Source organism: Neisseria sp. (assembly GCF_030527965.1).
GTDB lineage: Bacteria > Pseudomonadota > Gammaproteobacteria > Burkholderiales > Neisseriaceae > Neisseria.
The window spans coordinates 1-57,671 of the sequence record NZ_JAUMZU010000002.1 but is presented as its reverse complement, the minus strand read 5'-3'; the positions used below and the strand labels follow the sequence as shown (position 1 = coordinate 57,671).

The 57,671-nt window shown below is 46.9% G+C and carries 50 protein-coding genes (1 of these 50 running past the window's edge); 25 read left to right on the top strand and 25 right to left on the bottom strand.

Annotation, left to right across the window (positions count from 1 at the left end; genetic code table 11):
• Positions 1–519, top strand: the 3' portion of a protein-coding gene (locus tag Q4A84_RS01260; protein WP_303087114.1) for an ABC transporter ATP-binding protein. Its footprint begins 276 nt before the window's first position; only the last 519 of its 795 coding nucleotides appear in the window; its start codon lies beyond the left edge, outside the window; the stop codon is at positions 517–519.
• Positions 520–590: 71 nt separating this feature from the next.
• Here Q4A84_RS01260 and metE read toward each other — a convergent pair whose 3' ends face one another.
• The 3 genes from metE to sodA all read right to left on the bottom strand — a co-directional run bounded on the left by metE (position 591) and on the right by sodA (position 5,129).
• Positions 591–2,864 carry a 5-methyltetrahydropteroyltriglutamate--homocysteine S-methyltransferase gene (gene metE / locus Q4A84_RS01255; protein WP_303087113.1) on the bottom strand — a complete coding sequence of 758 codons (2,274 nt, stop codon included), beginning with the start codon at positions 2,862–2,864 and terminating at the stop codon, positions 591–593.
• A 250-nt stretch (positions 2,865–3,114) separates the two neighbouring features.
• Positions 3,115–4,272, bottom strand: a complete 1,158-nt coding sequence (locus Q4A84_RS01250; RefSeq protein ID WP_303087112.1) for a family 20 glycosylhydrolase — start codon at positions 4,270–4,272, stop codon at positions 3,115–3,117.
• 236 nt (positions 4,273–4,508) lie between these two features.
• Positions 4,509–5,129 carry a superoxide dismutase [Mn] gene (gene sodA / locus Q4A84_RS01245; RefSeq protein ID WP_303087111.1) on the bottom strand — a complete coding sequence of 207 codons (621 nt, stop codon included), beginning with the start codon at positions 5,127–5,129 and terminating at the stop codon, positions 4,509–4,511.
• 205 nt (positions 5,130–5,334) lie between these two features.
• Here sodA and Q4A84_RS01240 point away from each other — a divergent pair, with 205 nt between their 5' ends.
• Both Q4A84_RS01240 and Q4A84_RS01235 read left to right on the top strand, forming a co-directional pair.
• On the top strand, positions 5,335–5,874 hold the full coding sequence (locus Q4A84_RS01240; RefSeq protein WP_303087110.1) for a hypothetical protein: 540 nt from the start codon (positions 5,335–5,337) through the stop codon (positions 5,872–5,874).
• Between the two features lie 100 nt (positions 5,875–5,974).
• Positions 5,975–6,316: a hypothetical protein gene (locus tag Q4A84_RS01235; protein WP_303087109.1), complete on the top strand. Its 342-nt coding sequence runs from the start codon at positions 5,975–5,977 to the stop codon at positions 6,314–6,316.
• A gap of 139 nt (positions 6,317–6,455) precedes the next feature.
• Here the strand turns inward: Q4A84_RS01235 and Q4A84_RS01230 are convergent, their stop codons facing one another.
• The 6 genes from Q4A84_RS01230 to ampD form a co-directional block, all read right to left on the bottom strand.
• Positions 6,456–8,480 (bottom strand): tetratricopeptide repeat protein, encoded by a 2,025-nt coding sequence (locus Q4A84_RS01230; RefSeq protein WP_303087108.1) that lies wholly within the window; start codon positions 8,478–8,480, stop codon positions 6,456–6,458.
• 43 nt (positions 8,481–8,523) lie between these two features.
• Complete coding sequence (gene polA, locus Q4A84_RS01225; RefSeq protein WP_303087107.1) at positions 8,524–11,316, bottom strand: DNA polymerase I; 2,793 nt, start codon at positions 11,314–11,316, stop codon at positions 8,524–8,526.
• Positions 11,317–11,491: 175 nt separating this feature from the next.
• The gene (galU, locus tag Q4A84_RS01220; RefSeq protein ID WP_303087106.1) at positions 11,492–12,373 is read right to left on the bottom strand and encodes a UTP--glucose-1-phosphate uridylyltransferase GalU; all 882 of its coding nucleotides are present in this window, start codon (positions 12,371–12,373) and stop codon (positions 11,492–11,494) included.
• Positions 12,374–12,445: 72 nt separating this feature from the next.
• Entirely contained in the window at positions 12,446–15,214 is a 2,769-nt protein-coding gene (gene ligA / locus Q4A84_RS01215) for an NAD-dependent DNA ligase LigA (RefSeq protein WP_303087105.1), read from the bottom strand.
• Between the two features lie 87 nt (positions 15,215–15,301).
• On the bottom strand, positions 15,302–16,618 hold the full coding sequence (locus Q4A84_RS01210) for a cell division protein ZipA C-terminal FtsZ-binding domain-containing protein (RefSeq protein WP_303087247.1): 1,317 nt from the start codon (positions 16,616–16,618) through the stop codon (positions 15,302–15,304).
• A 188-nt stretch (positions 16,619–16,806) separates the two neighbouring features.
• Positions 16,807–17,355 carry a 1,6-anhydro-N-acetylmuramyl-L-alanine amidase AmpD gene (ampD, locus tag Q4A84_RS01205; RefSeq protein ID WP_303087246.1) on the bottom strand — a complete coding sequence of 183 codons (549 nt, stop codon included), beginning with the start codon at positions 17,353–17,355 and terminating at the stop codon, positions 16,807–16,809.
• A gap of 146 nt (positions 17,356–17,501) precedes the next feature.
• Here ampD and mltG point away from each other — a divergent pair, with 146 nt between their 5' ends.
• The 10 genes from mltG (at position 17,502) to Q4A84_RS01155 (ending at position 25,255) form a co-directional block, all read left to right on the top strand.
• On the top strand, positions 17,502–18,524 hold the full coding sequence (gene mltG / locus Q4A84_RS01200; protein WP_303087104.1) for an endolytic transglycosylase MltG: 1,023 nt from the start codon (positions 17,502–17,504) through the stop codon (positions 18,522–18,524).
• Positions 18,525–18,609: 85 nt separating this feature from the next.
• Entirely contained in the window at positions 18,610–19,485 is an 876-nt protein-coding gene (locus Q4A84_RS01195) for an arginase family protein (RefSeq protein WP_303087103.1), read from the top strand.
• Between the two features lie 269 nt (positions 19,486–19,754).
• Positions 19,755–21,143 (top strand): GntP family permease, encoded by a 1,389-nt coding sequence (locus Q4A84_RS01190; protein WP_303087102.1) that lies wholly within the window; start codon positions 19,755–19,757, stop codon positions 21,141–21,143.
• A 65-nt stretch (positions 21,144–21,208) separates the two neighbouring features.
• The gene (locus tag Q4A84_RS01185; RefSeq protein WP_303087101.1) at positions 21,209–21,721 is read left to right on the top strand and encodes a gluconokinase; all 513 of its coding nucleotides are present in this window, start codon (positions 21,209–21,211) and stop codon (positions 21,719–21,721) included.
• A gap of 115 nt (positions 21,722–21,836) precedes the next feature.
• Positions 21,837–22,454 (top strand): dTMP kinase, encoded by a 618-nt coding sequence (gene tmk / locus Q4A84_RS01180; RefSeq protein WP_303087100.1) that lies wholly within the window; start codon positions 21,837–21,839, stop codon positions 22,452–22,454.
• A gap of 31 nt (positions 22,455–22,485) precedes the next feature.
• A complete protein-coding gene (locus Q4A84_RS01175; RefSeq protein WP_303087099.1) occupies positions 22,486–23,463 on the top strand; it encodes a DNA polymerase III subunit delta' in 978 nt (325 codons plus the stop codon).
• Between the two features lie 15 nt (positions 23,464–23,478).
• Positions 23,479–23,832, top strand: coding sequence for a PilZ domain-containing protein (locus Q4A84_RS01170; RefSeq protein ID WP_303087098.1), 354 nt, complete (start codon positions 23,479–23,481; stop codon positions 23,830–23,832).
• A gap of 108 nt (positions 23,833–23,940) precedes the next feature.
• The gene (locus tag Q4A84_RS01165) at positions 23,941–24,201 is read left to right on the top strand and encodes a DUF3079 domain-containing protein (protein WP_303087097.1); all 261 of its coding nucleotides are present in this window, start codon (positions 23,941–23,943) and stop codon (positions 24,199–24,201) included.
• Positions 24,202–24,241: 40 nt separating this feature from the next.
• Positions 24,242–25,012, top strand: coding sequence for a TatD family hydrolase (locus Q4A84_RS01160; RefSeq protein WP_303087096.1), 771 nt, complete (start codon positions 24,242–24,244; stop codon positions 25,010–25,012).
• Positions 25,013–25,123: 111 nt separating this feature from the next.
• Positions 25,124–25,255 carry a hypothetical protein gene (locus Q4A84_RS01155; protein WP_303087095.1) on the top strand — a complete coding sequence of 44 codons (132 nt, stop codon included), beginning with the start codon at positions 25,124–25,126 and terminating at the stop codon, positions 25,253–25,255.
• Between the two features lie 157 nt (positions 25,256–25,412).
• On the opposite strand, the gene Q4A84_RS01150 is transcribed toward Q4A84_RS01155, so the two are convergent.
• From Q4A84_RS01150 to Q4A84_RS01120, 7 genes are all read right to left on the bottom strand, one after another.
• Positions 25,413–26,453, bottom strand: a complete 1,041-nt coding sequence (locus Q4A84_RS01150) for a hypothetical protein (RefSeq protein ID WP_303087094.1) — start codon at positions 26,451–26,453, stop codon at positions 25,413–25,415.
• Between the two features lie 37 nt (positions 26,454–26,490).
• Positions 26,491–27,132 (bottom strand): hypothetical protein, encoded by a 642-nt coding sequence (locus Q4A84_RS01145; RefSeq protein ID WP_303087093.1) that lies wholly within the window; start codon positions 27,130–27,132, stop codon positions 26,491–26,493.
• 94 nt (positions 27,133–27,226) lie between these two features.
• Entirely contained in the window at positions 27,227–27,778 is a 552-nt protein-coding gene (locus Q4A84_RS01140) for a hypothetical protein (protein ID WP_303087092.1), read from the bottom strand.
• A gap of 79 nt (positions 27,779–27,857) precedes the next feature.
• A complete protein-coding gene (locus Q4A84_RS01135; RefSeq protein WP_303087091.1) occupies positions 27,858–28,055 on the bottom strand; it encodes a hypothetical protein in 198 nt (65 codons plus the stop codon).
• Positions 28,034–28,867: a PHP domain-containing protein gene (locus tag Q4A84_RS01130; protein WP_303087090.1), complete on the bottom strand. Its 834-nt coding sequence runs from the start codon at positions 28,865–28,867 to the stop codon at positions 28,034–28,036. The genes Q4A84_RS01135 and Q4A84_RS01130 overlap by 22 nt, the downstream gene beginning before the upstream one ends.
• 56 nt (positions 28,868–28,923) lie before the next feature.
• Positions 28,924–29,127 carry a hypothetical protein gene (locus tag Q4A84_RS01125; protein WP_303087245.1) on the bottom strand — a complete coding sequence of 68 codons (204 nt, stop codon included), beginning with the start codon at positions 29,125–29,127 and terminating at the stop codon, positions 28,924–28,926.
• Entirely contained in the window at positions 29,105–29,338 is a 234-nt protein-coding gene (locus Q4A84_RS01120; protein WP_303087089.1) for an RNA-binding S4 domain-containing protein, read from the bottom strand. The genes Q4A84_RS01125 and Q4A84_RS01120 overlap by 23 nt, the downstream gene beginning before the upstream one ends.
• A gap of 179 nt (positions 29,339–29,517) precedes the next feature.
• On the opposite strand from Q4A84_RS01120, the gene Q4A84_RS01115 reads away from it, so the two are divergent.
• The gene (locus Q4A84_RS01115; protein WP_303087088.1) at positions 29,518–29,868 is read left to right on the top strand and encodes a PepSY domain-containing protein; all 351 of its coding nucleotides are present in this window, start codon (positions 29,518–29,520) and stop codon (positions 29,866–29,868) included.
• Here the strand turns inward: Q4A84_RS01115 and Q4A84_RS01110 are convergent.
• Positions 29,860–29,988: a hypothetical protein gene (locus tag Q4A84_RS01110; protein WP_303087087.1), complete on the bottom strand. Its 129-nt coding sequence runs from the start codon at positions 29,986–29,988 to the stop codon at positions 29,860–29,862. The two genes, Q4A84_RS01115 and Q4A84_RS01110, sit on opposite strands and share 9 nt — an antisense overlap.
• A 147-nt stretch (positions 29,989–30,135) precedes the next feature.
• On the opposite strand from Q4A84_RS01110, the gene dnaE reads away from it, so the two are divergent.
• Both dnaE and Q4A84_RS01100 read left to right on the top strand, forming a co-directional pair.
• The gene (gene dnaE / locus Q4A84_RS01105) at positions 30,136–33,576 is read left to right on the top strand and encodes a DNA polymerase III subunit alpha (protein WP_303087244.1); all 3,441 of its coding nucleotides are present in this window, start codon (positions 30,136–30,138) and stop codon (positions 33,574–33,576) included.
• 658 nt (positions 33,577–34,234) lie between these two features.
• Complete coding sequence (locus Q4A84_RS01100) at positions 34,235–37,174, top strand: right-handed parallel beta-helix repeat-containing protein (protein ID WP_303087086.1); 2,940 nt, start codon at positions 34,235–34,237, stop codon at positions 37,172–37,174.
• Between the two features lie 138 nt (positions 37,175–37,312).
• Here Q4A84_RS01100 and Q4A84_RS01095 read toward each other — a convergent pair whose 3' ends face one another.
• The gene (locus tag Q4A84_RS01095; RefSeq protein ID WP_303087085.1) at positions 37,313–38,515 is read right to left on the bottom strand and encodes an O-antigen polymerase; all 1,203 of its coding nucleotides are present in this window, start codon (positions 38,513–38,515) and stop codon (positions 37,313–37,315) included.
• A 266-nt stretch (positions 38,516–38,781) separates the two neighbouring features.
• Between Q4A84_RS01095 and Q4A84_RS01090 the strand changes: the two genes are divergently transcribed.
• From Q4A84_RS01090 to Q4A84_RS01080, 3 genes are all read left to right on the top strand, one after another.
• Positions 38,782–40,263 (top strand): patatin-like phospholipase family protein, encoded by a 1,482-nt coding sequence (locus tag Q4A84_RS01090; protein ID WP_303087084.1) that lies wholly within the window; start codon positions 38,782–38,784, stop codon positions 40,261–40,263.
• A 67-nt stretch (positions 40,264–40,330) separates the two neighbouring features.
• Entirely contained in the window at positions 40,331–40,951 is a 621-nt protein-coding gene (locus tag Q4A84_RS01085; RefSeq protein WP_303087083.1) for an L-threonylcarbamoyladenylate synthase, read from the top strand.
• 95 nt (positions 40,952–41,046) lie between these two features.
• Positions 41,047–41,694, top strand: a complete 648-nt coding sequence (locus tag Q4A84_RS01080; RefSeq protein WP_303087082.1) for a site-2 protease family protein — start codon at positions 41,047–41,049, stop codon at positions 41,692–41,694.
• An 88-nt stretch (positions 41,695–41,782) separates the two neighbouring features.
• Here the strand turns inward: Q4A84_RS01080 and Q4A84_RS01075 are convergent, their stop codons facing one another.
• Together Q4A84_RS01075 and Q4A84_RS01070 are read right to left on the bottom strand one after the other, a co-directional pair.
• Entirely contained in the window at positions 41,783–43,099 is a 1,317-nt protein-coding gene (locus Q4A84_RS01075) for an MFS transporter (protein ID WP_303087081.1), read from the bottom strand.
• Between the two features lie 157 nt (positions 43,100–43,256).
• Positions 43,257–44,294 carry a LacI family DNA-binding transcriptional regulator gene (locus Q4A84_RS01070; protein ID WP_303087080.1) on the bottom strand — a complete coding sequence of 346 codons (1,038 nt, stop codon included), beginning with the start codon at positions 44,292–44,294 and terminating at the stop codon, positions 43,257–43,259.
• 301 nt (positions 44,295–44,595) lie between these two features.
• On the opposite strand from Q4A84_RS01070, the gene mnmE reads away from it, so the two are divergent.
• Together mnmE and Q4A84_RS01060 are read left to right on the top strand one after the other, a co-directional pair.
• Positions 44,596–45,963, top strand: a complete 1,368-nt coding sequence (gene mnmE / locus Q4A84_RS01065) for a tRNA uridine-5-carboxymethylaminomethyl(34) synthesis GTPase MnmE (RefSeq protein WP_303087079.1) — start codon at positions 44,596–44,598, stop codon at positions 45,961–45,963.
• Positions 45,964–46,005: 42 nt separating this feature from the next.
• The gene (locus tag Q4A84_RS01060) at positions 46,006–46,137 is read left to right on the top strand and encodes a hypothetical protein (RefSeq protein ID WP_303087078.1); all 132 of its coding nucleotides are present in this window, start codon (positions 46,006–46,008) and stop codon (positions 46,135–46,137) included.
• Between the two features lie 224 nt (positions 46,138–46,361).
• Here the strand turns inward: Q4A84_RS01060 and Q4A84_RS01055 are convergent, their stop codons facing one another.
• The 5 genes from Q4A84_RS01055 to Q4A84_RS01035 form a co-directional block, all read right to left on the bottom strand.
• Positions 46,362–46,943: an NAD(P)H-dependent oxidoreductase gene (locus tag Q4A84_RS01055; RefSeq protein WP_303087077.1), complete on the bottom strand. Its 582-nt coding sequence runs from the start codon at positions 46,941–46,943 to the stop codon at positions 46,362–46,364.
• 91 nt (positions 46,944–47,034) lie between these two features.
• The gene (locus tag Q4A84_RS01050; RefSeq protein ID WP_303087076.1) at positions 47,035–47,685 is read right to left on the bottom strand and encodes an ABC transporter ATP-binding protein; all 651 of its coding nucleotides are present in this window, start codon (positions 47,683–47,685) and stop codon (positions 47,035–47,037) included.
• A complete protein-coding gene (locus tag Q4A84_RS01045; RefSeq protein WP_303087075.1) occupies positions 47,682–48,479 on the bottom strand; it encodes an ABC transporter permease in 798 nt (265 codons plus the stop codon). The genes Q4A84_RS01050 and Q4A84_RS01045 overlap by 4 nt, the downstream gene beginning before the upstream one ends.
• Positions 48,479–49,645 (bottom strand): capsule biosynthesis protein, encoded by a 1,167-nt coding sequence (locus Q4A84_RS01040; RefSeq protein WP_303087074.1) that lies wholly within the window; start codon positions 49,643–49,645, stop codon positions 48,479–48,481. The genes Q4A84_RS01045 and Q4A84_RS01040 overlap by 1 nt, the downstream gene beginning before the upstream one ends.
• Before the next feature lie 5 nt (positions 49,646–49,650).
• Complete coding sequence (locus tag Q4A84_RS01035) at positions 49,651–50,829, bottom strand: polysaccharide biosynthesis/export family protein (RefSeq protein WP_303087073.1); 1,179 nt, start codon at positions 50,827–50,829, stop codon at positions 49,651–49,653.
• Positions 50,830–51,016: 187 nt separating this feature from the next.
• Between Q4A84_RS01035 and Q4A84_RS01030 the strand changes: the two genes are divergently transcribed.
• From Q4A84_RS01030 to galU (Q4A84_RS01015), 4 genes are all read left to right on the top strand, one after another.
• Positions 51,017–52,120 carry a Stealth CR1 domain-containing protein gene (locus Q4A84_RS01030; protein ID WP_303087072.1) on the top strand — a complete coding sequence of 368 codons (1,104 nt, stop codon included), beginning with the start codon at positions 51,017–51,019 and terminating at the stop codon, positions 52,118–52,120.
• A gap of 26 nt (positions 52,121–52,146) precedes the next feature.
• Entirely contained in the window at positions 52,147–55,482 is a 3,336-nt protein-coding gene (locus Q4A84_RS01025; protein WP_303087071.1) for a CDP-glycerol glycerophosphotransferase family protein, read from the top strand.
• Between the two features lie 81 nt (positions 55,483–55,563).
• Positions 55,564–56,727, top strand: coding sequence for a GT-D fold domain-containing glycosyltransferase (locus Q4A84_RS01020; RefSeq protein ID WP_303087070.1), 1,164 nt, complete (start codon positions 55,564–55,566; stop codon positions 56,725–56,727).
• 27 nt (positions 56,728–56,754) lie between these two features.
• Positions 56,755–57,618 carry a UTP--glucose-1-phosphate uridylyltransferase GalU gene (gene galU / locus Q4A84_RS01015; RefSeq protein WP_303087069.1) on the top strand — a complete coding sequence of 288 codons (864 nt, stop codon included), beginning with the start codon at positions 56,755–56,757 and terminating at the stop codon, positions 57,616–57,618.
• Positions 57,619–57,671: the final 53 nt, after the last annotated feature.

Here is a 57,671-nt window from a genome sequence, read left to right as displayed (position 1 = left end):
ACTTGCGAGAAACTGAGCATCGAAGAAAACATGGCGCTAGCCTACAAACGCGGCTCAGGGCGCGGCCTCAAATCTGCTTTAAACAAGGCAAACCGAGAATTATTCCGCGAAAAACTGGCCGTATTGAAACTAGGATTGGAAAACCGGTTAACCGACCGCATGGGTTTGCTATCCGGCGGTCAACGGCAAGCCGTCAGCTTGTTAATGGCTAGCCTGCAACCCTCTAAAATTCTACTGCTCGACGAACACACGGCTGCACTTGATCCTAAAACCGCCGCCTTCGTCTTGGAATTAACCGATCAGATTATCCGTGAAAACAAACTAACCGCCATGATGGTAACGCACTCCATGCAGCAAGCGCTTGATCACGGCCAGCGTACGGTAATGCTGCATCAGGGCAAAGTGGTTTTGGATGTATCGGGTAGCGAACGCCAAGGCATGACCGTACGCGATTTACTGGATATGTTTGAAAAAACACGTGGTGAAAAGGTTAGCGATGATTCACTGCTATTAAGTTGAAATATTCAGGATGATAAAAAGCCTGTCTGAAAATATTCAGACAGGCTTTTTAGTTTATGCTCTCACAGGCATTACTTCGCCAGCTCGGCACGCAGCTTTTTGGTTACTTCCATCATCACTTCAAGCTGCTCAATCGTTTCTTTCCAGCCGCGAGTTTTCAAACCGCAATCAGGGTTAACCCACAAGCGCTCAACCGGCACCACTTCCATGGCTTTGCGCAACAGTTTTTCCACCTCGGCAGCAGTCGGCACGCGCGGGCTGTGGATGTCATACACACCCGGTCCGATATCATTCGGGTATTTGAAATCACCGAATGCGTTTAACAATTCCATGTCTGAACGTGAAGTTTCAATGGTAATCACATCCGCATCCATTGAAGCGATGGCGGGCAAAATATCATTAAACTCAGAATAACACATATGAGTATGAATCTGAGTGCTGTCTTCTGCTCCGGTGCTGCTCAAACGGAAAGATTCGCATGCCCAAGCAAGGAACTCATCCCATTGTGATTTTTTCAGCGGCATTGCTTCGCGGATAGCAGGTTCGTCGATTTGAATCACTTTGATGCCGGCTTTTTCCAAATCCAGCACTTCGTCGTTCAAAGCCAATGCAATCTGCTTGCTCACTTGGCTCAACGGAATATCATCGCGCACAAACGACCATTTAAACATAGTTACCGGGCCGGTCAACATACCCTTCATCGGGCGTTTGGTTAGGCTTTGGGCATAAGTAGACCAATAAACCGTCATCGGTTCAGGACGGGATACGTCACCGAAAATAATCGGCGGTTTTACGCAGCGGCTGCCATAGCTCTGCACCCAGCCAAACTGGCTGAAGCAATATCCGGCCAGTTGTTCGCCGAAATATTCCACCATGTCGTTACGCTCGGCTTCACCGTGTACCGGCACGTCCAATTCCAATTTTTCTTGCACTTCAACGCAATAAGCGATTTCTTTTTTCATCGCCGCATCATAATCAGCCTCGCTCAACTCGCCTTTCTTGAAGGCGGCGCGAGCTTGGCGGATTTCGGTTGTTTGAGGGAATGAACCGATGGTTGTGGTCGGCAATATCGGCAAATTCATCCATGCCTGTTGGGCTTTAATGCGTTCGGCAAATGGCGATTTGCGCTGATCGGCACCTTTCGGCAGGTCGGCCACACGTTTTTGCACAGCTTCGTTATGGATTTTTTTATTGGTAGCACGGTCGGCAGCAGCGGCATCGGAAGCGGCAATGGCCTCTTTCACGCTGTCTTTTCCATGAGCCAGCGCTTGTTTGATGGTGCCCAGTTCAATCAGTTTCTGTGCAGCAAATGCCATCCAAGATTTAATCTCGCCATCCAGTTTTTCTTCAACAGCCAAATCCTGCGGGCTGTGCAACAAAGAGCAAGAAGGTGCAATCCATAAATTGTTGCCTCGTTTTTCCTGAACGGGTTTCAAAGTATCGATGACTTTACTCAGATTGGCGCGCCATACGTTGCGGCCGTCAATCAAACCAACGGATAAAACTTTGCTTTCCGGCCAAGCATCCGCGAACACCGCCAGCTGCTCGGGCGCACGCACGGCGTCGATATGCAAGCCATTAACCGGCAGGTTTTTCAACAGATTCAGATGTTCGGCAACAGAGGCAAAGTAAGTGCCGATGATGATGCGTACGCCTGTATTGGCCAATTCTTTGTAGGTATCAGCAAACGCATTGAGCCAGTTTTGATCCACATCCACCGCCAGAATCGGTTCGTCAATCTGAATCCAATCCACGCCTTCGGCGGCTAATTCACGCAATAACTGAGCATAAACCGGCACTAATTTCGGCAACAGGCTCAAACGTTTGAAACCTTCGTCTTTAGATTTACCTAGCCATAACAGCGTAATCGGGCCAACCAAAGTCGGCTTGATGTCGTAGCCTTGCGCTTTGGCTTCCTTAATTTGAGCAATCAGGTTTTTAGCGTTAACGGAAAATTCAGTATCTGCATGCCATTCAGGAACGATATAGTGATAGTTGGTATCGAACCATTTGGTCATTTCCATGGCAAACTGAGTTGCATTGCCGCGCGCCAATTGGAAGTATTCGGGCAGCGTCAGGCTGGCCGGATTAAAACCGAAGCGTTTCGGAATCGCACCCAGTGTGCAAAGCGTATCCAATACATGGTCGTAAAAAGAAAAATCGCCTACCGGCAGCAGATCGGCTCCGGCGGCTTTTTGCGCTGCCCAGTTCAAACGGCGGATTTCAGCGGCAGTTGCTTGTAATTCGGTTTCGCTTTTGGCGCCTTTCCAGAAAGCTTCGACGGCAAATTTCAGTTCGCGCTTCGCGCCGATGCGCGGATAACCTGAAAGATGAAAAGTGTTCATAATAAAAACTCCTTGGGAATTCATTGCGGATGCTTGTTTGCGATGGTTGCATGATGAACGGTTTTCTTAAAGGTTGCAAACGATTAATTTGCATAGCCGTATGAATTTTTTTAATGCAACTCAAAAGAAATCAAATACGCTGCTTTATCTTTACCGAAGATTCAAATCTGCCTTTATCGGCTTCTTTCTGAAACCCATATCATCAATAATAAAAATGTTTTCAGACAGGCATCTCTCATCTATCGGTGCATTATTTTTTATCAGTCTGCGCATGGGTTTTTTTAATTACCGATTCAAGCAGACCGCTGGTATATTTTTGAATTGTTTGACTGCTCATTGAACCCGCATTCTCGCCCCAAATAGACAAGGCCGCGCCTAGAATCTTACTCGGGTCTTTAACCGCGTTTGCCTTGTTTTCGCCGTCCCATACGCCAAGGTTCCAACGGTTTTCAACGTCGCGCATGGCAAAATCGCTGTCATGCGACGTGCGCCAGTTTTGTTGCGGCGTGATGTAAAGGTAATAGGAATTGTAATTCAATACGCCGAAACCTTTTGCCAACAAATCAGGCAAGCTGGCACGGATATTTCTGCGTGTTTTGGCGTCCTGTTTATTCTCCGTATCGCCATCATAGCTCCAGTATGTAATCTGTATATCATGATCCAGTTTATCGACCGTCGCTTTGATTACGCCGTCGTTCCACATGCGCGGGGTTAACTTCCTTGCCTTCAGAAAACCGGCCAACGAATTGGCATAACGGATAAATTCATGATTGCTTTCAACATCATAGCCGAATTCGTCTCCGCCGATATGAAAATGGCGGCTGCCGTCGCCAAACGCATCGGCTACTTCCCCGATTAAAGACTTAACAAACGCAATGCTTTCCGGTTTGTTAACGTTAATTTCATCATCAGAACCTTTTGATTTCAATGAATTAACATAACTTTTTCCGCGGGCATTCGCCAACAGCGCAAAAATAGCATCCATATGGCTGGGGCTATCCAGCTCGGGAATCAATTCAATATTTCTGGCTTTGGCATAAGCCTTAATTTCGTCAAGCTGGGCAAAACTTAAAAACGGCTTGTCAGTTACGGGGTTAACATAAAGACCTTCTTCATTCACGCGGGCATCTTCCGCACGTTGATTAAGAATACGGCTTTCCAACGCGTAGTTTTCATTATCGGAAAAATGCAAATGCAGAAAACTGCCTCCTGAGTGAGACAATGTATCAATAAAATCTTTGATAACGGGAACAGGATAAAAATGGCGGGCCGTATCCAGCATCAGGCCGCCTTCTTTTGGGGCTGCCGTTTTGCCTGCGGCATTCTCAAGAATCTGCTCCGGATTCGATGAAGCCTGGGAAAAACAGGCAGTTTGCGAAACGGCCAGCATCAGCAGCAAAGAAAACATGCGCTTCGAGCGAGAAAGAAGAACGGAAGGTATTTTTTTCATAATGATGTTGAGTTATTTCGTGTCGTATATGAATGCGCTTAAATTTATTCAAATTAATTCAGAGTTGAATCGGCTTATTTTATGGTGCCGCCATTGCAGATGCTCGGCCATAAATTCAGCCGAAAAATCAGAAAATAACAATGCCTGTCTGAACATTTTTTCAGACAGGCATTGTACCTTAAAACCTAAAAGCTTTACGCTTGAGATTCAAAACGGCGAGCCGCCTCATCCCAATTCACAACATTCCAATAGGTTTTAATATAATCGGGGCGACGGTTTTGGAATTTCAGATAATAAGCATGTTCCCAAACATCCAAACCGATAACAGGATAACCTTTGCAACCGGCTACGGCTTCACCCATCAGCGGGCTGTCTTGGTTGGCAGTGGAAACAACTTTCAAACGCCCGCCATCCAACACCAGCCATGCCCAACCGGAGCCGAAACGGCTGGCGGCCGCTTTTTCAAATTCTGCTTTGAACTCATCAACCGAGCCGAAATCACGCTCAATCGCCGCTTTCAACGCACCTTTTAATTCCGTGCCCTGCTTCAGGCTTTTCCAGAAAAACGAATGGTTGGCATGGCCGCCCGCATTATTGCGCAATACGGTTTGCTTATCGGCAGGCAGCTCGGCCAGACGCGCAATCAGTTCTTCAGCCGGCAATTTCGCAAATTCAGGCAAGGATTCCAGCGCAGCATTGGCATTATTAACATAAGCCTGATGGTGTTTGGTGTGGTGGATATTCATGGTCATTTCATCGAAATGCGGCTCCAGCGCATCATAGGCATAGCCGAGTTCGGGCAATGTATAAGCCATAGGTTTTGCTCCTCAGTAAAGTTAAACAGTGTGTGGCAGCCGATGTTAAAGATTATTTGATTGTTTGGCAAGTTTCAACCGCCTGCCCTTCCTTGCCTTGGCTTTTTCAGACAGGCATTTTTATTTGTAAACTTTAGTAAAATACATTAGAATGAAAATATACGTTTCTCTGCAATCCCCGTTTGAATCTTACAAAGGAGCTTATATGAAACCTTCTGCCGCCTCATTATTAACCATCGCCATTGCTCTTTCTCTTTCGGCATGCGCTGCCAAAAAGCAACCCGAAACCGCCGAAACCGAAGCAGCACCGGCAGCACACGCGCAAAAACAAACCGAACACACGAAACAAGCCAGCGGCACCGCATGCCGCAGCATCGGCGAAGGCCGCAAATTTAATAACAAAGGCCAAAACGACGGCTTTATGTGCTCCGCCGCCGCCGCTTTGAATTCAGCCGAAGCAAAAGAAGTTTTGGATCCTTCCATTAAAGTCAGCTACGGCAGCGTAGGCTCGCAAACCTTAGTGTCCCGCCAAATCGCCAATGCCGTTCACAAAACGCCCGACGAAACCTGTCAGCGCGCCTTCCTAAGCGCAGTAAAACGCTTCCAAGGCACCGCAGCTAAGAAAAAAGCCAGATCCGTTCGCATGGTTAGCTATTTCGACAAACAAACCAAAGGCGGCAGCGAATACGAATGCCATATCGGCACATGGAACAGCCGCGTTGTGCTTAAAGGCAGCCTGAATTAATTTAAGCGATGCACAATTCTAAGATTTCATAACGTAGATTTTTTAAGATTCACAGTTTTTACAACCTTACCTTTTTTATTTACCAAATTAAGGATCATCAATGAAAAAAACCATCTTCTCAGTAGCATTGCTAGGCTTTATCCTTTCCGGCTGTTCTGTCATCGGCAACAAAGTTATTTCTGATAACACATTAAAAGAAAAAGCTGCTTTTGCCATTGGCACTACAGCAGAAAACGTTGAGATTTCCAACCGAAGACCATCCGAAGCTGATGCCATTAAATTCGATGCCACTTTCAAAGGCAAGAGATATCAGTGTTACATCACAACATTGATGGGCGCTATGTCGTCTGATGCAATATGTAATACAACCGACGGCAGCCAACTTAAATCTGGCAATTCAGCACAATGCAATGCCTTATTAAAAGCAGCGGGAAGATGCTAAGTTAAATTCAAAATCCATATTGAATTAAGCTTTTCTCAAAGCGAAAATGAAATTTCATTTTTTAAGCATAACGAAAATGGTTACCCATCAATTTCGTTATGCTTTATCTATATGCAAGCCCAGCCAAACTTAATAATATTTATCGAATCGGCAAGGTAGAATGGCTGACTTTCAATTTCGGCCATTTTTTCTTAGCCAAATGGCGGAAAACTTCAATCTTGTATTTATCATCGGTTTTTTCATAATTGGTGCCTAAAATCACTTCATCCAAAAAATTGCCGATTTCGCCATATTCCACATAAAGCGTATTGGTTTTACTGCAATACTGAACCTCTTCATCATCAATGTTCATGATTTTCATCACTCGAAACTCTTCTTCATCTCTAAAGGCATAATCCTTAAACAAGAAGCGGATATATTCCAAAGCTTCTTTGATCTGCACTTCTTCTATTTCTTGCATGTCTTCTTTCAGTTTTTCCAACGCGGTTTTTAACTGCTCTGTTCTAAACTGATGCCAAGTCATATCTTGGCTAATCGGTTTTAAACGGATGCCAAATGGGCAATTAGCTGGATTTTCTTTAAAATCAGCCTGAAAAATATCGTAATCATCCATTTTCAGATAATCATCACGATAAAAAAGATAAGCAACTTGATACAGCGGCAGAGATCGCTTTGTTTGATTCTTTGTAGTAGACGATAGTGTTTCCAAAGCCATCTTATCACCGTCATCTATATTATGTTGATAAGTATTGATAATATCAGCCTCTCTTATCCAAGACTGCTTGCTATTAACGACCAGACAACAACCTGATGCTTCCACACCATTAACTTTTCCATATAGCCGAAACTGATTCAAATCATTCACTCGGGCGGAAAAGCAAGTGAAAAAAGCGCTGTGGGATGCCAGCTCGATTTTATTATCCAAGGATAATGCTTGTTGTCCGAGATAATCAGCCAAGATTCCTCCTTCAAGCGGATCGTTCATATAAGTAGAGCTGTTAAGCCGCATCTTACTGGGTGTTTTATTTTGAGAAGGCTCTTTATCCTCTTGAAAAGCATTTTGTTTCCCTAAGCCTAGTAATAGCTCGCATACGGAAGGCGAAGTGTAATGCGCAAGAGGGGTTTTACCAAATTCAACAGGTGAAATTTTTAGCACAGCTAGAATCGTGGCAATAGAATGTCTCAGGTGGCAATTCCAACTAGGCAACTGAAAAAAAATCTCACGTCTTTTCATTCTAAAATACTGAAGGTATAACTTTCTGTTGTTTTCTAATTTTTCTAATCTCAACATTTCAAAGTAACAAGAGCCCAACCAATACCTAGCATTACTCAACATTTGAATACGCTGCTGTTCTTCTTGCTGCCGATTTGCCCACAGCAAAGACTCCTCAAAATGCTTGCGAGCCTGTTTCAACCTTCCCTGTGCAACCTGTTTCAACCTTCCCTGTGCAACTTGATCATTCGATATCCGCTTCCCCAGTTCCAAATAACAGCGCCCCAACCAATGTTTAGCATTATGAAGAGCTCTAGTACGCTGCTGTTCTTCTTGCCGCTGCTCTGCCCACAGCAAAGATTCCTTAAAATGCTTGCGAGCCTGTTTCAACCTTCTCCGCGCAACTTGATCATTCGATATCCGCTTCCCCAGTTCCAAATAACAGCGCCCCAACCAATGTTCGGCATTATGAAGTGCTCTAATACGCTGCTGTTCTCCTTGCCGCTGCTCTGCCCATAACAACGATTTCTCAAAATGCTCACGAGCATGCTTAAGGCTTTCCCGTGCATTTTCTTCATCCCATATCCGCTCTCCCTGTTCCAAATAACAGCGCCCCAACCAATGTTCAGCATTATAGAGTAGCAAAATACGCTGCTGTTTTTCTTGCCGCTGCTCTGCCCACAGCAAAGACTCTTCAAAATGCTTGCGAGCCCGTCTAAAACTCTCCTGTGCATCTTCTTCGTCCGATATCCGCTTCGCCCGTTCTAAATAACATCTTCCCAGCCAATGTTCTCCATTATAAAGTTCTCTAGTACGTTGCTGGTCATGTTCCAGATGTTTCACAACGTATAAAGCAGCTTGAAATTTCGCTATAGCTGCTGGAAACTGTTCATCATTGTTGAGCTCTATGCCTTCATCTATCAATTTATTAAACTGTTCGAGTAAATCCATTTTCCCTTCCTTTTTTATATCGTTACAAACACACTTATCCAACTCAATGCGCATCATCCCAATTACTGCCTGCACCGATTTCGGCCAGCAGCGGCACGTTTAACAAGCCATTGCCGACTTGAGCCATAATTTCGGGCAGTTTTTGCCGCACTAAATCCAGCTCGGCATCGGGCACTTCCAAAACCAATTCGTCGTGCACCTGCATAATCAGGCGGCTGTTGAGGCCGTCTGCGGCGAGCCAGTTGGAAACGGCTATCATGGCGCGTTTGATCAGGTCGGATGCGGTGCCTTGCATGGGGGCGTTGATGGCGGCGCGCTCTGCGCCGGCGCGGGCGTTGCCGTTTTTGCTGTGGATGTCGGGCAAATAAAGGCGGCGACCAAACAGGGTTTCGACATAGCCTTGCTGAGCGGCCTGCTCTTTAGTGCGCTGCATGTAGTCGGCCACGCCGGGATAGCGGGCGAAATAGCGGTCGATAAAGTTTTTGGCGGAAAGGTTGTCGATGCCGAGCGATTTGGCGAGGCCGTATTGGCCCATGCCGTAAATCAGGCCGAAGTTGATGGTTTTGGCATAGCGGCGCTGCTCGGGGCTAACGCTTTCGGGGGCGATGCCGAACACTTCAGCGGCGGTTCGGCGGTGTACGTCTTCGCCGTGCTTGAAGGCTTCCAGCAGGGTTTTGTCGCCGGAAAGGTGCGCCATGATGCGCAATTCGATTTGGGAATAGTCGGCGGAAACGATGCTGCTGCCTGCCGGGGCGGTAAAGGCGCGGCGCACTTTACGGCCTTCTTCGGTGCGGATGGGGATGTTTTGCAGATTGGGGTTGTTGCTGGCGAGGCGGCCGGTAATGGCAACGGCTTGGGCGTAGGTGGTGTGAACGCGGCCGTCTTGCGGCGAAATCATTTCGGGCAGTTTGTCGGTATAGGTGGATTTAAGTTTGGCCAAACTGCGGTTTTGCAAAATGATTTTGGGCAGCGGATAGTCGGCAGCAAGCTGTTCAAGCACGGCTTCGTTGGTGGAAATGCCGCCGGATGCGGTTTTTTTCAGACCTTTGACGGGTATGCCCATTTTATCGAACAGGATTTCTTGCAGCTGCTTGGGCGAATTGAGGTTGAACGGCTGGCCGGCAACGGCATAGGCCTGTTGCTCTAATTCGAGCAGGCGGCTGCCGAGTTCGTGGCTTTGCGCGGCCAGCTCGTTTTTATCAATCTGCACGCCGTTTCGCTCCATTTCAAACAATACTTGGGCAACGGGCAATTCCATTTGCTCGTACATTTCAAGCTGTTTGGCATCCATCTGCGCTTTCAGATGGCTTTCGATGCGCAGGGCGAAATCGGCGTCTTGGGCGGCATATTCGGTGGCTTGTTCAAGCGCAACATCGGCAAAGGAAATCTGCTTGGCGCCTTTACCGCACAGCGATTCGTAGGTAATGGTGGGCAAGCCGAGCCAGCGTTCGGCCAGCTCGTCCAAGCCGTGCCCCAGATGGCTTTCGATAATGTATGAAGCCAGCATGGCATCGCCGGCAATGCCGTTTAAGGCGATGCCGTAGTTGGCGAAGATATGTTGGTCGTATTTCAGATTCTGGCCGATTTTTTTCAGACAGGCATTTTCCAAATACGGTTGTAATTGTTTAAGCGTAGCCGATAAATCAAGTTGCTGCGGCGCGGCGGTGGGCGTGTGGCCGAGCGGAATATAAACGGCTTCGCCGGCCTGAAAGGCAATGCTGATACCGACCAACTGCGCTTCCAAGGCGTTGAGGCTGGTGGTTTCGGTGTCGATGGCGATGGTGTCGGCTTGTTTGAGTTTATCGAGCAAGGTGGCGAGCTGCGCTTCGGTAGTGATGGCTTGGTAATTCAACGCGGCCGGTGCGGGGGCTTTTTCAGGCAGCTTGGGCAGGTTTTCAGACGGCCTTTCCGCAGCCAGCGCGGCTTGTTCGCCGATGTCGGCCGCGCTGAATAAATCGCCCGCTTCTTCGTGCATCCGCGTTTCTGCTTCTTTGAGCCAAGTGCGGAAATTGAGGCGTTTGAATTCTACTGCCAGCTGCGCCCATTGCGGCGAGCGACGACGCAAGCTGTTGATGCCTTCGGCTAAATCGGCGTGCAAATCGACATCGGTTTTAATCGTAACCAATTCGTAAGACAGCGGCAGTTTAGGCAGCGCGGCTTGCAGATGCTCGCCCACTTTGCCTTTGATTTCGGCGGCGTGCGCCATCACGTTTTGCAGGCTGCCGTATTGATCCAGCCATTTAACCGCTGTTTTGGGGCCGCATTTTTCCACGCCGGGCACGTTGTCGACTTTGTCACCCATCAGCGCGAGATAATCGCGGATTTGGTTCGGCCGCACGCCGAATTTGGTTTGTACGCCTTCGATATCCAGCGTTTCGCCGCTCATGGTGTTGACCAGCGAAACATGCTCGTTGACCAGTTGCGCCATATCTTTATCGCCGGTGGAAATCACCACCTGCCAACCCTCGCTCTCGCCTTGCCGCGCCAGCGTGCCGATGACGTCGTCGGCTTCCACATCCGGCACCACCAGCACCGGCCAGCCCATCAGCCGCACCAAGTCGGGCAGCATTTCCGCCTGCGGGCGCAAATCGTCGGGCATCGGCGGGCGGGTGGCTTTATAGTCGGGGAACAGATGGTGGCGGAAATTTTTGCCTTTGGCATCGAAGATGACGGCGCAATAGTCGTGCACATAATCGGCACGCAGGCGGCGCAGCATGTTCAGCACGCCGTACATCGCGCCGGTGGGCGTGCCGTCGGGCGCGGTAAGCGGTGCCATGGCGTGATAGGCGCGGTAGAGATAAGAGGAGCCGTCGACGAGAAGAAGGGTTGGGGACATAACAATGCCTGTCTGAAAAATAAATGAAAGATGGCGGAATTATAGGAAGGGAACGATGCGGCGGCAAATCGAAATCGGCTTCGTCATATAAAAAGCCTGTCTGAAAACCGTTTCAGACAGGCTTTGGGGCAATTATTGCCGATTATGCGTTAATCATGGAAGCAGCCGTGTTCATTTAAAGCTGCTGTGCATAGCGCCGCAGCAATTCGGCAAATGCGGTGCCGGTTTCAGCATGTTTCAGACCATAAGCGAGCGTGGCTTCCAGATAGCCTAGCTTGCTGCCGCAATCGTAACGGGTACCTTCGAAGGCATATGCCAATACGGTTTCCTGCTTCAGCAGCTGGGCAATGGCATCTGTAAGCTGAATTTCGTTGCCCGCGCCGCGCGGCAGGTTGACCAGCAAATCGAAAATGCGCGGCGTTAAAATATAGCGGCCAACCACTGCCAGATTGGACGGCGCCTCCTGTGGCTTGGGCTTCTCCACAATGCTTTTAACACGGCTGCGGTTTTGATGCGGCTCGATTTCCACGATACCGTAGGCGCCGGTTTGTGAAGGGTCTACGGTTTCCACGCCCAGCACGCTGTTGCCGGTTTCATTGTAGACCGCCACCATCTGGCTGAGCGCTCCCTGCGGAGCGTCGATTAAATCGTCGGCCAGCAATACGGCAAACGGCTCCTGCTCTACCGCGGGGCGGGCGCACAAAACAGCATGCCCCAAGCCGAGCGCCTCGGGCTGGCGAGTATACAGAAAGCTCACGTTTTTCGGCACGATGTCTTGCAAATGCGCCAGCAGGCTGTCTTTATTGCGCAACGCCAGCTCCGATTCGAGCTCGTAGGCTTTATCGAAGTGGTCTTCGATGCTGCGCTTATTGCGGCCGGTAACAAAAATGATTTCGGTGCAGCCTGCCGCCACCGCTTCTTCCACCGCATACTGAATCAGCGGTTTATCCACAATCGGCAACATCTCTTTCGGGCTGGCTTTGGTGGCGGGTAAAAACCGCGTACCCATTCCGGCTACCGGAAACACGGCTTTTCTAATCGGTTTGGCAACGCTCATTTTCTTTCCTTAGTTTAGGATTTATCACACATGCTTATCTGCAAAGGCAAAACCTCTGTTTTCAAACAGGCATTACGGTTTCGCAGGCGAAAGCAAGGCCAGCAGCGCCGCTTCGTCCAGCACCGCCACGCCCAATGCGTTGGCCTTATCCAATTTGCTGCCGGCCGCTTCGCCCGCCACCACATAATCGGTTTTTTTCGACACGCTGCCGGATACCTTACCGCCCGCCGCTTCAATCATGGCCTGCGCCTCGTCGCGTTTGAGCGAGGGCAGCGTGCCGGTCAACACAAACGTTTTGCCGGCAACCGCCTGATTGCCGGCTTCACCCAACGGAACTTCGGCCACAGGCAGACAATTAAAATCATATGCAAGAAATTTTATTCTACTATTTAATAAATTAAACAACTTAATAATACCTTGAATCTCTACACGAGATAATTTAGCAACTTCTCGTTTACAGATACTTCTATTCTTAATATCGTTATGTCTACTTTCAAATATTGCATAGCGAACAAGTGACTTAACAATTCGATATTTATTTAAATTAATATTACTTGCTTTACTATTTAACTTGCCAGTTGTATTATTTCCCCTACTAGTTCTCATAAATGATCGGTTACTCTTTTGTTTATTTTTATAAAGCTTATCCTTCCTTAATCCATTAGCTTTATGCAGTTTTGCAACCTCTCCCACAAAAGTCAGACGATTGAAAAAATCTTGCATTTGCGCCAACAAAGCCCGATTGGCACTTTGACTGCGCCATTGCTGCCACTCGGCGCTCAGTGCCGTATCTTCCAGCAAACCGTCTATGCTTTTGCCCGCCAAATCCCACAACGCCGCCGCTTTGGTTTCGCTGATTTTAAAACCGGGTAAGCGGGCAAGCCATTTTTGCGGTTGCGCATAGCCGGCCGGCGGCAGGCTGACCGGCTGCGTTTTCGGCATCACGCCGGCGGCCAGCAATTCATCTACCATCGCTCTTTGCGCTTCTTGGGCAAAGAAATGCGCCACCGAATGCGCCACGACCGCGCCGATGTCCGGCAAGCAGGCCAATACCGGCTCGGGTGCTCGGCGCACGTTTTCCAGCGAGCCGAAAGCCTGTGCCAGAATCTTAGCCGTACGTTCGCCGACGTGGCGGATGCCGAGTGCAAACAGAAAACGGGGCAGCTCGGGCGTTTTACTGGCTGCAATACCCGCCAAAATATTCTCCGCCCATTTGGTGGGCGACTGTTTTTTGTTTTTGCCTTCGTCAACCACATCTTCCGCCGCGTTTTCCTTCATTTTCTGCAACGTGGCAATGTCTAAACGATATAAATCGGCGAAATGACGCACCCAATCTTGAGCCACCAATGCCTCAATCTGCTTTTGACCCAAGCCGTCGATGTCCATCGCCTTGCGTGATGCAAAATGAATCAGCCCTTGCGCACGCTGCGCACGGCAAAGCATGCCGCCGCTGCAACGCGCCACCGCTTCATCTGCTTCCCGCTCAATGGCACTGCCGCAAATCGGGCAATGCGCCGGCAGGCGATATGACGGATGCTCGGGCTGCATTACCGTATCGGCTTTGGCTGCGGCAAACAAATCCGCCTGTGCCTCAATGTTGGAATGCCTATCTGAAACCGCACGCATCGGGCGCCGCTCGAATATCACCCGCACCACTTCGGGAATCACGTCGCCCGCGCGCCGCACTACCACAGTATCACCCACCCTAACGTCTTTACGGCTCACTTCGTCTTGATTGTGCAAAGTGGCGTTGGTTACGGTTACGCCGCCGACAAACACCGGCTGCAATCGCGCAACGGGCGTTACCGCGCCGGTACGGCCGATTTGCACGTCTATCGCCTCCACTACGGTCAACGCCTCTTCGGCGGGGAATTTATGCGCAATCGCCCAACGCGGCGCGCGGGAAATAAAACCCAATTCGCGCTGCTGCGCCAAGCTGTCTACTTTCACCACCATGCCGTCGATTTCATACGGCAATTCGGGGCGCTTCTGCCGCATCGCCTCATAAAAAGCCAGAATCTCGCCGATGCTGCCGAAACACCCGAAATGGCCTTCGGGCAGGCTGAAACCAAGGTTGCCGAGATAAGCCAGCTCCTGCATATGCGTTTCAGCTTGCGCTCCGCCTACTTGCTGCGCAATACCGTAAGCAAAAAAATGCAGTTTTCGTTGGGCGGTGATGCGTGAATCCAATTGCCGCAAGCTGCCGGCCGCCGCATTACGCGGGTTGGCAAACGTTTTCTGGCCGTTTTCCGCCTGCCGCCGGTTCAATGCTTCAAAATCGGCTTTCAGCATCAACACTTCGCCGCGCACTTCAATCCGCTCCGGTATTTTCTCGCCATGCAGGCGCAACGGAATGTTGTTGACGGTTTTCACGTTTTGAGTGATGTTTTCACCGGTTTCTCCATCGCCCCGCGTTGCCCCGCGTATCAATACGCCGTTTTGATAAAGCAAGCTGACCGCCAAACCGTCGAATTTTGGCTCGATAACATAAGCGGGGCGCACTCCGCCCAAACCGCCGCGCACACGCTCATCAAACGCCAGCATCTCGGTATGGTCGTAGGCGCCCGTTTCGTCTTGCGGCGAAAACGCATTGGAAAGCGACAGCATCGGCACTTCATGGCGCACGCTCTCAAACCCCGCCAGCGGCTCGCCGCCAACGCGCTGGGTCGGGCTTTCGGGCAACCGCAAATCGGGATGCGCGATTTCCAGCGCTTCCAATTCGCGAAACAATTTGTCGTATTCCGCATCAGGCACGCTGGGAGCATCCAGCGTATAGTATTCGTAGGCATAACGGTTGAGCTGTTCCGTTAGGGTTTGAATGCGGCGGGCAATATCGTTCATGGCTGTTTACCATCCTGTGTCAGGATGCCTGTCTGAAAAAGAAAACGGACGCTTGAATCCAAGCGCCCGTGCATTATAACGGAAACCTCAGGCAAACAAACGCGCCGCTAAATCGCCGCCCGGCTCGATGCCCACTTTTTTCATTTCTTCCTGCCGCGCCAACACGAAGCTGCGCACGTTTTTCAACCATTCGGGCGACAATTCGTTCATATTATCGTCAACCAAATCCAAGCCTAAGCTGCCCGAAAGGTTAACGGCAATGTCCATGAAGCGATTGAAGTGTTTCTCTCCCGCCGGCACGCGGGTGATGTCAAACAACATGCTGAAGCCGCGGTAAGCCTGACTGGCCAACAGGCTGGCGGTAAAGGGGTTGCTGTCGAGCGTAACAATGCTGAACAAAGGCTCTCCTTTGCCATCGGGCAAATGGAACATACCGTCATGACCCAAGCTAAAACCTTCTTTCTCTACGGCAGCCCGCAATTCGGTGCCGCTTACGCTGCCGCGCGACACCAAGTGCATCGCGATGGTTTGGTCGACGCGTTCGCACAATTCATCCAGCGGGCGGGCGTTTTTCAGGAAGGCATTAACATCCATCAGCAACAAGCCGGCATCAAGCTGTTCGGCAAAATGGTTGACTTGCTCGCCGAAACGCTCAAGTTCCTGCGTGGTCGCCAAGCCGTTGCGGCTGATTGATTGCAAACCAACCACAAACCCTTGGTAATACACGCTGGGAATCGGCTCGGCAATCTGCCATCTGTCGTCCATGGTGCAGCCGGCCACTTGAAAGCGATGGCGCCCGGCAAAGCGCGGCAACACATGCAATTCCTGCGGCTCTTTCAAAGAAAGATAAGCCATGTAATCGAAATTGTGGTTAAACCAAGGCAACTGCTGGCGCACCATATCGTCTAAATCCAACAGCAGCTCTTTTTTATTCTTCACTTTGGTTTGCGACGGCGCGGGTGCGGCGACCTTTTGAAATTTAAAGCCGCTTCCTGCCTTGCTTTCTTTTTCCAGCTCTTTATCCAAATCCAAAGAGAACGCAGCGCCGAATTCGTCTTCTTCCATCTCGATTTCTTCGTCGCCGTGCGCTTCCATCAGCTTGCGCGAACGCGCGGCATGCGCTTTGCGCTCGGCCTTGGCCGCTTCGGCAGCCATCTGATCAAACATATCTTCGTTAGGCAATTCGGAAATGTCTTTTTCGCGCAGCTTCTTGGCCGGCGCGCTTTTTGCCTGATGACCCGGCAAACGACCGTCGCGCACGGAACGGGTTTGTTTTTCCAATAAGGCGTCTTTATCGGAATGGCCGAATTGGGCGCGCACTTGCTGGCGGTATTTATTTTCCTGATACATATTGAAGGCAATCACGCCCAAAATCACAATAGCGCTTAAAACTAAAAAAATCAGCATAACATTACTCATGGTTGGAAATAGAGCGGATAAACCGAATATAAAACGATGCAGCAATGCAATCGGGTTTATTCGCCATAGCTGGTTTGGCCGGAAATATTCTCGAGCTTGAATTCAAGTCGGAACTTGGCGGCAATTATACCCAAAATCAGCCGCCGCATCATCCATGCCTGTCTGAAAACCGCTTAATGCACCACGGGAAAACCCGCCTGCGACAAGCGCGTCCAATCGAAAAAATGGCCGGGATCACTTTTGCGGCCGGGGGCAATATCCTGATGGCCGGTTACGGCTTCAATCGGATACGCATCGCGCAGTGCGTGCAGCAAACGCGTTAAACTCTGATACTGAATTTCGGTAAAAGGTTCAAAATCGCAGCCTTCCAATTCGATTCCCACCGAAAACGCATTGCATTTTTCCCGCCCGCGAAAAGACGACACGCCCGCATGGTAAGCCATATCGTCGCACGATACGAACTGCACAACTTCGCCTTCGCGCGTAATCAGAAAATGGCTGGATACGCGCAAATCGGTCAGAATGCTGAAAAACGGGTGCGCCGCCGGCTCGATGCGATTGGTAAACAAAGCCTCTATCGCACCGTTGCCGTATTCAAAAGGCGGCAGCGAAATATTGTGCAACACTACCAAAGAAACCCGCTCACCCGCTTCGCGCACGCAAAAATTCGGCGAATCCACCCGCCGCGCCTGCGCCAACCAGCCGTTTTTCCACATTACCATCGCCTCCCGAATCCAATACCGCGCTTTGCCCAATCCGATTTTCAAACCGATAATGCCTGTCTGAAAACCGCACATATTGTAACACGACCCTCCGTGCATATCCTGTTATACTTACGCCCGAATCGACCTAAAAACATGCAAAATCTATGGCAAAACAAAAAATTAGAAAACCCCCCTACAAAACCGCCTGCCTCAGCGCCCTCATCTTAGCCGCCCTCGGCGGCGGCATTTTCAGCTATCTGCTTTTCGCCGAAAAAGACAACGGCAAAACCTACCGCCTGCGCGTTGAAAAAGGGCAAGGCGTTTCCTCCGTCAGCCTCAAACTGGCCGAAAACAACACCATCTACAGCCGCAACGTCATGCTGGCCGGCGCCTACATTCTCGGCGTACAAAACAAACTGCACATCGGCAACTACAAACTACCGCAAAAAATATCGACCTGGCAGATTCTCAAACGCCTCAAAGGCGGCCACCCCGATACCATTACCATCCGCATCATCGAAGGCATGAAATTCAGCCAGATGCGCAACATCATCAACCAATCTCCCGATTTAAGCCACAACACCCAAAGCCTCAGCAACACCGAGCTATTGCAAAAAATCGACCCCGCTGCCCTGAGCGAGCATCCCGAAGGCCTGTTTGCCCCCGACAGTTACGAAGTCGATTCCGAAAGCAGCGATCTGGCCTTATACAAGCTCGCCTACAAAACCCAGCAAGCCCATCTGAAAAGCGCATGGGAAGAGCGCCAAAGCGGCCTGCCCTACCACACGCCATACGAGTTGCTGACCATGGCCAGTATCATCGAAAAAGAAACGGCCCACCCCGAAGACCGCAAACACATTGCCTCCGTATTCATCAACCGCCTGAACATCGGCATGCGGCTGCAAACCGACCCCACCGTTATCTACGGCATGGGCGACGCCTACAAAGGCAACATCCGCAAAGCCGACCTCCAGCGCGACACCCCTTACAACACCTATACCCGCAACGGCCTTCCGCCCACGCCGATTTCCCTGCCCGGCAAGGCCGCCCTCGAAGCCGCCGCCCATCCCGGCAACGAAAAATACCTGTATTTCGTCTCAAAAATGGACGGCTCCGGCAAAAGCAAATTCAGCCATGATTTGAACGAGCACAATGCCGCGGTCAAACAATATATTCTGAAAAAATAAGCCGTAGAATTGATGTTAATTCTTTAAAAATTAATTTTAAATATCAGATTTTCGCTTTAAAACAAACAAGTAAGGAGAACTAACAATGCATTCCACATTACGCTTAATTTTTCCGCAATGGCAAGGCGGGCAAGCAGACAATATTGCCGATTATGTATCTGAATTAGATAAACAAGACGCTTATCAAGGCTATTATCTAGGCAGCCAACTATTGGCTTGGCTTGCGCCTAAAACGGAGCAAACCGTAGCAACAGTTCCCGTATCATTAGCCGACCAGCCCGCTGATCTTGCAGAAAAAAACGGCATTTTTGCCTACAACATCATCAAAAAACAATTGGCTGCGGCTTTGTCTATTTTAGACGTATATCAACCCGATCGTATTGTTACTCTGGGAGGAGAATGTTCGGTAAGCGTTCCTCCTTTTTCCTATCTTGCCCAAAAATATGAAGATAACGTGGCTGTTGTTTGGCTTGATGCACACCGAGACCTAACCATTCCCCATACCGACTATTCAGGCTATCACGCTATGTCTTTAGCAAAACTTTTAGGACAAGGCGACAGTGATATTATCAATATGCTTCCTGCAACCTTAAAACCTGAAAACGCATTAATCGTCGGCTTGCGTACCACAGACGGAGCGGTAGAACGCCAAAAAACGCTCGGGGTAAAATCTTTAAGCCCCGAACAAGTCAACGATACCAGCCAAGCGATTCTGGAATGGTTAAAACAAACCGGTAAAGAGAAAGTCATGATTCATCTGGATCTAGACGTATTAGAACCCACAGATCTCAAAATCGCGGTAGCTTATGATCCCGACGGCATCAACATTGAAAATACAATTAGGATTATTTGCGACATTGCCGAACAAAGCGATTTAATAGGCCTCACGATTGCCGAACCGATGCCAAGAGAAGTGATTAAACTGAAAAAATTACTGAATAGCTTGCCATTGCTTAAATAATTCTTCTGCAAACAAGCGAAAATAATATTCCGCTTGGTTTGATTCTGCACCAATGCCTGTCTGAAAACCATTTTCAGACAGGCATTGATGTTTTCTGGCATTGCCAAAATGCTTAATCCGCATCTTTTTTCCCGATATGCAAAGCCGATGTATGCATATTGATAACATAAAAATAAAATAGTTCGGAAACATTGATAAAAAGCATTATTTTTAGTAAAGCCTGTGCGATAATTTAGCCATGAATTCTTCATCTAAACGAGGTCTCTATCATGGATAAATGGACTCAAACAATGACCGCAGGCCCTTTGCTGGGGATTGCCGTTACCGCGATCATTCTGATTCTTTTATTAATCATCCGATTCCGCGTACACGCCCTGCTCACGCTGATTATCGTTAGCTTATTCACGGCCTTGGCCACGGGGCTGCCGACGGATGTTTTGGTTAACGACGTTTTAGTTAAAAATTTCGGCGGAACCTTGGGCAGCGTTGCCTTGCTGGTTGGCTTGGGCGCCATGCTCGGCCGTTTGGTAGAAACCTCCGGTGGCGCACAATCGTTGGCCGACGCTCTGATTCGGCTGTGCGGCGAAAAACGCGCACCTTTCGCGCTCGGCATCGCATCTTTGATTTTCGGCTTCCCTATCTTTTTCGATGCCGGCCTGGTAGTGATGCTGCCCATCGTGTTTGCCACCGCCCGCCGCATGAAAGCCAATGTCTTGGGCTATGCCTTGCCCGCCATCGGCGCATTTTCCGTGATGCACGTTTTCTTACCGCCGCATCCGGGCCCTATTTCTGCCGCTGAATTTTACGGTGCCAATATCGGCCACATCCTGATTTTAGGCTTGCCCATCGCTTTCGTAACTTGGCTGATCAGCGGCTATTGGTGGGGATTGACCGCCGGCAAAATGTTTCCGATACCGGTGCCCGACCTTATCGCCGGCGGCGCGCAAGACAACGACCAACCGCAGCAACCCGCCAGCGCGAAAGTGGTTATCGGGCTGATGCTGATCCCCATGCTGCTCATTTTCCTGAATACCGGATTGCATATGGCCACCGCAGCCAAGCTGTTAGACGGCTCTGCCGAATGGGTGAGGATTTTGCGGATGATTGGTTCCACCCCTGTTGCTTTGTTGACTTCAGTGCTGGCCGCCATGTTTTTCCTCGGTCGCAAACGGGGCATTGAAGGCTCGGCTTTGGAAAAAACGCTGGATGGCGCATTGGCTCCGGTTTGCTCGGTTATCCTGATTACCGGCGCGGGCGGTATGTTTGGTGGCGTGTTGCGGGCTTCCGGCATCGGCAAAGCGCTGGCCGATTCTATGCAGCATATGAATATTCCGGTGTTGCTCGGCTGCTTTTTGGTTGCGCTGGTGCTCAGAATTGCCCAAGGTTCGGCCACTGTTGCGCTGACCACCGCGGCATCGTTAATGTCTACCGCCGTAGCCGCCGCAGGCTATAATGAATGGCAGCTTGCCGGCGTTGTGCTTGCCACTGCGGCCGGCTCCGTAGGCGTCAGCCATGTCAACGATTCAGGCTTCTGGCTGGTCGGCCGTTTGCTCAACATCGATACAGCCACCACTCTGAAAACATGGACGGTCAATCAAACCCTGATTGCCATACTTGGTTTTACGCTCTCTGCGATTGCCGTGGTTTTGCTGGCATAAACAATTGCAAACTGCAGAAGTGATATTCGGTCGAACCACCGATTCAACTAGAAAAGAGGTATTTCATGAATACACGTCATTTCGTTATTATGGGCATTTGCGGCTGCGGCAAAACCACCGCGGCGCTCTCCCTGCAAAAATATCTTGATTGCGCCTATGCCGAAGGAGACGATTTTCATACGCAAAAAAACCGCGACAAAATGGGCGCCGGCATACCGCTGACCGACGAAGACCGCCAGCCTTGGCTGGAAAACCTGCGCGACTGGATGAGCGAGCAAGCCGATAAAGGCGAGGCATACAGCATCGTTACCTGCTCCGCCCTGAAAAAGAGCTACCGCGATATTTTGCGCGGCGCAAACGGCCAGGTTTATTTCATCCACCTTGCACCGCCGGTCGAAATCAACCGCCAGCGCATGGCAGCGCGCCAAGGGCATTATATGAAGGCCAACATGGTGGATTCGCAACTGGCCATTCTCGAGCCGTTGACCGCCGAAGAAGCAGGCGTTGTGATTGGCAGCGCCGGCAACGAAGAAGCCGTATGGCAAGAAATCAAAGCTTGGCTGGACACCATCTTATAACGCTTTTCCTCTGTTGGCCGAGTTAAGCTCAAATGCCTGTCTGAAACCTTTCAGACAGGCATTTATCAATTTATAGTATTATTGTACTCACGTCCCATTAACCCACTACCAACACATGCAAGCCCAATTCATCACGCTCGACGGCATAGACGGTGCCGGAAAATCCACCAATCTGGCCGTTATCAAAAGCTGGTTTGAAGCCCGCAACCTACCCGTACTCTTCACCCGCGAACCCGGCGGCACGCCGGTGGGCGAAGCATTACGCGAAATCTTGTTAAACCCCGCAACCCGCGCCAGCCTGCGCACCGAAACACTAATGATGTTTGCCGCGCGCTGCCAACATATCGAAGAAGTGATTCTGCCCGCCCTCAATCAAGGCATTCATGTCGTTTCCGACCGTTTTACCGATGCCACCTTCGCCTACCAAGGCGGCGGCCGCGGCGTGCCCTTGGCAGACATCGAAACACTGGAAAACTGGGTGCAAGGCAACCTGCAACCCAATTTAACCATTCTACTGGACGTGCCGCTGGAAGTATCCATGCAACGCATCGCCCAAACGCGCGAAAAAGACCGCTTCGAGCAAGAAGAAGCCGCCTTCTTCACCCGCGTGCGCGCCGCCTATCTGCAACGCGCCGCCGAAGCACCGAAGCGCTACGCGCTCATCGACAGCAACCGCACGCCCGATTTAGTAAAAAACGCCATTGAAGCCGCATTAACGCAGCATTTCGGTTAATATAATGCCTGTCTGAAAACGAAACAACACCATGATTTATCCTTGGCATACCGCCGCATGGCAGCAAATCACCGCCCATTGGTATACCCAACCCAACGCTTGGCTGTTCAGCGGCAAAGAAAACACCGGCAAAACAGCATTCGCCCGCCATCTGGCGCAAGCATTACTATGCGAAACACCCGCCGGCAACCACGAAGCCTGCGGCAGCTGCCCCTCTTGCCACTTATTCGAACAAAACAGCCATCCCGACTTTTACGAACTCACGCCCGAAGTACCCGAAGGCGAGGCAAGCGGCCGCAAACTTCTGCAAATCAAAATCGACGCCGTGCGCAGCCTGATTAATCAAATCCAATTTACCTCGCTGCGCGGCGGGCGGCGCGTCGTGCTCGTACATCCGGCAGAAAGCATGAATCTGCAAGCCGCCAACGGATTGTTAAAAATTTTGGAAGAGCCGCCGGCCGACGTGGTTTTCCTGCTGGTCAGCCACAATCGCGACAAATTGCTGCCGACCATCAAAAGCCGCTGCCGTCAGATGGTGCTGAACGCCCCGCAGCAAGCAGAAGCGCTCGATTACCTGACCCGCAACGACACGCCACACGCCGAAGCATTATTAGCCTTTCACAGCGGCGCTCCCCTGTTCGCTCCCGATGCCGAACAAGACAATATGCGCGAAGAATTATGCGCCCTGCTCGCCCAACCCCGCCTGCTCGCCATACTCGACTACGCCGCCGCGTTCGACCGGAAAAAATGGCCGCTGGCCACCTTCATCGACTGGCTGCAAAAATGGCTCATCGATATCGGTCTGGCCAAACAACACATCAGCCCGCTGTATTACCCCGATTATGCCGAAGCAGTGGCGCAGCTCGCCCAAACAACCAATCCCGCCACACTCTTCCGACTAGCCGACACTCTAAACCGCCTCAGCCCTTACGGCCACCACACCTTGAGTGTTAAAATGCAGTTAGAATTTTTACTGACCGAATACCTGAGCTTTCAGCAAAACAAATAATTAAAGGAAAACCCGATGAATCTTACCAACTTACCCGGCAAAATGATGTCTTTGCAACTCAAAGACAAAGCCCTGCTTTACAACAGCTACATGCCCTTTTTAGAGTTCGGTGGCGTATTCGTTCCCTCCGAAGACACCTTCAAGCTGGGCGACGAAGTGCTGCTCTCCATCGAATTGGGCGAAAACGGCGACAGAAAATTCCTGCGCACCCAAGTCGCCTGGATTAATCCCGCCCGCACCTCCGCCAACCGCCCCAAAGGCATCGGCTTGGCATTTAACTCGGATGAAGTCAGCATTGCCGTACGCAACAGCATAGAAAGCACCTTGGGCAACGTATTACGCAGCGAACGCCCGACCTATACCTTATAATTCACACCACAAAGCGGGCAGCAAACCCGCTTTTAACTTTTTCAGACAGACATACCGCAAAAGGGAAAACAGGCACTCGCAACCAACATTCTTGAAGAAGCAAACATCATGGCCAAGAAATTCCCCATCCATCCCAAAAATCCAGAACGCATCTGTTGGGGTTGCGACAAATACTGCAAAGGCACCGACCTGCAATGCGGCAACGGTTGCGAACGCATCCAGCACCCGATTGAGCTGGACGGCGCCGAATGGTATAAAACCGGCGACTGGAGCGGCTTACTTAGCGAGCAACAGCAAATCGAACTGGGCTTAAAATCTGCCAAGCCGGCAAAACCGCATATCAAACTGCCTCTGAAAAAGCCTGTCTGAAAAACAGTAGCTCTTCTCTCTCAATTTTGGTTTCACACTTATGCAATTAATCGATTCACACTGCCATCTCAACTTTGAAGGCCTGTCCAACCGCCTGCCCGAAGTGTTTGCCCATATGGAGGAGAACCATGTCAAGCAAGCACTCGCCATCAGCGTAAGCCGTCAAAGTTTTAACGAAGTCTTGGCGATTGCCGAGCAAAACCCGCACATTTACGCCAGCGTCGGCATTCACCCCGACGACCCCGAAGCCGAAGAATTCAGCGTGGCCGAATTGATAGAACACGCCCGCCATCCCAAAGTGGTCGGCATAGGCGAAACCGGCTTGGATTACCATTGGTGCAAAGGCGATTTGGCGTGGCAACACCAGCGCTTCGCCGATCATATCCAAGCCGCCAACCAAAGCGGCCTGCCCTTGATTATCCACACCCGGGAAGCAGCCGACGATACCATGACCATACTGCGCGAGCATCAAGCACACGCAGGCGTTATCCATTGTTTTACCGAAGACGTGCGCATCGCCAAACTAGCGCTGGACTTAGGCTTTTACATTTCGTTTTCCGGCATCGTTACCTTTAAAAACGCCCCGCTGATTCAAGAGGCCGCGCGTTACGTGCCGCTTGACCGCATGCTGGTCGAAACCGATTCGCCCTTCCTCGCACCCGTACCCAAGCGCGGCAAACCCAACGAGCCCGCCTATGTGCGCCATACCGCCGAATTTTTAGCCCAATTGCGCGGCGACTCGTTGGAAAACATCGCTGCCACCACCACGGAAAATTTCTACCGCCTGTTTAACAAAGTACCGCCATGCTAGCAGGTCGCAAGCCGCAGCCCGACCAACCGCACAATCCAACCTATATTGAGCGAAGGGGAACCAATGACAGGAATCCACCCGTTCTTTTGCCGTTTTGTTATAGGATTTAGCATGGGCTTTGTTGCCATATTCATTGATTCTTTATTATCCGACGAGCCCGCTCTAGGCGATACGATTCTGCAAAAAATTGCCTATTCATGCCTATGCGGCTTGTTTCTCGCTATTGTGGATGCTTTTTTATAATCTAGCTTACTTAGCTGAACATTCAGGCAGGCATTGCAGCTTATAAGCCTGCCCTATTTGTTTTCAGTATGATTCGACGAATTCACATCGCCTACTACATAAAAAAGCCTGTCTGAACCGTTTTCAGACAGGCTTTTTTTTTTATTTTCCATCCCACCTACGACATACTTATTCCGCGAGACTGGCTTTGTGCCATTTGCCTATCTTGCTCTTCTTGGGCAAACGTTTGTTGAACTCGATTCATACTTTCTACCGCCGGTATAGCAGCCGCTTTTTCCATATCCAGCGAAATCGTAATCAAGCCCGGGTTACGCTCTCCAATTAAAATTTTCCCATCTTTAACATTGAAAAGAGGCGCATCCCGCATACCCTTGGCACAGCCCTCATCCGCCAGTGCCAGCGCACAATTATTCAAACTTTCCTCGGTATAGGGGTGATTGTTTGCCTGATAAAAAGCTTCCAAACGCTCTTTGCTGGCATAGTATATTTTTTGAGCAGGTTCCGGCAGATTCTCAACCAAAACGGCAGATTGTGCATACGAAGAAGGCTGTACCGATTCGTTTTCAACCCATGAACAAACGGGCGTTTCCCATGACCAGCCAAACGCTTTAAAACAGCTCGGATCTTCGCGACGGCGTCGATCAGGCGGGGTATTTAATTCGCTATTTTCATATCCGCGCTGATTGGGAATTTTATCAAACTCATCCATATTCGGGCCAACGCGTATTGAACCCTGATATGGCAACTTATAATCCATTCCATCGTCCCCACTAATTGTTCTAGTCGGATTATATACTTTGGCATAAGCCAAGGCACCATACACAAAGTCGATACAGCTGTTTCTCAAACCATTGTAGTGTTTATGATCAAAGCTACCCACCTCGGGATGCTCACCATAAGCAAAAAGTTTCTTATATTGCTCTTCCGAAATTTCTATTGTCCGCTCATAAGCAGGATTGTGGTATTTTTTGAATTCATCATTTTTGACTTTTCCTTCCCCAAAAGCTTTTCCCTCAATCAGAGGGGCAAAACCATATCCCACCGTACCTTGTTCCGTTTCATCACTGATTTTGTAATAGAGATGACCAACCAAAGAATGTTCTTGTTTGCCATTAAGCATTAACGGGCTACCGTCATCATTGATCAAAGGGGTGCCCGGAGCAGCCACATAAACCGTCAGCGTATATCGTTTACTCATATTTTTCCTTTCTGTGAAATGCTGTTTAAGCCATTATTCATTTACCAATATAATTTTTTTCAACGAATACTTTCAAACCAATCTTCGGATAACGGATACCTGCCGTCGGTCGAATCGACACCTTATAAGTTCCTCCCGATTCTGCCGGAACTTCAGAAGGCATAAACCTTACCAAGCTATTGTTAAAAGGAATAATCTCCACCCCATTAATAACCTTTGCAAATTCATGGGCATATCTATAAGTTACAAAGCTATCCCATTGAGGCTTACCATCTTTGCTCAATGCTGCCTTGCCACCATAGATCCTTGTCAGCTGCACCGGCACCACCTTACCCTGAATATGATATTCAACCTTCAAATCAAACTTCAGGTTATCTTTCCCCGGCCGGTTGTTTTCTCCAACAGCAGTCCATTTGCGTTGCTCTTCCCTTAAATGCTCATCATTGACAGGAACCAATGTAGTAACGCCTATCACATAATCCCTTTGTTCATCGCCCTTCAGAGAAAAATAAAAATCCTGCCCCGTTTCCGGCTTTAAAATCAACGGCTGCTCAAACGGAATCTCATGTACCGACTGGCCATCGATCACTTTCGGCTCCTTCTCTCGGGCATTGCACCCCGCTATCAATAATAAGGAAGATGCTACGCTTAACCATAATAACCGCTTAGGGATTCCCATCTTTAATTATCCGTTTCAAACATTATCTAAAAGCACTTACCTAATATCCAGGATTCAACATAACACACCATCATAATACTATGTTATTTATTTTTCATTTGCCAATATAATTTTTTTCAACAAATACTTTCAAATCGATATTCGGATATCGAACTCCGGCTGTCGGTCGAATCGACACCTTATAAATTCCTCCCGATTCCTTGGAAACTTCCGTTGGCCTAAACTCTGCTAAACTATCCCTAAATGGAATAACCTCTACTCCATTAATAACCTCTGAAAATTTATTAGAGTAGGCATAAGTTACAAAGCTATCCCATTTAGGCTTGCCATCTTTGCTCAATGCGGCCTTTCCGCCATATATTCTTGTCAGCTGCACCGGTACTACCTTACCGTGAACATGATATTCAACCTTCAAATCAAACTTCAGGTTACCTTTCCCCGGCTGGTTGTTTTCTCCGACAGCAGTCCATTCATCTTGTGCCGCCATTAATTTCTCATCATTGACAGGAACCAATGTAGTAACGCCTATCATATAAGCCCTTTGTTCATCGCCCTTCAGGGAAAAATAGAAATCTTGACCCGTTTCCGGCTTTAAAACCAACGGCTGAGAAAATGGAAGCTCACGAACCGGCTGACCGTCAATCACTTTCGGCTCCTTCTCTCGGGCATTGCACCCCGCTATCAATAATAATAAGGAAGATGCTACGCTTAACCATAACAAACACTTAGGGGTTCTCATCTTTAATTACCCGTTTTAAACATGATTGGTATTTAAAAAAATAGCACATATTTAATGTATTAGCATTTAAAACAACCTTAAAACGCTTTACTTCGATTTCAATAGCATTAAAAAAGCCTGTCTGAACCGTTTTCAGACAGGCTTTTGTCAATTTTTCCATTTCTAATCCTTGAAACGCATCCATACCGGATGACACATTTCCGGCAATTCAGGGCAGGAGCCGGTGACGCCGCCGCCGTAATCGCCCGCACGGTGGAAATCGCTGCCGGCACTGGCCAGCAAATCGTAACGCTGCGCAAGCAATGCGTAATTGAGGCGGTCGTTATGATCGCAGCGGCCACTATGCACCTCAATGCCGGCGCCGCCGAGCGCTTTGAATTCTTCAAACAAATTGCGTTTGGCCGTAGCGGAAAAGCCGTAGCGCATGGGATGGGCAATCACGGCCAGCCCGCCGGCGCCGTTAACGGCATCGATGCAGTCGGCCAACTCCGCCCACTGATGCGGCACGGCAGCAGGCTTGCCATCGCCTAGGTATTTGGTAAATGCTTGTTGTTTGTTACGAACATGGCCCGCATTCATCAGAAATTCCGCCAAATGGGTGCGTGACACCATTTCGGGGTTGGCGGCCAGCGCCAACGCACCTTCGTAGGCGCCGTTAATGCCTTTCTTTTCTAGCTTCGCAGCAATGGACTCCAGCCGTTGCAGGCGGCCTTGGCGTACGGTGGCTAATAGATTCTGCAATGCTGGATTGTGTTCGTCAAAATCCAGCCCGACAATATGAATGGTGCGCTTGCGCCACGTTACCGAAATTTCCACGCCATTAATCAGTCGAATGCCTTGAGCCACCGCTTCGGCACGCGCTTCGGCCAAACCGCCCGTGTGGTCGTGGTCGGTCAGCGCAAGCATCGTGCAGCCGTTTTGCTTCGCCATACGAACCACTTCGGCGGGGCTGTGTGCGCCGTCGGAAACAGTGGAATGGCAATGTAAATCGATCATATTTTTCGGTTATCCGGCAAATTAAAGGAAGCCTGTCTGAAAAAAGCGTACAAGGCTTATTCGGCTTCCTGCTCTTGTTCCGCCAATGCTTTTAAGCGCTTCTGTTGCGCATCGTAGGCGGCTTTTTCACGATAATAAATGGTTTGTATGCAGGCATCGCCGCATTCGCTGCCGCAACATTCCCATATTTCAGGCTTAACCGGCTCGGGCAGCAAAGGCTCTTCCAACACCGCCGGCTCAATCTTCGGGGTCGTATCCATCATAAACCTCCAAAACAGCGCCGTTAAACTCTATGATTTCGCCGCCGCGAATTTTAGCGGTTTTCCGCGTTTCCACGCCGCCGTTGCGCAATACCGCGCCGGCGGCAATCACCACCTTGGCCTGACCGCCGCTCTCGACCAGCCCGATCAGCTTCAACAAATCGCACAACGGGATAAAGGCTTCGTCTTCCAGATAAACGGCTGCGTTCATAGCACTCTCTTTACTCAATCGGTTTCTTCAGACAGGCATTTTACCTGAAACGCCGCCAAGCCGCCCGAAAACGAAAACAATGGCATGTTTAGCTTTCCACTAATTTTGCGCTAAATCTATCCGACTAATATAGCGTCCGTACCAAATTGATTTTTCCCCTTTACCATAAGGAGTTTACCATGCTATCCACCCGTAAAATCATCGCCACTTTAACCGTAGCCGCCACCATAGGACTGGCTGCCGCAGCAGGCGCCACGGCATTTTCCTACGGCATGTTCGCACCGATTTCCGGCAAACAAGCCGCCGCTGCGGCAATCGCACAGACCGGCGGCTATGCCAAAGATGTCGACTTCGAATACGATTACCATACCGGGGGGCATTATGAAGTGGACGTCTTATCCAACGGGCAGAAATACGAAGTGATTGTCGATGCGACCAACGGCAAAATACTGGCCTCGCAAATCAAAGCCAAACATAAAAAACACGGCGACGAATACCCGGCCGCGCCTGCTCAAGCTTATTCAAGCTAAAACCAGATTTTCACTTGCATACCAGAGTAAAGGCGCTTGATGGTCGACAAAGCGGCTTTCGTCTTCATACAGCGCCTTGATGGCATCTTGCGCTGCGGCAGTGTGGCGTAGCGCAAGCATTTCTTCTTCGCTGCGCCGAATTTCTGCCGTTAGCCGGCAACCATGCCTGTCTGAAAAACTTTGCACCTTTCAGACAGGCATTTTCCATTTAAAACCCTGCTACAATACACCTTCATCATTAACGACCCCAACACCCGTCCCGCTGTTATGACCGATCCGATTTACATCCCCCTGCGCCTACACACCGAATTTTCCATTACCGACGGCACCATCCGCATCAAAGACGCTGTCAAAAAAGCCGTTGCCGACGGTCTGCCCGCCTTGGGCGTCAGCGATCTGATGAATCTGTTCGGCTTAGTGAAATTCTACAAAGCCTGCCGCGGCGCAGGCATCAAACCAGTGGCCTCGGCGGATGTATGGATTGAAAACCCCGATGCACCCGACAAACCGTTCCGCGCCATGCTGGTGGTCAAAAACCATGCTGGCTACCTGCGCCTGAGCGAGCTGCTGAGCGCCGCCTATGTCGGAAAAGACCGCAATGTCGACCATGCCGAACTGCGGCAAGCATGGTTGGCTGAAGGTGACAACAGCGGCCTGATTTGCCTATCGGGCGCGCATTACGGCGAAGTGGGCGCCAATTTGATGAACGGCCATGCCGCAGCCGCCCGCTCAGCCGCGCAAAAATACGCCGCATGGTTTCCCAACGCGTTTTACCTCGAATTACAACGTCTACCCGAACGCCCGCAATGGGAAACCTCCGTTTCAGGCAGCATCAAAATCGCAGAAGAACTCGGGTTGCCCGTTGTTGCCACCCATCCGGCCCAATTCTTAGCACCAGACGATTTCAAAGCCCACGAAACACGCGTTTGCATTGCCGGCGGCTGGGTGCTGGGCGACAAAAAGCGCCCGCACGAATTCACCCCGAGCCAGTTTTTCATTGCGCCCGAAGCCATGGCCGAGCGCTTTGCCGACCTGCCCGAAGCCTTGCAAAATACCGTGGAAATCGCCAAGCGCTGCAATCTAACGCTCACGCTGGGCAAAAACTTCCTGCCCCTGTTTCCCACACCCGACGGCATGTCGCTCGACGATTACCTAACCCGGCTTGCCAACGAAGGCCTGCAAGAGCGTATGCTTCAGCTTTATCCCGATGCAGAAGAACGCGCCGCCAAAATGGCCGAATATCAGGCTCGCTTGGATTTCGAGCTGGCCATCATCATTCAGATGGGTTTCCCGGGTTATTTTCTTATCGTACAAGACTTTATCAACTGGGCAAAAGGTCACGGCTGCCCGGTAGGGCCGGGTCGCGGTTCCGGCGCGGGCTCTCTCGTTGCCTACGCACTGAAAATTACCGACCTTGACCCGCTCAAATATGCGCTGCTGTTCGAACGGTTTCTCAACCCCGAACGTGTTTCCATGCCAGATTTCGATATTGATTTCTGCCAAAGCAACCGCGGCCGCGTTATCGAATATGTGCGTGAAAAATACGGCGCCGCCGCCGTCAGTCAGATTGTTACCTTCGGCACCATGTCGTCCAAAGCCGTTATCCGCGACGTCGGCCGCGTACTCGAGCTGCCGTTTGGCCTGTGCGACCGCCTGTCGAAGCTGGTTCCGCTTGAGGCCAACCGGCCGGTCAGCTTGGAAAAAGCAATGGAAATGGAACCGGAAATCCGCCAATTAATCGAAGAAGAAGATGCCGACGAGCTAATCGAACTGGCCAAAAAACTGGAAGACCTGACTCGTGGATTAGGCATGCACGCCGGCGGCGTGTTAATCGCACCGGGCAGAATTTCCGATTTCAGTCCCGTTTATCAGGCCGACGAATCGGCTTCACCCGTATCCATGTTCGACAAAGGCGACGTAGAAGATGTCGGCTTGGTTAAATTCGACTTCCTTGGCTTACGCAACCTGACCATCATTGAAATGGCGCAGACATTTATAAAAGAGACTACGGGCGAAGAAATCGACGTCAATACGATTTCACTGGAAGATCAGACCGCTTATAAAATTTTCCGCGATGCCAACACCACCGCTGTGTTCCAGTTTGAATCCACCGGCATGAAAAAAATGCTGAAAACGGCGCACACCACCAAATTCGAAGAATTGATTGCCTTCGTTTCGCTCTACCGCCCCGGGCCGATGGACAATATTCCTGATTTCGTTTCTCGCATGAAGGGTAATAAATTCCAATACATCCACCCTCTGCTGGAACCGGTACTGGCACCAACCTACGGCATCATGGTGTATCAAGAACAAGTGATGCAAGCCGCGCAGGTTATCGGCGGCTATTCACTCGGCGGCGCCGATTTGCTGCGCCGTGCCATGGGTAAGAAAAAGCCGGAAGAAATGGTAAAGCACCGCGAGATATTTGCCGAAGGTGCGGCAAAGCAAAACATCCCGCGCAGCAAGGCCGATGAAATTTTCGATTACATGGAAAAATTTGCCGGCTACGGTTTCAATAAGTCGCACGCCGCCGCCTATGCTCTGATTGCCTATCAAACAGCTTGGCTCAAAGCCCACTACCCCGCCGAATTCATGGCCGCCACCATGTCGAGCGAGCTGGACAACACCGACCAGCTGAAAAACTTTTATGACGATTCTATAGCCAACGGCATCACTTTTCTGCCGCCCGACGTCAACGAATCGGATTACTTGTTCACACCCGACAACCAACGTCGCATCCGTTATGCCCTCGGCGCCGTCAAAGGCGTGGGCGAAGGCGCAGTGGAAGCCATCGTTGAAGCGCGCAAACAAGGCGGCGAATTTAAAGATTTATTGGATTTCTGCGAACGGGTCGACAAAGCCCATCTGAATAAACGAACCATCGAATCATTGATACGCGGCGGTGCTTTCGACAGCATCAATGCTAACCGTGCCATGCTGCTGGCCAATATCGATCTGGCCATCAACAATGCAGAGCAAAAAGCAGCCAATGCCAATCAAGGCGGCTTATTTGATTTTGCGCAAGATGCGATTGAAGCGGTGCAATTAGTCGACCAACCCGCTTGGGGAGAAGCACAAAAGCTGGCGGAAGAAAAACAGGTTATCGGCTTTTATCTTTCCGGCCACCCATTCGGGCCGTTTGCCGGCGAAGTTCGCCAATTCGCCCCCGTTCGGCTTGGCAAACTGAAACCGCAAGACAACGTGCGCGTGGCCGGTTTCGCCACATCGGTTCGCTCCATGATGGGCAAACGCGGGAAACTGGTATTCGCCACCCTGGAAGACCCTTCCGGTCGGGCGGAAGTTATGGTTACCGGGCAAGCATTGGAGCAAGGCGCCTCCGAATTGAAAGCCGACCGAGTGCTGATTATGGAATGCAAAGTCAGCCGAGATGATTACAACGGCGAAAGCGGCCTGCGTATCATCGCCAACAGCGTCATGACCCTACAACAAGCACGCGAGCGTTTTGCCCGCAACCTGACCTTGCATTTCACTCCTCAACACGATGTCGCCAAAGCCGTCGGAATCTTACAAAGCTTTCTCGGAAACAGCACACAAGAGCCCACCATCCCCGTCCATGTGTTTTACCGCAATCAAGGTGCCCAAGGTGCATTGGAAACACATGCCCAATGGCACGTTACACCGAAAACCAACCTCTTCGACCAATTAACCGAGGTATTGGGCGAATACCATCTGAAGGTAGGCTGGTAATTTTCAATCGAGTCAGATTTTCCAAAGCCTTCTAAAACTTCAAATAACCTAAATCGGCCATGCCTGTCTGAAAACAGACAGGCATTTTTTAAGATGTGTAAAAAGTACGAACCGATACATCCCGTTCATTTTTCAGACAGGCATTCGATTCATCAGAAAAAACAGAAAGATATTCTTCAATATGCCATCCTATTTACTCTCAGAACCCCAAAAGAGTTAGGTTAAAACAGTTACAAACAAAAATATTCTATGACATCAAAATAAAAATACTATATTATATGCATCTAAAATAGAAATTAGATTAGATTATAAATAAATTAATAAGTAATTATATTACTTAAATATAGTTTTAATACAAATAGTATCTTTAATTATATTTTACAGTCGCATTTAGGGATTCGTTTGTATCTATATGTTTTTATTACAAAAGTAAATATTTTTTGAACCTTTTCCCGCTTAAACTATCAATAAGCGGACGCTAAATACAAACAATCATAAAATTCCATTTAAATAAAAAAATAAATGGATGCAAACAAAAACACAACACAAATACCGATTATCTATTATAAAAACCGATTATCTTAGGTTTTGTGCTATAACAATCACGGAAATGCTGTACTATTTGGGAGCTTTAATAATGAGACTTAATCCAATTAGCATGAATAATACCCATACACAGGCTAATGAACTTAGCCAAAAACACATTACAACCGAAGACGCGCCCTTTTTTACCGTTCCTGAGTCAGAGTTGATATTGAATCAACCGATTGAAGACTTGGGTTTAAATGAAGAAGCCCTTTTTACGCCTGATAATCCGCCCCAAGGTACAACGTTGTCAGGCTATGAATATGCCGCTGCCGAAGCGCCTACAGCCATTGATTTACCTCAAGACACCAGTGTTTCAGCGGAAGAGATTCAACCCCAAGCATCAAGTTCTTCACCTTACCCTTGGTTAGCAGGTTTAGGACTGGGTGGTGCTTTAATCGGCGGTATTGCTGCTGCGGCAGGCGGTGGCGGCTCAGATGATTCTGACTCATCGGCCTCTGTAGCATCTCAAACCAAAGAGAAGGAAGCGCTTGTTTCCACCCAAACCAATAAGGAGGCGGACGCAAGCAGCAACCCTGTTGCAACAACGACTGCCTCTCAAACGGCTAACAACACTTCAAGCCAAACAGAGGTAGTTTCCAAAAGCAACACCACGCATAGCGCAACTCAGAATAACGAGAAGGTTGCTGTAGAACCTTCCATTCCGAGCAGCACTCCAAGTGCTGTGGTGAAGGCAACCGGCTCCAACAGCCAGTCTGCCACTACACAGAATGATGGAAACTCAAATAGTCTTGCTGATACATCAAAAAAACAGGAGATTGATTTGGCTAAAACTTCAACAACAGTAACGACCAGTGCATTTGTCAGTAGTAACGTGCCTTCCGGCGCCTCTTACACCGTTGTCAAGAATGCATCAGAAGCAGCGACGGCCGCAGCCGGCAACAGCGCTTTAAAATATATTGTGGTCAGTGATGGTAGCCATCACACGCTTTTCACCAAAGGTGCCGGAGGTGATTACACCACTTCGTGGGGCTCCAGCTCATGGGGTACCACCTTCAAAGACAGTGTATCCGTGTCAGCTTTCCATAAGGGAGGCAGTGATATCACCTCTGCCCTGCAATCGGCTATTGACGTGGCAGCCAAAAAGGGTTTGGGTGTAGAAATGCCCGAAAACGGCAGCTACACTCTTAGCGGAAAAGGCGTTATCGTGCATTCCGGCACGGATTACGTTGACGGCAACAATTCTACTTTGGTTTTCAAAAATATTTCCAACGGCTTTAACAGCGGTATTATCTTACAGAAAAATATCAAAGACGTAGAAGTTGAAGGCTTTACTTTTGATCTACAAAACAAAGCAGGTTTGCGCGGTATCGTCGGCATTAACAGCGATAGCGTTACCATTGAAGACAACAATTTTATCAATGTAAAAAACCGCGCCATCAGTTTTGTGACTGAAGATGGTGATGTAACCAATCTGGTCATCAAAAACAACAATATCGTATTACAAGAAGGCGTTAAAAGCGATGCCAATGAAAACTACGCGATTGTTCTGTATAACCAGTCTGAATCGAGCCTTTATTCAGGCAGCCTGACCAAATGGCATGAATACCGTACGGACACCAGCGTTACCGCCAATAAATATAACATTACCGGCGCAACGATTACTGGAAATCATATTACCGGTGGTTACTATGGTGTATCTTTCTCCGGCGTCAGCAACAGCACCATCAGTAATAATGTAATTAGCGAAAATGTGCGGAATATTTCCATGCAAAACCGCAGTGACGGCAATACGGTCAGCAACAACTACTTAACTGAGGCCAAATCGTCTGCCGTGCACATTGCTTATATGTCCAACAACAATAATGTAACGGGCAATATCGTGTCCAGTTCCAAAGCAGTCGGACAGGGTTTGCTGCAGGCCTATCAAGGCAGCGTCAACAACAAATTCACACACAACGAAGTCAACGTGACCAGTGAAAAAGGCACCGGCTGGATGCTCTATACCGGTACGGACTCCAACGGCACCGTATTCAGCCACAACACGCTGAACGGCAATGTCAACCGGAAAGTGGTCGGCGTAGAATCCATTTGGGACAGCGACTCTTCGGCCGGGGTAATTGGCGCTTATATGCCCAGCAAATTAAGCATTTACGATGTCATTACTAAAAAAACCTATGTAACCGACTATAACGGCGGCACGGGTGATTTGGATAATGTCAAAGTCAATGACAATATCGTTGCTGCAAATACGATTACCAAAGGCATGTCGGTTTTATTCATGGGTGCGGAAACCTCCACTGGCCTCTATCACAATGAAAACCTGGTAGGTGACATCAACAATCTGCAATTCTCGGGCAACTCCATTGTAGGTGGTAATTACACTCAAACTGTAGAAACCCACACCAACGGTAGTGCAACCATCAACGGTTTCGTGAATACCCACAATTCGGTATTGACCGGTAGCATTCAGCACTACACAGGTACATCATCCGACAATACGTATTATGTCGACCATGCCTCCGATACCGTAAAAGAGGCTGCCAACGGCGGTAAAGATACCATTTACAGCACGGTAAGCTACACTTTGCCCGATCATGTTGAAAATCTGGTGCTTTTGAATATTGATCCGCTCAATGCCACGGGCAATAGTTTGGACAATACCCTTAAAGGCAATGTAGCGGCCAACACGCTATCTGGCGGAGCGGGCAACGATACGCTTATCGGCGGAGAAGGCAATGATACGCTGACCGGCGGAGCAGGCAACGACACTTTCTTATTCAACGGCCGATTAAACGGTGATGTCGACCATGTAACCGATTTTTCTGCAGGGAATGACAAACTGGGCCTGAGCTCTCTGGTATTCGGCTCTTTGGAAGGCAACTGGTTTGCACAATCCAACGCGATTACCACTGAAACCCGTGTTTACCAAGACGGAACCAAACTGTATTACGATGCAGACGGTTCGGGTACACATTTCAGCGCCGTACAATTTGCCGAGCTGGATGGAACAAGCGCCGAGCTTACCGCGGCCAACTTCACCATCTACTAAACCAGAGGCGCTCGGAAAAATCCCGATCGGAATCTTTCCGAACGCCTTTGTAACAAAGCTGCTTTGTTTAAATATAATGCCTGTCTGAACATTTTCAGACAGGCATTATATTTAAACCATGACTTCAAATTTGGTGCTTCACCTCGCCGTCTGCACCTTACGAATCAATAAAAAGCACCACAACATAATCTGTATCCACATTGAAATCAGCGTCATATATTGATCTTGCAGAATTTGCGACATCAACGGATAAGCCGAAATGGCATAGGCAATGATAAAAAAATCATTGCCCTTCTTAGCCTGCTTGTAAAACATCCAGTGTACCGGCAGAAAAAGCAATGGTATAAAAAAGCCGGCGGCGCCAAAATCACGGAAATACACTTCATAAACCGTATAAAGATTGGTGGGAACCGGCGTAAACTGATAGCCTTTAACAATCGGCCCGGGCGGATCCGTCAAACCCTGAGAGGCCAGCAAACTCAATACAAAACGTAACGAGTGGTCGCCCATAGCCAAATAATCCGATTGGTCAAACAGCATGGCCAGCGCCACAAAAGGCGCCAACAAATAACTTTGCATACTATCTACAAATCCGATTAAATTAGCACCGAACGAAGCATCTTCCGAAGTACCTTTCGAGGTAAGCGAGGCGATAACGAAAAACATGCCGAGCAAAACACTCCCCAACAGCAACATGCTTTTCGCACGCACTTTGCCCGTCACCGCCAGCGGCATCACGGTCAAAATAAAAATCATCAAAAAAAACGTCCGGCCGGTTGAAAGAAAAGCATAAGCCATTCCAGACAATACAGCCAGCAAAGCACTCCACTTACTCAATTGTTTTGTAGATGCAAAATAAACGGCGATACCCGAGGTCAGAAACGACAGAGGCCCTAAATATCCCAGCCAACCCAAGCTGGCTCCTGTCATGTTATAGGCATAGCGCAAACGGGTATAACCGGCACTGGTAAAAATACTGCCGCCCGCCAATTCGGTTGCTTTCTGATAAGTCAGCGGAATGCCTATCAACAGCACCATCTGAATCAAAAATAAAACCCATTTGTTTATTTTATACGATGAAGTCGGAACATTCGTACCGACCACCGGAATGCCTACAGGAGAAGCAAACCACATCATAAATAATGCGCCCAGCTGCACACAGATTTGCACCAGTAGATATTCGCTCGACAAAGGATAATAAACATGCTGGAAAATAAAGTATGCAATAAAAATAACGGCCCATAATCCGAAAAACAGGGTAAAAGGATTGAACGCACCCAGTTTCCGGTATTTCGATACAAAAAAACCGGTAAGAGAAATCAAAATCAAAAAAATAAGCATATGATCTTTTTCATTGTAGGTTTATTTCATTGCTGCGACTTTGTAATCGTCTCATTCAGCCCTTTGTAATAATTCACAACGCAATCTTAGCACTATTTATGACATATGAGCTTACAAAACAAAACAATCGGTCATAAAATCCTACAATAGGCCATGCACTCTCTTTTAAATGTAAAAATATGTATAAAACATATAGAAAACACGCTACTGGTCAGCTCTGATATACTTCCGCCATCCTTTCCCGCCTATCTGCAAACCTGAAAAACATGAAAGCCAAATTTACCCCCCGCCTTGTAAAAATCTTCCTGCCTGCTGTCATTTCCCTACTTTCCGCCTGTAATCTGGTGAAATACCAGCCATTGACCACCATCAACAAAATCGACACGTCCAAAGGCTATCGTCTGGAAAACAATTGGGAAGCGCACAGCAACGACACCTATATCGTGCTGATGTTTTCCGGCGGCGGTACGCGCGCAGCGGCGTTGGGCTACGGTGTTTTGGAAGAACTGAACAAACAGAAAGTCTGGATAGGCGGCAAAGAAAGCACATTATTAGATAATATCGATTCGGTCAGCGGTGTATCCGGCGGCTCGGTTTTGGCCGCTTATTTCTCGCTATACGGTAAAGACGCCATTCCTTCATTTGAACGGCGCTTTCTGAAGCAAAACTTCGAAAGGCAAGTTACCAAGCAAGTCTTCTCTTTTGCCAACCTACCCCGACTAACCTCAAACGAATACGGCCGCGGTGATTTGTTACAAGAACAATTTGAAAACACATTGTTTAAAAAAGCGACTTTCGGCGATCTGGAAAAACACCGCAAAGGCCCTTTCGCCATCATTTCCGCCACCGATATGTCGCTCGGACAACGTATTGATTTCACGCAAGAACGTTTTGATTCTATGTGTCTCAACCTATCCGACTTGCGTATCTCACGCGCCGTAGCCGCCTCCAGCGCAGTGCCATTGGTTTTCGCCCCCATTACCCTCAACAATAACGGCGGTAACTGCGGCTACACCTTGCCAGCCAACTTACAAGAAGCCCTTGCTGCCACCGACAACAAATCCCTGCAAAACCAAACCCGACGGGAAATGGCTCGGAATTTTATGCGCTATGCCGACAGTAAAAAACGCCCCTTTATCCACCTGATCGACGGCGGCCTGACCGACAACCTCGGCCTGCGCGGCTTGCTGGACAGGGCGGAAACGTTTTCCGGTAACGCCTTATACAACCGGGCCATCAAAGAGGGACGCATCAAAAAAATCGTTATCATCAACGTCAATGCACAAAACCAGTTAGACAGCCGAATCGACCATTCTCCCGCCATACCCGGCCTGTCCGACGTATTAAGCGCCGTTGTTAACATTCCCATCGACCAATATTCTCAGGAATCTCTACGCCGCATACGTACGCTGGCCGACCAATGGAACGAAGTCGCACGCACGCGCCATGACCAAGACGTCGGCATGTACTTTATCAGCCTCAACTTACTCGACCTGCCCGACTCCCCGCTGCGCAAAAGCGTGTTGAATATTCCGACCAGCTTTTACCTGCCGCATAGCGACATCAACAACCTGAAACAGGCCGCCCATGTATTGCTGCAGCAATCGCCCGAATACGCACGCCTGCTCAAAGCGTTAACAGCCAAACCGACCGACAACAAGCAACTTTGGTTTATCGGAGAACCGGATACGGAAAACACGGAAGAAGCCAAGGAAGCGGCATCATCTCCAAGCACGATCTCGCCTTGATATTCCAAGCATCTGCAATCATATTTATGCCTGTCTGAAAAACGCATTATCACCATAAGGAACCCCCATGGCACAATTTTTCGCCATCCACCCCGAAAACCCGCAAGAGCGCCTGCTCAAGCAGGCCGCCGAAATCATTAAACAAGGCGGCATCGTGGTTTACCCCACCGATTCCTGCTACGCCCTCGGCTGCCATCTGGGCGACAAAGACGCAATGGAGCGCATCCTGCGCATCCGCCAGATTGACCAGAAACACCACCTTACGCTCATGTGTGCCGACCTGAGCGAATTGGGCACATACGCCAAGGTCGACAACAGCCAGTTCCGCCAGCTCAAAGCCGCCACGCCCGGTAGCTACACCTTTATTTTGCAAGCCACCAAAGAAGTGCCCAACCGCACTCTGCATCCCAAACGCAAAACCATCGGCCTACGCGTACCCGACAATAAAATCGCACTCGCACTGTTGCAAGAATTAGGCGAACCGCTGCTCAGCTGTACCCTCATGCTTCCTGAAGACGGCGAACCCCTTAGCGACCCGTACGAAATCCGCGACCGGCTGGAACACAGCGTAGATTTGATTATCGACGGCGGCTGGTGCGGCACCGAACCGACGACGGTAATCGATATGACCGACGGCGTATCACTGATACGCGAAGGCAAAGGCGACAAAACACTGTTCGGTTTATAATGCCTGTCTGAAAAAAGCAGGCGCTCCGCCTGCCCTGCATCTCATCTAGGCACTCGGAGCGCACACAAGAGAAAACCATTACAACAAGGTAAAGCATGTTCCAACAATTCCATCTTGCCGAGTTCCTCCTCGCCGTTCTACCCATCTTATTGGCGATTACCGTACACGAAGCGGCGCACGGCTATGCTGCCCGCTATTGGGGCGACCGCACGGCCGAACAGCTTGGGCGTTTGACACTAAATCCGCTGGCCCACATCGATTTGGTCGGCACCATCATCGTACCCTTGATTATGTTTACGGTTACGCCCTTCCTATTCGGTTGGGCCAAGCCGGTACCGATTATCCCCCGCAATTTCCGCAATATACGCATGGGCCTGCGCATCGTCGCATTCGCCGGCCCTTTATCCAACTTGATTATGGCTTTCGGCTGGGGTATCGCGCTGGCAGCAGCGGCATGGGTGCCGGATAATTTTCAAGAAGCCATGAGCGGCATGGCTATTTATGGCGTCAGCATCAACGTCAGCTTATTCGTGCTCAACATGCTACCCATTCTGCCGTTGGACGGCGGCCGCATTATCGACAGCTTTCTCCCCACACGCGCATCCATCAAGTTTCATAAAATCGAACCTTACGGCACATGGATACTGCTTATCCTATTGGCCACCGGCCTGTTGGGAATCATCATGGCGCCTTTCTACCATGCCATCGTCGGCCTAATTTTAAGTGTTTTAGGCATGAGGTAAGCCGCCGGCTTTTTATTCCGAACGCCAAACAAAATGCCTGTCTGAATTTTGTCAGACAGGCATTTTTAACCAACCGAACCCATGCGGGTTAAGCGCTCAACTCCGGTTTTTGGCTGGTTTTAATCATCAATGTACACAATGCAGCCAAGCCCAGCAACGCACCGGAGAACATCATTGCATAAGCCGGATTGGTACCCAAGAACACGCGGTATATCCAACCGAAAGTTACGGTTTCAATCAACATCGGAATCACAATCATCATATTGATAATCCCCATATATACACCATAACGCTCTTTAGGCACTTCAGCCACCGCAATCAAAAACGGCACGCCCATAATGCTCGCCCAAGAAATACCGAAACCAATCATCGGCACGAATAACAACCATTTATTACTGATATGCGGAAAAATGAACAAAGCCAGTGCCGCCAAAGATACGGCAAACGCGTGTACGGCTTTTGCTGAATATTTTTTCGCCAACACCATCAAACCGAAGGCTGAAATAAAAGTAACCACATTATAAAAACCGTTGACCAAGCCGGTCCAAGCCACCGCCTCGCCATACAATTCTTTATTGTCGGCCGCCGCGCCCCACACCGATTGGGCGATACTGTGCGTTACATATTGCCAGTAAACAAACATGGCATACCATTGAAACAAATAAACCAGAGCCAGCTGCCACAAAGCACGCGGCATATCTTTGATGGCTTCGAAAATTTCAACCAGTGCCGGCCCCAAGCCGCGCGGTTTGGCTCGCATAGCGGCTAATGCTTCGTCAGAAGGACGGTCTTCCGGTGTAGAAAACACAGAAATCAAAACCGAGCCGATGGAACAAACGGCCCCGATATAGAAAGAACCGTAAACCCAGTAAGGAATACCCGCTTCGGAAGTCCCTTCAATCCACTGTTTAAAGAAATAAAGCGATACGTTGGCCAAAGTAATGCCCAAGCCGGTAAACACAGACTGCATTAAGAAACCGGTCGGCTGCTGCGCCTCTGGCAATTTATCGGCGATAAAGGCCCGGTAAGGTTCCATCGCGGTGTTGTTACTGATGTCGAGCATCCACAGCATCAAAACAGCCATCCACAAAGCAGTAACGTGCGGGAACAGAAACAAACAAATGCTGCATCCCACAGCGCCGATTAAGAAATAAGGCCGACGCCGCCCCAAACCGTTAATCCACGTTCGATCGCTCAAAGCGCCGATCAGCGGCTGCACCAGCAAACCGGTAATCGGGCCTGCCATATTCAAAACAGGCAAAGAATCAGGATTCGCATTCAAAAAGCTATACAAAGGGTTAACTGCGGTTTGCTGAAGGCCAAAGCTATATTGAATTCCGAAAAAACCGAAATTCATCAATACAATCTGCCTGAAAGCCATGGCAACTTTTTGGTTCATTGTCATCAGGATGCTCCATGATATCTATTGGAAAAATATTTGTGCGAAACTTAGCGCTCGCAGCGTATTACCCGTATGCATCACTTCTGTTGCCGGTCGTTGAGCCACCGGCTTTATTTTTCGCAAATGCCTGTCTGAAAAACAAACATCCGCCATTATTCATTTAATGCCCCAGCACCGAATCGCGCCAGAATACCGCTCCGGAAACCCTAACCGGATTAACCGGCGGCAATTCTTTACCTTCAATCATCTGCAACAACATCTGCGCCGCCTGCCTTCCCATTTGCGTATAAGGCAATTCAGCGCTGCTCAAAGGCGGAAATAAGGTTTCCGTAACCAAACGGTAGTTGTCGTAACCGGCCACCGAAATATCTTCCGGCACCTTAATCCCGCGCGTACGCAGCATGCCGTAAACACGCAAAGCCATTTCATCGTTGCCGCAGCACAAAACCGTAGGCTGCTGCGTTTGATTCAATATTTTATTAATCGCACACAGCAAATCCGAGCTCCGGTTGCTGCGATCAGTGTATCCGGTTACCACCAGTCTTTCGTCATACGCAATACCCGCTTCCGCCAAAGCCGCTTTATATCCGTTCAAACGCAAACGCGTCGCTACGATATTTTCCGGCAAAGTCAGATAACCAATCCGACGATGACCGCTGGCAATGATTTTTTTTGTTAATTCGTATTGCCCGGCTTCATCGTCGGGCACCACCGCAGGCGTGCCTTCATCATCAAAACAATTGAGCAAAACCAAAGGGAAATCGGCATGTAAACCGGTCAAATCCACGCGCTGATGGTGCTCCGCCACATACAAAACGCCTTCCACCCGATATTGCATAAACGTACGAATAAGATCCGACACCCGATCCGCCTTATCGCCGGTATCGGCAATAATCAACGTTTTACCGGTTTCGGCCACCACCTGCTGCGCGCCCTGCACCAAAAACATATCGGGCAAGCCCCGCTCTTCCGCCTCCTCCGACACGTGCGACACTGCGCCGGTAATCACGCCAATCAAACCGGAACGATGCGAACGCATGGTACGTGCCGCAGAAGACGGCACATAACCCAATTGAGCAATCGCTTTTTCTACTTCACGTCGGGTAACTTCTTTGACGGGAGCGTCATTATTCAACACGCGGCTGACCGTTTTCGGAGAAACGCCCGCCAAACGCGCCACGTCATAAATCGTCGCCATAAGCCATCCAGCTGTGTTTGAAAGTTATTTACGCAATTTAAATGACATCGGTGTCATTGGGGCAAAATTGTATTACAAGTCATGAATCAAAACAAGAAAAAACACAAAAGCATACAAGCCTTTTGATTTATCACAAATCATCGCATCACATTCAAGCTTTCAGACAAACATTTCAATATCAAAACCCATGCGAATAGAATGCAAATCGCACCATCCTGCTCTCAAACCAAGCCATAGCGTTTTCAGACAGGCATCGAGATGCTTGCTATAATTCGAGCCAGTCTTTTAAGAGCTCATACTCATGCCACCAACCAACCCCACCATCGCCGCCATTGCCACTGCCCCCGGGCGAGGCGGCGTCGGCGTTATCCGGCTTTCCGGCAAAAACCTGCTGCCGTTGGCCAAACAAATCAGCGGCGGGAAAACACCTGCGCCGCGCACCGCCCTCTATACCGACTTTCTCAATGCAGACGGCCAAGCCATCGACAACGGCCTGCTACTCCACTTCCCCGCCCCCTCCAGTTTTACCGGCGAAGATGTGATTGAGCTGCAAGGGCACGGCGGGCCGGTAGTCATGCAAATGCTGCTGGCACGCTGTTTGGAGCTCGGCGCTAAACTGGCCGAGCCGGGCGAGTTTACCAAACGCGCCTTTCTCAACAATAAAATCGACCTGGCTCAAGCCGAGAGCGTAGCCGACCTGATTGATGCCGCCAGCCAATCAGCCGCCCGAATGGCCGTGCGCTCGCTCAAAGGCGCATTCTCTCAGCATATCCACACACTGGTGGATGATTTAATCACGCTGCGCATGCTAGTCGAAGCCACGTTGGACTTCCCAGAAGAAGACATTGATTTTCTCGAGGCTGCCGACGCCAGCGGCAAACTGTCCATGCTGCAAAACCGCTTGCAAACCGTATTACAAAGCGCCGAGCAAGGCGCCATCCTGCGCGACGGCATGAGCGTGGTGCTCATCGGCGCACCAAACGTCGGAAAATCCAGCTTGCTCAATGCCTTGGCAGGAGACGACATCGCCATTGTTACCGAGATTGCCGGCACCACCCGCGACACCGTACGCGAACAAATCACTCTCGACGGCGTTCCCGTGCACATCATCGATACCGCAGGTCTACGCGAAACCGAAGATAAAGTAGAACAAATCGGCATTGAGCGCAGCCGCAAAGCCGTACAAAATGCAGACGTTGCCCTGATTCTCGTCGACCCTCGCGAAGGCATCAATGCCAAAACCCAAGCGGTTCTCTGCGGTTTACCCGAGCATCTAAAAAAAATTGAAATACATAACAAAACCGATTTAACCGGCGAACCAACCGGCCTTTTTTCAGACAGGCATCTAAGCCTGAGCGGCACCGACACACTCATCAAGCTCTCCGCCAAAACCGGTTCAGGTTTGGATTTGCTCAAACAAGCATTGCTGCAAGAAATCGGCTGGCAAGGGGAAAGCGAAGGGCTATTTCTCGCCCGCAGCCGTCACCTCACCGCCTTGCATAACGCCCAAAACGAGCTGCAAAACGCCGCATTGTGCAACAACCAGCAACTCGAACTTTTGGCCGAGCACCTCCGTTTAGCCCAACACGCATGCAATGAAATCACCGGCGAATTTACCTCCGACGACCTGCTCGGCGTTATTTTTTCCCGCTTCTGTATCGGCAAGTGATAAAATCAAACCTCATTTCCTCAATATAAACAAGGAGAAAAAATGAAAAAACTATGCCTCACCGCCCTGCTCGGCTTATGCCTGGCTGCCTGCACCTCCAACAGCTCAAACAGCACTACGCAAGCCTACGGCGAAATAAAAGGCGGCGTAGAAACCAGTCATACCAGCCGATAGACAACCCAATATTCCAATCAAAAATGCCTGTCTGAAAATATTTTTCAGACAGGCATTTAATAATCTAGCCAATTCATCTTTGGCAATATGAAACTCTTGCCACAATCACAAACCATCATACAGATCAACGATAAATCACGTTGCTTTAACGGCTCAAAACAAAAGCCCACAAAGCAAGCTTTTCATAATCAAACAGCAATCTATAATTGATAAAACAGTCTGGATTATGCGGCAAAAATTTCTTGCAAATGTGCACGATAATCTTTGAGATAACGCTCCACCTGCGGGTTCTTAACAACATCGCTACAGATAAACGTCGGCAATGCCTGCAAACCCAAAAACTCATTTGCTTTATGAAAATGCAAATACACAGCATCCACACCAACGCCCTCGAAAAAATCCCCCGGTCGGGTAAACGCTTCCATCGGCGCATTCCAAGTTAGCGAAAGCATATGCTTTTTACCCTGCAGCAAACCGCCCGTACCATAACCCTCCGTTGGCGTTGCACTATGCCGACCATCACTTTGCCAGAGTTTGCCGAGCCCCGCAGAAAAAACCTTGTCAATGTAAGCCTTGATAAACCACGGTTCACCCATCCACCAAGCCGGCATCTGCCAAATTACTGCATCCATCCACAGAAATTTACCTACCTCTTCCTGCGGATCATATTCATCGGCAAGAACAGTTTCACAAACCTCATGACCAAGCCCAACAAGCGTATCCCGAGCACAAGCCTGCAAAGTATGATTCAACCGCCCTTGAGAAGGGCCAAAAGCTGCACCACCATCCAGAAGAAGAATCCGCATAACATTCCTTTGAGATAATTTCGTGTATTAATCCATGAAGTCTAGTTAATTATAAACAACCTGAAGATGCAAAGAACACGTTCATTTATTGCTACAGATGCGCGTTATAGTATTCATAAGCCTTATCCATCGTTTCAAACCTATGCAAATGACCCGCCTCCAGTACCATCGCATTATCGCAATACTGCTTCATTGCGCTATGGCTATGCGAAACCAAAATAATCGAACGATCTTTACGACGGTCAAACAGCTCATATTTACATTTTTCAGAAAAACGCGAGTCTCCCACCGCAATCACTTCATCAATTAAATAGCAGTCAAATTCCACAGCCAAAGACAGCGCAAATGCCAATCGCGCTTTCATACCCGACGAATAACGCTTTACAGGCTCATAAAGATACTGACCCAGTTCGGAGAACTCTTCAGTAAAATCTTTTACATAGTCGATATCAACATTATAAATTCGGCATATGAAACGAAGATTATCCATACCCGTCAAGCTACCCTGAAACGCACCGCTAAATGCCAACGGCCAAGAGATACTCATCGTACGTTTAATTTCACCGGAAGTAGGTGGTTCCACCCCACTAATCAAACGGATTAAGGTAGACTTTCCCGCGCCATTCCGCCCCAAAATGCCGATTTTTTCACCTTTTTCCAGTCGAAAATTAATATCATGCAAAACCATGCGCCAACCACTGCGTGTTCGGTACTGTTTCGATACGTTCTCTACAGAAATCATTGTGGCTCAACACCTTTACTGAAATTATTGACCATTGCCAAACCCAAAAACAGTAAAATCAAATCACAAATAACAATAAACCAGACATTTTCATAAGTTACGATCGAATTACCAAAATAACCATGACGGAACATCTCTGTGCAATTTACCATTGGAATCAATAAAGCATATTCCCTCGCCTGTTGCGGCAAAGTGTAAACAAAGAAAAACACGCCTGACAACGGTAACAAAATAAAGCTAAACGTACCCCAAAGCTTCCCAAAAATATCAAAATTAAATGCAATCGAACAAATTAGCAATCCTAACCCAATAGCAAAAACCGCCATCAAAAACCAAGCTATCAGCATATAAAAAATATCTACAGGAGCATCCATCCATCCAAGCAAAACAAATACGCCCATAATCGCAATCTGCGCAATTGTTGCGCCCGCGATTTCCAACAACATACGTGCCAATATCGTATCCAACACACGCACATTCCGGTGATAAAGCAAGCTTGCATTAGCAGAGATTGCACCGATAGCTCTATTGGAGGCATTACGCCACATCATAGCCATCGGATAGCCCGTCAGAATAAAAGCAGAGATATTTAAAGTTGAATATCTATCAGCCCTAATAAACTGCCACATCAAAACAACCGTTAGCGTCATCAATAAAGGTTCCATGAAAAGCCATAGAAAACCAATATCGTTTCTCCCATAACGAGTAATAATTTCACGTAACAGAAGCGCGTTGATAACCCGTTTTTGAATCATCAACGATTCCCAAAACGATGTCTTATGCAATTCTTTCATCAGTTTTTATGCTCACGTACATTAGCAATTAACAGATTTAAGATACCATACAGCATCAAACCAATAATTAATGTAGCCATAATGTTATAAAGGCGACTCGGCTTCATAGCTAAATCAGGTTCACTTGGCTGTGCAACCACTTCCAAATAAAGCTGCTGTCGACTCGCTTCCGCTTTTGCAGTTTCTAGAGAAGTAATGGCAGCAGCCAATTGCTTAGTTGCTAACTCATTTTCAAGGTATAACAATTGATATTCTTCAGCTTGATTTGTCAGAGATTTTGAGCTGCTACCGGAAATCATTTTCATCTGTTGGGCAATTTCTTTGCGAAGGCTTTGCTCGCGAGCTTTCAGACCTTGAATCTGCGGATTATCCGGGGTCAATGCTTTTACTTGATCCAGTTGAGTTTGAATGACAATCAGCTCATCCTGTAATTTGGATACCAGCCCCATTTGTACTTCTGATTGGGCTTTCAAGTCGAATACACTATTATGGGTTCGGTAATTTGTCATGTTAGCAGAAGTTTCTTTAACCCTTTTCTCTGCACTTGCTAGGGCATCTTCGGCATAACGAATAGTATCTTTACGCGCTCGTTCATTCAGCTTATTAATCAATTGCTCGCCTTGTTTGAGCAAAGCGGCATTAATTTGTTTAGATTCCTTCGCATCAAAAGAAGTTACGTCCAGAGTGGAAATACCGGAAACTGAGTCAAAATTAATGTTAATTTTATTCTTATAATAGTAGTAAAACGCTTCTTTTGAATCAAACATGCCGAATACATTAAAACGACTAAAAATATCTCCCTTTTCTTCATAAAAAGTACGAATAGGTATTTTCTTGCTCAGCTCATCTAATGCCGTGCGCGAATACATATAATCTCGTACAGTATAAGTATCATCTTGAGACCTTGAAAATCCTGCATTTTGTAATAACGCACCTAAGCCACTAAAAGAAGTCTGATTTTTTGACGAACGCACCACAAAAGTAGATTCAGAGGTATATTGGTCAGACGCCACCAAACCAAAATAAACCGTTGATAAAACAGTTGGAATAATCACGGTCACCCACAATAATGGGCTAAGTTTTTTTACTAAGTTTGTTTTACGGTTTATTTTATCTACTTTTGTAACAGGCTCTTCCACCTGCGCTTCTGGTTTCTGTTCCTGCATATCAATTAATTTCCAATATTATCAATACTATTCACCCCATTAACTACGGGAGAGAACACAAATTGTAAAAACTTCTGTACTTCAGACAAAGGAGAATTCGCCACATACACTACGTCTTTGTTCTGCATAGGGAAACGTTGCATCCAGAATAAAGAATTTGCATCTGTCAGATCTAAACGGTACACCACTGGAATCTCTGCATCATCCGCATATCCCTTGGCCCTCCAATTCTCCCGTTCTCTTTCAGGCAAATCAACCAATGTCTTATAACGAAACACAAACACACCACGCGCATTAGAACGCCTGTCTTGCAAACCGCCCATGCGGCCTATTGCCTCCGCTAAAGTTAGACCTTTCGCTGAAAAATCAAATTGCTGGCTACGGCCTACCGCTCCCAAAGCAGTAAAACTTAAAGGGTTATTTAACAAAGTCAACACATCACCTGGCTTCAACACAATGTTTTGCCGAGGATCAGATACTAATTTTTCAAAGGCTACTGTCTTTACTTCATTATTACGGGTCAACTGCACCGAAATATCCTGCACAGCACCGATTACCCCGCCAACAGCCGCAACTGCATCCAACACACGCTCACTACTCGAAGTCAGAGGCATACGTACACTATTACCAGCACGTACCACTGACACATGTGCTGAATTATTTTGCACCAAGCGAACCACCACTTGAGGCTGATTGGCCATTCGTTTCAGCTTCGTTCTAATTAATTCTTGAATTTGTTCCGGCGTTTTACCAACCACGACCACATTCCCAATAAACGGAACTGAAATTAATCCTTTCGAATTAACCATCTGATCTGGCAACTTGGTAGCTTGCGCACTACCTGCTCCGGAAGTAGACAATACCCCTCCGAATAGTAGTGCCGGAGGAGCTTCCCATATTGAAATGTCCAAGACATCTCCCCTACCTACACGGCCATTATGCCCTTCATTTCCATTTAACTCTGAAAACGATTGGGATATTCGCTCTTGATAGAGTTGAGACACTACCGGCTCATTTACATCGACAATGCTTACAGGAGGGATATTGGCAGAACTTTGCTGCTTATCCAAAGCTAATATTTTTCTGGAACTAGGGCCAGATGTAGGCAAGCTGCTACATGAAGACAATGTAATAGATCCAACAAAACAAACAGATAACAAAATGGAACACTTGAATTTTATCATAAACCCTACAACCAACTATGAATCAAACTTAAACAATGGTTCGTTTATTTTACATGCCCTTTCTTCTCAACAAAACCATCCGCAATAATAAATTCAGCTTGCATCAAGCAAGATATTATCCTTACAATACTACTACTAGAAAAATATTTCCAGCTTCTATTCAAACCCAATTGATTTTATTTGATTCATGAAAAAAATTAAAAAATTAGTACGGAACCCTGAAATTTTTTTCAGAGATTATTTAAATAAACGATATCCTATCATCAATAACGAACAACAGATTACCGAGCCTGAAGAGGCTATTTTAATCAAAAACGATATAAATCTATCAGTACAAGATACGACAATTTACTCAAACAATCCGATAATTGACGTAGTATTTACTTGGGTAAATAACAATGACGATAAATGGTTGAAAAAATACAAAACACACACTGAAAAATATTCCCTAGATACCATAGGACTGTATGCTAATGATCAAGCTCGATTTAGCAATCATAACGAATTATTTTATTCAGTCCAAAGTATAGAAAAATTTATGCCATGGGTTCGCCAGATTTACATCGTCACAGACGATCAAGAACCTGATTGGCTGGATAAAAATAATAGAAAAATAAAAGTTATCGACCATAAAGAAATCATCAAAGAGGAATTTTTACCCACTTTCAACTCACATATTATTGAAGCCCATCTCCACAAAATTGAAGGATTAAGCGAAAATTTTATTTATTTCAATGATGATGTGTTTGTGGCCAGAAAACTTTTGCCGCAACATTTTTTTCGTAGCAATGGAATTGCTTCCTTATTCATTGCAACAAAAAGCTTAAAAAATATGCAGCAGAAAGGAAAAATGACACCAACTCTAGCTGCATCTCAAAACGGTGCAGCATTACTAAAAAAATATTTTTCTGCAAACATTGATGCGCCTTTAGTACACACATACGTGCCTTTAAAAAAAAGCGCTTACTCAAAAGCCTGGAATCTCTTCCATTCAGAAATCCAAGCATTTCTACCTAACAAATTCAGAACTAATAGCGATCTGAATTTAGCAACATTTTTAGTACCTTGGCTGATGTATTTAGACGGCCAGTCTGTTTTTGAACGTGAAATATGCTACTACTTCAATATTCGTTCTCCTCACGCGTTGACACAATACAATAATCTTATTAAAAATCAAAAATCTGGAGCATCTCCCCATTCATTCTGTGCCAATGACTTCAATAGTGAAAAAAGTACCAAACAATATCAACAAAATTTGATTAATTTATTAGAAAAATATTATCGAGATTAAAGCTAAGTATTTAGGAATAAAATCCAATGAACAGAAAATTAAAAAAACTTCTTCGAGATCCAAAACTATTTTTTAAAGATATGTATCTTAAAAAAGAAGCTCAATTAAAAAGAAGCTTACCTATCAAACATGATGGGCACAATCAATACACCGTTGTATCAGCTGTTTATAATGTAGAAAAATATCTTGATGATTATTTCTCTAGCTTAGTTTCCCAAACGCTTAACTTTAAAAACCATATTTATTTAATTCTGGTCGATGATGGATCAACTGATTCTTCAGCTCAAATTATCAAAAAATGGCAAAAAAAATATCCAAACAACATTCAGTACATCCATAAAACAAATGGTGGCATCTCTTCAGCGCGCAATTTAGGCTTAACTCATGTCAAAACAAAATGGGTAACTTTTATCGACTCTGATGATTTCATACATCCTGACTATTTTAAAATTGTTGATGATACTATATCAAAGGATGAGTCTATCAAGTTGGCAGTAGGTAATTTAAAATTTTATTTTGATGAAAATAAGTTAGTACAGGATACTCATTCTTTACGCTATCGCTTCAATAAAGAAGTTAATATCGTACCCATTAAGGATTTGAATAAAAACATTAATCTCTTCGTCACAGTTTCTTTCTTTGAAACTAGCATCCTAAGAAAAAACAATATCAAATTTGATGAAAACATCAAGCCTAACTTTGAAGATGGTAAATTTCTAGCAGATTACTTTTTACATACCGAAACCGGTAGTGTCGCTTATCTACAAAAAGCAATCTTTTTCTATAGAAAACGCGGAGATGGCAGCTCAACAATTGACAATTCATGGCAGAAAAAAGAAAAGTACTACAATATTCTAGCATTTGGCTACCTGCCAATGCTTAAAGCATATAAAGAGAAATACGGCACCATCCCTAAAAACATTCAATGGACTGTACTTTATGAATTATCATGGCATATCAAAACCTTATTAAACCAAGATTATAAAATTGATTTCCTATCAAGTGCAGAGCAAGAAACTTATTACCAATTAGCTTTAGAAGTTTTTTCTTATATAGATGACAATCAGATTTTAGATTTTGATCTAATCGGTATTTGGTTTTTTTATAAAATCGGCATGATGGGCTTGAAGAGGAAAAAGCCTGCTTTTAATATAGCCTATATAGAAAATATTGATAAAAACAAACAGCAAATTTTAGTTGTTTACCCTACATATTATGATATAAGTGTTTCTTATCGAATCGATAATAAAGATATTATCCCTAAATTCCAAAAAGTAGTGGATTATACTTTTGCCAACCAAATTTTTGTACAGGAATTCAGAGCATGGATTCCCTATCAATCATTAAATGAACAATTAGGTATCATGCTAGATGGGAAACATGCCCGCTTATCGTTATTTGGCAAACAAAAAAATAATTGGAAAATACAGGAGATTGCTGACGCCTTTTCCCCTTCAGAAAAATACAGAACCGATGGTTCTTGGATTATTATGGATAGGGATACTCAAGCTGATGATAATGGAGAGCATTTTTACCGTTACATGAAGGAAAACCATCCCGAACAGACCTGCTATTTTGCATTAAATAAAAATTCACATGATTGGGTACGCCTTCAAAAAGAAGGATTTCTGTTATTAGACTTTGGAAGTAAACAGTTTGAGAACCATTTACGGAAAGCCTCTAAAATCATCAGCAGCCATTTTGATGGTTATATTACTAATTATTTTGGCGATGAATATGAATACAGCAAGAAATATGTTTTTTTACAACATGGCGTAATTCAGAATAATTTATCTAGATGGTTAAATTATAAAAGAAATATGCTAGGGATTATCACAACCACTCCCGAAGAGTACAATTCTATCGCCCTTGACCATAACAATTATCACGTAGGAAAAAAAGAAGTTTTTCTTTGTGGTTTGGCTCGTCATGATGCTTTATTAAAGAATAATAAGAAAGATAGCAAAATCATTTTAATCATGCCAACATGGCGCTCCAGCATTATCGGCAAAGCCTCTAAGACGGGCAATTTTAGAGAGTACAATAAAAATTTCATGCAAACAGAGTATGCCAGACATTGGTCCATGCTCGTAAAAAGCGCTCAGCTTAAAATATTGGCAGAACAATATGGGTATAAGATTATTTTTGCGCCACATGCCAATATTGAACCTTACCTGCCTCTTTTCGAAATCCCACAATATATACAAACCTGGGAAGCAGAAAACTCTAAAATGAGTATTCAACAGCTTTTCCAAACTGCGCAAGTTATGATTACTGATTATTCATCTGTTGCATTCGAAATGGGCTTTTTAGAAAAATCCGTTATTTATTATCAATTTGATAAAGACGAAGTATTCTCGGGTGGACATATAACACAAAAAGGGTATTTCTCGTATGAGAACCATGGATTTGGCCCTGTTGTTGAAAATGAAAATGATCTTATAGATAGCTTGGGTCAAGTATTACAAAATGACGGCCATCCTTGTGAGCCCTATCTAAGCAGAATTAAAGCTACCTTCCCTTATAGGGACAGGAAGAATTGCGAAAGGACTTATCTAGCTATTCAAAACATGGATAAGCTTGACAACAGTCTAGATATTAATCTATTAAAAACCTTTGCAGAAAATGCACTTCAACAATCCGCATGGCACCTTTTAGAAGAAAGAAGTTACCAACTGCAAAAAATTCAGGCAGAAGAAAAATACGAGCATTATTATTTACTATCTCTATTTAAACAAAATAAGTTTGTTTATTTATATAAATGCCTACAAGCTAGTAAGGCAAATATCGCATATTGGCATGCAAAAATGGGATTTCATCTCAATGACGAAACAAACTCTCTGGAATATTTTAAACGAAACCCACCAAAAGAATTAGATGATAAATTACTATGCCTTATTTATTCCGCATATAATCAAGATATTACTTTTTATCAAGAAATACGCAAAATTATTACCACTAACAGCAAAACTATCCTGGCACAGGTTTTCCTAAAATTAAGCGAATTTGTAATATTAAAGAATTGGAAAGGTTTTCATCTATACTTGGAAGAATTTTTGCATACTTGCACGTTAGAGCAAAAAGAATCCTATAAGTTAGAACTTTTTGCCTCATATATTTTTGTGAAACAAAAGAATTTTGAAAGAGCCAATCACTATATTTCACGTTACTACAAACATAGTAAACATGATTGTGCTTATTTCTTGGCTGCCGCTAATATGGCATTTGCGCAAAATAACCATCCTCGCGTTGTTTCCGAACTTGCCCAAGGTGTTAAAGAAAATTACAGTATTCTATCTCAAACATTACTATTGAAATATTCTAAATCTCTAAGAGAGTTAGCAGATACATTTGATCGTTAATGAAGGAATATATGTACATCAAATAATATTTGAGCTCCCAGATTCTATAAAGAATCCTAACTTTAAAAGGCTTATTAATGCATGTCTAACCAAAATTTAGATACTCAAACTATACTTGCTAGCTTCAAAATGTATTTTGGTAATTTTTCATTTATCAAAAAAATTGATATTTACAAAGATGTTGTTTTTTTAGAAATCAAAACAGAGTTGCTAGCTTTCGCATTAGAATTTAAACATGATGGGAGTTGTGAAATAGTTTTTAGAAATGATATCACGACACAGCATTTTTCTATTTTCTTTGACTATCCGTTTACTAAGGGAACTCCGATTTACTTAGGTAATATCTGCGTCAATAATTTATTTCACACAGATACAATTCTTATGCCTAACGATATGCATTTATTTCTGGAAAGAGCTAAGCGAATTCTGAACAAATGCTTGAAAGTAGAGAAAGAGCCTTTTTTATGGTTAAAAACCTCAAATTTAAATTTGAAAAAATCAAATGAAATAAATGCATTGCAACTACGCAACGATGTTTTGCTAGATATGACTAATCATATGCAAAATAGGCTTTTATCTATACTGGAAACAATGCATCGAATTAAAAATGAAGAGTTAAGTATCGCACGATTTGGAGATGGTGAAATCAATTGCATGATTACCGAAACGGGATGTAGCTTCCAAACCCATAACTGGAAACTTATGCAGGAGCTTAGAGATATGAATATGACTCAAAATGGTTTACTAGTCTGCTATCCAAGCTTAATGGTAGAAAATGGTTTCTGGTTAGATTTTTGGGCAAAACATTGGGCGCAGTGCAAATTCTATTTACAACGTGAAGTTTTAGGTGATTCCTTTGTCACACGCCCTCAAGCCTTTTATCTTTACGGGCATATAATTGCAGATATGTGGAAAGAAATCTGGGAAAACAAGCATGTATGCTTTATAACCGGAGAAGGCTCACGAATGGATGGAAATCATTTTATATTTGATAATATTAAAAATTCATCCTACATTTACTCCAAAACAAAAAATGCCTATGAAGACATCGACAATATTATTCACAAGAGTCTAAAGCAAAGTAATGTAGATCTATTTCTAATCGCTTTAGGCCCTACGGGAACTGCTGTTGCCAGCCGTCTTTATAACAAAGGTTATCGGGCATTGGATATAGGGCATTTAAATAATAGTTATGATACGGCTTTCCATAACGCGCCGCGACCAGAACATATTACCTACCTTTGAATATCCAAACTCTGAAAGGGAAAACTTATGAAAAAAATACAAAAAGCCGTCTTTCCTGTTGCTGGAATGGGAACACGTTTTTTACCTGCAACGAAAGCTAACCCAAAAGAAATGCTACCGATTGTAGATAAACCTCTGATCCAATATGCAGTAGAGGAAGCTATTTCTGCCGGCTGTACGGAACTGATTTTTGTTACGGGCAGAAACAAACGAAGTATTGAAGATCACTTTGATAAGGCTTACGAACTTGAAACCGAGTTATCTTACAAGAAAAAGCATGATTTATTAGAGCATGTACGCAATATTCTACCTGATGACGTCAATTGCATTTATATCCGACAGCCGGAAGCACTAGGATTAGGTCATGCTGTTTTATGTGCGCAATCAGTTGTAGGAGACGAGCCTTTTGTGGTCATTCTGGCTGATGATTTGATTGATGCACCTAAAGGGGCAACAGCCCAATTAATTGATTTGTATAATCAAACACAAACGAGCATTGTTGCAATAGAAGAAATCCCTTTAGCAGAAACGGAATCTTATGGCATCGTAGAAACCTTCCTTGAAAATGGATTAAACAGGATAAGTAATATTATAGAAAAGCCCAAACCGGCTAATGCTCCATCCAATATGGCAGTTGTTGGCAGATATGTATTGACCCCCGCTATTTTCGATATGCTACGCAAAACACAACGCGGATCGGGTGGAGAAATACAGCTGACTGATGCCATTGCTATGTTGATGAAACAAGAAAAATTATTTGCTCATCATTTCACCGGAAAGCGTTATGACTGTGGCAATAAATTAGGCTATTTAGAAGCTACTGTAGCATATGGTCTAAAACATACTCAATTAGGAGCAGAGTTTAAGAAAATCTTAGCTAACATGCTATAATTTAGGGGCTGTCCTAGATAACTAGGGAAATTCAAATTTAAGTTAGAATTATC

Excerpts from the sequence above, each read along its gene's own strand:
- metE (WP_303087113.1), bottom strand. The coding sequence starts at position 2,864 with ATGAACACTTTTCATCTTTCAGGTTATCCGCGCATCGGCGCGAAGCGC.
- Q4A84_RS01250 (WP_303087112.1), bottom strand. The coding sequence starts at position 4,272 with ATGTTTTCTTTGCTGCTGATGCTGGCCGTTTCGCAAACTGCCTGTTTT.
- sodA (WP_303087111.1), bottom strand. The coding sequence starts at position 5,129 with ATGGCTTATACATTGCCCGAACTCGGCTATGCCTATGATGCGCTGGAG.
- Q4A84_RS01240 (WP_303087110.1), top strand. The coding sequence starts at position 5,335 with ATGAAACCTTCTGCCGCCTCATTATTAACCATCGCCATTGCTCTTTCT.
- Q4A84_RS01235 (WP_303087109.1), top strand. The coding sequence starts at position 5,975 with ATGAAAAAAACCATCTTCTCAGTAGCATTGCTAGGCTTTATCCTTTCC.
- Q4A84_RS01230 (WP_303087108.1), bottom strand. The coding sequence starts at position 8,480 with ATGGATTTACTCGAACAGTTTAATAAATTGATAGATGAAGGCATAGAG.
- polA (WP_303087107.1), bottom strand. The coding sequence starts at position 11,316 with ATGTCCCCAACCCTTCTTCTCGTCGACGGCTCCTCTTATCTCTACCGC.
- galU (WP_303087106.1), bottom strand. The coding sequence starts at position 12,373 with ATGAGCGTTGCCAAACCGATTAGAAAAGCCGTGTTTCCGGTAGCCGGA.
- ligA (WP_303087105.1), bottom strand. The coding sequence starts at position 15,214 with ATGAACGATATTGCCCGCCGCATTCAAACCCTAACGGAACAGCTCAAC.
- ampD (WP_303087246.1), bottom strand. The coding sequence starts at position 17,355 with ATGGTAATGTGGAAAAACGGCTGGTTGGCGCAGGCGCGGCGGGTGGAT.
- mltG (WP_303087104.1), top strand. The coding sequence starts at position 17,502 with ATGGCAAAACAAAAAATTAGAAAACCCCCCTACAAAACCGCCTGCCTC.
- Q4A84_RS01195 (WP_303087103.1), top strand. The coding sequence starts at position 18,610 with ATGCATTCCACATTACGCTTAATTTTTCCGCAATGGCAAGGCGGGCAA.
- Q4A84_RS01190 (WP_303087102.1), top strand. The coding sequence starts at position 19,755 with ATGGATAAATGGACTCAAACAATGACCGCAGGCCCTTTGCTGGGGATT.
- Q4A84_RS01185 (WP_303087101.1), top strand. The coding sequence starts at position 21,209 with ATGAATACACGTCATTTCGTTATTATGGGCATTTGCGGCTGCGGCAAA.
- tmk (WP_303087100.1), top strand. The coding sequence starts at position 21,837 with ATGCAAGCCCAATTCATCACGCTCGACGGCATAGACGGTGCCGGAAAA.
- Q4A84_RS01175 (WP_303087099.1), top strand. The coding sequence starts at position 22,486 with ATGATTTATCCTTGGCATACCGCCGCATGGCAGCAAATCACCGCCCAT.
- Q4A84_RS01170 (WP_303087098.1), top strand. The coding sequence starts at position 23,479 with ATGAATCTTACCAACTTACCCGGCAAAATGATGTCTTTGCAACTCAAA.
- Q4A84_RS01165 (WP_303087097.1), top strand. The coding sequence starts at position 23,941 with ATGGCCAAGAAATTCCCCATCCATCCCAAAAATCCAGAACGCATCTGT.
- Q4A84_RS01160 (WP_303087096.1), top strand. The coding sequence starts at position 24,242 with ATGCAATTAATCGATTCACACTGCCATCTCAACTTTGAAGGCCTGTCC.
- Q4A84_RS01155 (WP_303087095.1), top strand. The coding sequence starts at position 25,124 with ATGGGCTTTGTTGCCATATTCATTGATTCTTTATTATCCGACGAGCCC.
- Q4A84_RS01150 (WP_303087094.1), bottom strand. The coding sequence starts at position 26,453 with ATGAGTAAACGATATACGCTGACGGTTTATGTGGCTGCTCCGGGCACC.
- Q4A84_RS01145 (WP_303087093.1), bottom strand. The coding sequence starts at position 27,132 with ATGGGAATCCCTAAGCGGTTATTATGGTTAAGCGTAGCATCTTCCTTA.
- Q4A84_RS01135 (WP_303087091.1), bottom strand. The coding sequence starts at position 28,055 with ATGGATGCGTTTCAAGGATTAGAAATGGAAAAATTGACAAAAGCCTGT.
- Q4A84_RS01130 (WP_303087090.1), bottom strand. The coding sequence starts at position 28,867 with ATGATCGATTTACATTGCCATTCCACTGTTTCCGACGGCGCACACAGC.
- Q4A84_RS01125 (WP_303087245.1), bottom strand. The coding sequence starts at position 29,127 with ATGGATACGACCCCGAAGATTGAGCCGGCGGTGTTGGAAGAGCCTTTG.
- Q4A84_RS01120 (WP_303087089.1), bottom strand. The coding sequence starts at position 29,338 with ATGAACGCAGCCGTTTATCTGGAAGACGAAGCCTTTATCCCGTTGTGC.
- Q4A84_RS01115 (WP_303087088.1), top strand. The coding sequence starts at position 29,518 with ATGCTATCCACCCGTAAAATCATCGCCACTTTAACCGTAGCCGCCACC.
- Q4A84_RS01110 (WP_303087087.1), bottom strand. The coding sequence starts at position 29,988 with ATGCTTGCGCTACGCCACACTGCCGCAGCGCAAGATGCCATCAAGGCG.
- dnaE (WP_303087244.1), top strand. The coding sequence starts at position 30,136 with ATGACCGATCCGATTTACATCCCCCTGCGCCTACACACCGAATTTTCC.
- Q4A84_RS01100 (WP_303087086.1), top strand. The coding sequence starts at position 34,235 with ATGAATAATACCCATACACAGGCTAATGAACTTAGCCAAAAACACATT.
- Q4A84_RS01095 (WP_303087085.1), bottom strand. The coding sequence starts at position 38,515 with ATGCTTATTTTTTTGATTTTGATTTCTCTTACCGGTTTTTTTGTATCG.
- Q4A84_RS01090 (WP_303087084.1), top strand. The coding sequence starts at position 38,782 with ATGAAAGCCAAATTTACCCCCCGCCTTGTAAAAATCTTCCTGCCTGCT.
- Q4A84_RS01085 (WP_303087083.1), top strand. The coding sequence starts at position 40,331 with ATGGCACAATTTTTCGCCATCCACCCCGAAAACCCGCAAGAGCGCCTG.
- Q4A84_RS01080 (WP_303087082.1), top strand. The coding sequence starts at position 41,047 with ATGTTCCAACAATTCCATCTTGCCGAGTTCCTCCTCGCCGTTCTACCC.
- Q4A84_RS01075 (WP_303087081.1), bottom strand. The coding sequence starts at position 43,099 with ATGACAATGAACCAAAAAGTTGCCATGGCTTTCAGGCAGATTGTATTG.
- Q4A84_RS01070 (WP_303087080.1), bottom strand. The coding sequence starts at position 44,294 with ATGGCGACGATTTATGACGTGGCGCGTTTGGCGGGCGTTTCTCCGAAA.
- mnmE (WP_303087079.1), top strand. The coding sequence starts at position 44,596 with ATGCCACCAACCAACCCCACCATCGCCGCCATTGCCACTGCCCCCGGG.
- Q4A84_RS01060 (WP_303087078.1), top strand. The coding sequence starts at position 46,006 with ATGAAAAAACTATGCCTCACCGCCCTGCTCGGCTTATGCCTGGCTGCC.
- Q4A84_RS01055 (WP_303087077.1), bottom strand. The coding sequence starts at position 46,943 with ATGCGGATTCTTCTTCTGGATGGTGGTGCAGCTTTTGGCCCTTCTCAA.
- Q4A84_RS01050 (WP_303087076.1), bottom strand. The coding sequence starts at position 47,685 with ATGATTTCTGTAGAGAACGTATCGAAACAGTACCGAACACGCAGTGGT.
- Q4A84_RS01045 (WP_303087075.1), bottom strand. The coding sequence starts at position 48,479 with ATGAAAGAATTGCATAAGACATCGTTTTGGGAATCGTTGATGATTCAA.
- Q4A84_RS01040 (WP_303087074.1), bottom strand. The coding sequence starts at position 49,645 with ATGCAGGAACAGAAACCAGAAGCGCAGGTGGAAGAGCCTGTTACAAAA.
- Q4A84_RS01035 (WP_303087073.1), bottom strand. The coding sequence starts at position 50,829 with ATGATAAAATTCAAGTGTTCCATTTTGTTATCTGTTTGTTTTGTTGGA.
- Q4A84_RS01030 (WP_303087072.1), top strand. The coding sequence starts at position 51,017 with ATGAAAAAAATTAAAAAATTAGTACGGAACCCTGAAATTTTTTTCAGA.
- Q4A84_RS01025 (WP_303087071.1), top strand. The coding sequence starts at position 52,147 with ATGAACAGAAAATTAAAAAAACTTCTTCGAGATCCAAAACTATTTTTT.
- Q4A84_RS01020 (WP_303087070.1), top strand. The coding sequence starts at position 55,564 with ATGTCTAACCAAAATTTAGATACTCAAACTATACTTGCTAGCTTCAAA.
- galU (WP_303087069.1), top strand. The coding sequence starts at position 56,755 with ATGAAAAAAATACAAAAAGCCGTCTTTCCTGTTGCTGGAATGGGAACA.